43 protein-coding genes, 1 tRNA gene and 1 CRISPR repeat array (1 of these 45 running past the window's edge) are annotated in these 57,671 nt (G+C 41.0%); of the genes, 26 read left to right on the forward strand and 18 right to left on the reverse strand.

All coding sequences use genetic code 11. From position 1 onward, the window contains the following. Window positions 1-122 precede the first annotated feature (122 nt). From G3T18_RS11725 to G3T18_RS11740, 4 genes are all read left to right on the forward strand, one after another. Window positions 123-536 (forward strand): lamin tail domain-containing protein, encoded by a 414-nt coding sequence (locus G3T18_RS11725; protein ID WP_224410741.1) that lies wholly within the window; start codon window positions 123-125, stop codon window positions 534-536. Between the two features lie 241 nt (window positions 537-777). Next, the gene (gene carB / locus G3T18_RS11730; RefSeq protein ID WP_224410787.1) at window positions 778-4,035 is read left to right on the forward strand and encodes a carbamoyl-phosphate synthase large subunit; all 3,258 of its coding nucleotides are present in this window, start codon (window positions 778-780) and stop codon (window positions 4,033-4,035) included. A 257-nt stretch (window positions 4,036-4,292) separates the two neighbouring features. After that, window positions 4,293-4,724, forward strand: coding sequence for a nucleoside deaminase (locus tag G3T18_RS11735; RefSeq protein WP_224410742.1), 432 nt, complete (start codon window positions 4,293-4,295; stop codon window positions 4,722-4,724). A 55-nt stretch (window positions 4,725-4,779) separates the two neighbouring features. Beyond that, window positions 4,780-5,910 carry a hypothetical protein gene (locus G3T18_RS11740; RefSeq protein ID WP_224410743.1) on the forward strand — a complete coding sequence of 377 codons (1,131 nt, stop codon included), beginning with the start codon at window positions 4,780-4,782 and terminating at the stop codon, window positions 5,908-5,910. Window positions 5,911-6,064: 154 nt separating this feature from the next. On the opposite strand, the gene G3T18_RS11745 is transcribed toward G3T18_RS11740, so the two are convergent. Both G3T18_RS11745 and G3T18_RS11750 read right to left on the reverse strand, forming a co-directional pair. Continuing rightward, window positions 6,065-6,982: a DUF1822 family protein gene (locus G3T18_RS11745; RefSeq protein WP_224410744.1), complete on the reverse strand. Its 918-nt coding sequence runs from the start codon at window positions 6,980-6,982 to the stop codon at window positions 6,065-6,067. A 23-nt stretch (window positions 6,983-7,005) separates the two neighbouring features. Then, the gene (locus tag G3T18_RS11750; protein WP_224410745.1) at window positions 7,006-7,671 is read right to left on the reverse strand and encodes a sigma-70 family RNA polymerase sigma factor; all 666 of its coding nucleotides are present in this window, start codon (window positions 7,669-7,671) and stop codon (window positions 7,006-7,008) included. Window positions 7,672-7,956: 285 nt separating this feature from the next. Here G3T18_RS11750 and glgA point away from each other — a divergent pair, with 285 nt between their 5' ends. Continuing rightward, entirely contained in the window at window positions 7,957-9,432 is a 1,476-nt protein-coding gene (gene glgA, locus G3T18_RS11755; protein WP_224410746.1) for a glycogen synthase GlgA, read from the forward strand. 59 nt (window positions 9,433-9,491) lie between these two features. On the opposite strand, the gene G3T18_RS11760 is transcribed toward glgA, so the two are convergent. After that, complete coding sequence (locus G3T18_RS11760) at window positions 9,492-9,998, reverse strand: cupin domain-containing protein (RefSeq protein WP_224410747.1); 507 nt, start codon at window positions 9,996-9,998, stop codon at window positions 9,492-9,494. Between the two features lie 63 nt (window positions 9,999-10,061). On the opposite strand from G3T18_RS11760, the gene G3T18_RS11765 reads away from it, so the two are divergent. Then, the gene (locus tag G3T18_RS11765) at window positions 10,062-11,219 is read left to right on the forward strand and encodes a mechanosensitive ion channel family protein (RefSeq protein ID WP_224410748.1); all 1,158 of its coding nucleotides are present in this window, start codon (window positions 10,062-10,064) and stop codon (window positions 11,217-11,219) included. A 32-nt stretch (window positions 11,220-11,251) separates the two neighbouring features. Here the strand turns inward: G3T18_RS11765 and G3T18_RS11770 are convergent, their stop codons facing one another. From G3T18_RS11770 to selD, 4 genes are all read right to left on the reverse strand, one after another. Continuing rightward, window positions 11,252-12,286, reverse strand: coding sequence for an alpha/beta hydrolase (locus tag G3T18_RS11770; protein ID WP_224410749.1), 1,035 nt, complete (start codon window positions 12,284-12,286; stop codon window positions 11,252-11,254). A 22-nt stretch (window positions 12,287-12,308) separates the two neighbouring features. Beyond that, the gene (locus G3T18_RS11775) at window positions 12,309-13,511 is read right to left on the reverse strand and encodes an argininosuccinate synthase (protein WP_224410750.1); all 1,203 of its coding nucleotides are present in this window, start codon (window positions 13,509-13,511) and stop codon (window positions 12,309-12,311) included. 108 nt (window positions 13,512-13,619) lie between these two features. Beyond that, entirely contained in the window at window positions 13,620-13,856 is a 237-nt protein-coding gene (locus G3T18_RS11780; protein WP_224410751.1) for a hypothetical protein, read from the reverse strand. 89 nt (window positions 13,857-13,945) lie between these two features. After that, a complete protein-coding gene (gene selD / locus G3T18_RS11785; RefSeq protein WP_224410752.1) occupies window positions 13,946-16,183 on the reverse strand; it encodes a selenide, water dikinase SelD in 2,238 nt (745 codons plus the stop codon). Between the two features lie 255 nt (window positions 16,184-16,438). Between selD and G3T18_RS11790 the strand changes: the two genes are divergently transcribed. Next, window positions 16,439-17,107, forward strand: a complete 669-nt coding sequence (locus tag G3T18_RS11790) for an HAD family hydrolase (RefSeq protein WP_224410753.1) — start codon at window positions 16,439-16,441, stop codon at window positions 17,105-17,107. Between the two features lie 39 nt (window positions 17,108-17,146). On the opposite strand, the gene G3T18_RS11795 is transcribed toward G3T18_RS11790, so the two are convergent. Continuing rightward, complete coding sequence (locus G3T18_RS11795) at window positions 17,147-18,010, reverse strand: EamA family transporter (protein WP_224410754.1); 864 nt, start codon at window positions 18,008-18,010, stop codon at window positions 17,147-17,149. A gap of 507 nt (window positions 18,011-18,517) precedes the next feature. On the opposite strand from G3T18_RS11795, the gene G3T18_RS11800 reads away from it, so the two are divergent. The 4 genes from G3T18_RS11800 (at window position 18,518) to G3T18_RS11815 (ending at window position 24,957) form a co-directional block, all read left to right on the forward strand. Beyond that, window positions 18,518-21,910, forward strand: coding sequence for a bifunctional diguanylate cyclase/phosphodiesterase (locus tag G3T18_RS11800; RefSeq protein ID WP_224410755.1), 3,393 nt, complete (start codon window positions 18,518-18,520; stop codon window positions 21,908-21,910). Window positions 21,911-21,960: 50 nt separating this feature from the next. After that, the gene (locus tag G3T18_RS11805; RefSeq protein ID WP_224410756.1) at window positions 21,961-23,064 is read left to right on the forward strand and encodes a TRAP transporter substrate-binding protein; all 1,104 of its coding nucleotides are present in this window, start codon (window positions 21,961-21,963) and stop codon (window positions 23,062-23,064) included. Between the two features lie 12 nt (window positions 23,065-23,076). After that, on the forward strand, window positions 23,077-23,979 hold the full coding sequence (locus G3T18_RS11810) for an SDR family oxidoreductase (RefSeq protein ID WP_224410757.1): 903 nt from the start codon (window positions 23,077-23,079) through the stop codon (window positions 23,977-23,979). A gap of 621 nt (window positions 23,980-24,600) precedes the next feature. Next, window positions 24,601-24,957 carry a hypothetical protein gene (locus tag G3T18_RS11815; protein WP_224410758.1) on the forward strand — a complete coding sequence of 119 codons (357 nt, stop codon included), beginning with the start codon at window positions 24,601-24,603 and terminating at the stop codon, window positions 24,955-24,957. Between the two features lie 218 nt (window positions 24,958-25,175). On the opposite strand, the gene G3T18_RS11820 is transcribed toward G3T18_RS11815, so the two are convergent. Continuing rightward, window positions 25,176-25,256 (reverse strand) — tRNA-Leu (locus G3T18_RS11820). Between the two features lie 176 nt (window positions 25,257-25,432). On the opposite strand from G3T18_RS11820, the gene G3T18_RS11825 reads away from it, so the two are divergent. The 6 genes from G3T18_RS11825 (at window position 25,433) to G3T18_RS11850 (ending at window position 31,004) form a co-directional block, all read left to right on the forward strand. Next, a complete protein-coding gene (locus G3T18_RS11825) occupies window positions 25,433-26,677 on the forward strand; it encodes a GNAT family N-acetyltransferase (RefSeq protein WP_224410759.1) in 1,245 nt (414 codons plus the stop codon). A gap of 3 nt (window positions 26,678-26,680) precedes the next feature. Continuing rightward, window positions 26,681-27,109 carry a Holliday junction resolvase RuvX gene (ruvX, locus tag G3T18_RS11830; protein WP_224410760.1) on the forward strand — a complete coding sequence of 143 codons (429 nt, stop codon included), beginning with the start codon at window positions 26,681-26,683 and terminating at the stop codon, window positions 27,107-27,109. A 157-nt stretch (window positions 27,110-27,266) separates the two neighbouring features. Continuing rightward, the gene (rpsO, locus tag G3T18_RS11835) at window positions 27,267-27,536 is read left to right on the forward strand and encodes a 30S ribosomal protein S15 (protein WP_224410761.1); all 270 of its coding nucleotides are present in this window, start codon (window positions 27,267-27,269) and stop codon (window positions 27,534-27,536) included. Between the two features lie 17 nt (window positions 27,537-27,553). Further along, on the forward strand, window positions 27,554-28,021 hold the full coding sequence (locus G3T18_RS11840) for a PAM68 family protein (RefSeq protein WP_224410762.1): 468 nt from the start codon (window positions 27,554-27,556) through the stop codon (window positions 28,019-28,021). Window positions 28,022-28,149: 128 nt separating this feature from the next. Beyond that, on the forward strand, window positions 28,150-29,208 hold the full coding sequence (gene aroF, locus G3T18_RS11845; protein WP_224410763.1) for a 3-deoxy-7-phosphoheptulonate synthase: 1,059 nt from the start codon (window positions 28,150-28,152) through the stop codon (window positions 29,206-29,208). Window positions 29,209-29,347: 139 nt separating this feature from the next. Further along, a CRISPR array of direct repeats spans window positions 29,348-29,668; the repeat unit is 35 nt; unit sequence GTTTCCATTAATTCAACTTCCGAAGAAGTCGTAAG. 622 nt (window positions 29,669-30,290) lie between these two features. Next, on the forward strand, window positions 30,291-31,004 hold the full coding sequence (locus tag G3T18_RS11850) for a hypothetical protein (RefSeq protein WP_224410764.1): 714 nt from the start codon (window positions 30,291-30,293) through the stop codon (window positions 31,002-31,004). Window positions 31,005-31,192: 188 nt separating this feature from the next. On the opposite strand, the gene G3T18_RS11855 is transcribed toward G3T18_RS11850, so the two are convergent. The 3 genes from G3T18_RS11855 to G3T18_RS11865 form a co-directional block, all read right to left on the reverse strand. Next, entirely contained in the window at window positions 31,193-35,464 is a 4,272-nt protein-coding gene (locus G3T18_RS11855; RefSeq protein ID WP_224410765.1) for a CHAT domain-containing protein, read from the reverse strand. A gap of 318 nt (window positions 35,465-35,782) precedes the next feature. Then, complete coding sequence (locus G3T18_RS11860) at window positions 35,783-37,135, reverse strand: serine/threonine protein kinase (RefSeq protein WP_224410766.1); 1,353 nt, start codon at window positions 37,133-37,135, stop codon at window positions 35,783-35,785. A gap of 96 nt (window positions 37,136-37,231) precedes the next feature. Continuing rightward, entirely contained in the window at window positions 37,232-38,551 is a 1,320-nt protein-coding gene (locus G3T18_RS11865) for a serine/threonine protein kinase (RefSeq protein WP_224410767.1), read from the reverse strand. 864 nt (window positions 38,552-39,415) lie between these two features. On the opposite strand from G3T18_RS11865, the gene G3T18_RS11870 reads away from it, so the two are divergent. The 4 genes from G3T18_RS11870 (at window position 39,416) to G3T18_RS11885 (ending at window position 44,005) form a co-directional block, all read left to right on the forward strand. Further along, window positions 39,416-40,066 carry a DUF1361 domain-containing protein gene (locus G3T18_RS11870; protein ID WP_224410768.1) on the forward strand — a complete coding sequence of 217 codons (651 nt, stop codon included), beginning with the start codon at window positions 39,416-39,418 and terminating at the stop codon, window positions 40,064-40,066. A gap of 19 nt (window positions 40,067-40,085) precedes the next feature. Beyond that, window positions 40,086-41,627: a gluconokinase gene (gene gntK, locus G3T18_RS11875; RefSeq protein ID WP_224410769.1), complete on the forward strand. Its 1,542-nt coding sequence runs from the start codon at window positions 40,086-40,088 to the stop codon at window positions 41,625-41,627. Between the two features lie 450 nt (window positions 41,628-42,077). Beyond that, the gene (locus G3T18_RS11880) at window positions 42,078-43,244 is read left to right on the forward strand and encodes a baeRF7 domain-containing protein (protein ID WP_224410770.1); all 1,167 of its coding nucleotides are present in this window, start codon (window positions 42,078-42,080) and stop codon (window positions 43,242-43,244) included. A 491-nt stretch (window positions 43,245-43,735) separates the two neighbouring features. Then, complete coding sequence (locus tag G3T18_RS11885; RefSeq protein ID WP_224410771.1) at window positions 43,736-44,005, forward strand: hypothetical protein; 270 nt, start codon at window positions 43,736-43,738, stop codon at window positions 44,003-44,005. Between the two features lie 158 nt (window positions 44,006-44,163). Here G3T18_RS11885 and G3T18_RS11890 read toward each other — a convergent pair whose 3' ends face one another. Both G3T18_RS11890 and G3T18_RS11895 read right to left on the reverse strand, forming a co-directional pair. Next, complete coding sequence (locus G3T18_RS11890; RefSeq protein ID WP_224410788.1) at window positions 44,164-44,736, reverse strand: RNA-guided endonuclease InsQ/TnpB family protein; 573 nt, start codon at window positions 44,734-44,736, stop codon at window positions 44,164-44,166. Window positions 44,737-45,234: 498 nt separating this feature from the next. Then, window positions 45,235-47,571, reverse strand: coding sequence for a putative PEP-binding protein (locus G3T18_RS11895; protein ID WP_224410772.1), 2,337 nt, complete (start codon window positions 47,569-47,571; stop codon window positions 45,235-45,237). A gap of 228 nt (window positions 47,572-47,799) precedes the next feature. On the opposite strand from G3T18_RS11895, the gene G3T18_RS11900 reads away from it, so the two are divergent. Both G3T18_RS11900 and G3T18_RS11905 read left to right on the forward strand, forming a co-directional pair. Then, the gene (locus tag G3T18_RS11900) at window positions 47,800-49,899 is read left to right on the forward strand and encodes a tetratricopeptide repeat protein (RefSeq protein ID WP_224410773.1); all 2,100 of its coding nucleotides are present in this window, start codon (window positions 47,800-47,802) and stop codon (window positions 49,897-49,899) included. A gap of 204 nt (window positions 49,900-50,103) precedes the next feature. Further along, window positions 50,104-50,832, forward strand: coding sequence for a response regulator transcription factor (locus G3T18_RS11905; protein ID WP_224410774.1), 729 nt, complete (start codon window positions 50,104-50,106; stop codon window positions 50,830-50,832). Between the two features lie 30 nt (window positions 50,833-50,862). Here the strand turns inward: G3T18_RS11905 and G3T18_RS11910 are convergent, their stop codons facing one another. The 4 genes from G3T18_RS11910 to G3T18_RS11925 all read right to left on the reverse strand — a co-directional run bounded on the left by G3T18_RS11910 (window position 50,863) and on the right by G3T18_RS11925 (window position 55,704). Continuing rightward, window positions 50,863-52,059, reverse strand: a complete 1,197-nt coding sequence (locus tag G3T18_RS11910; protein WP_224410775.1) for a glycosyltransferase — start codon at window positions 52,057-52,059, stop codon at window positions 50,863-50,865. A gap of 35 nt (window positions 52,060-52,094) precedes the next feature. Beyond that, entirely contained in the window at window positions 52,095-54,158 is a 2,064-nt protein-coding gene (locus tag G3T18_RS11915) for an ABC transporter ATP-binding protein (RefSeq protein WP_224410776.1), read from the reverse strand. A gap of 34 nt (window positions 54,159-54,192) precedes the next feature. Further along, window positions 54,193-55,422: a glycosyltransferase family 4 protein gene (locus tag G3T18_RS11920; RefSeq protein ID WP_224410777.1), complete on the reverse strand. Its 1,230-nt coding sequence runs from the start codon at window positions 55,420-55,422 to the stop codon at window positions 54,193-54,195. 75 nt (window positions 55,423-55,497) lie between these two features. Beyond that, complete coding sequence (locus G3T18_RS11925; protein ID WP_224410778.1) at window positions 55,498-55,704, reverse strand: hypothetical protein; 207 nt, start codon at window positions 55,702-55,704, stop codon at window positions 55,498-55,500. Window positions 55,705-55,849: 145 nt separating this feature from the next. Between G3T18_RS11925 and gloB the strand changes: the two genes are divergently transcribed. The 3 genes from gloB to dnaB all read left to right on the forward strand — a co-directional run. Then, complete coding sequence (gloB, locus tag G3T18_RS11930) at window positions 55,850-56,623, forward strand: hydroxyacylglutathione hydrolase (RefSeq protein WP_224410779.1); 774 nt, start codon at window positions 55,850-55,852, stop codon at window positions 56,621-56,623. Between the two features lie 79 nt (window positions 56,624-56,702). Further along, a complete protein-coding gene (gene rplI / locus G3T18_RS11935) occupies window positions 56,703-57,161 on the forward strand; it encodes a 50S ribosomal protein L9 (RefSeq protein ID WP_224410780.1) in 459 nt (152 codons plus the stop codon). A gap of 205 nt (window positions 57,162-57,366) precedes the next feature. Next, on the forward strand, window positions 57,367-57,671 hold the start of the coding sequence (gene dnaB / locus G3T18_RS11940) for a replicative DNA helicase (RefSeq protein WP_224410781.1). 1,567 nt of this gene lie beyond the right edge of the window; 305 of the gene's 1,872 nt are visible here — the first part of the coding sequence; its start codon is at window positions 57,367-57,369; the stop codon falls past the right edge of the window.

Genomic DNA, 57,671 nt, shown 5'->3' on the forward strand with positions numbered 1-57,671 from the left:
CTCAAGAAAAAGCTGCCTCCTTAATTGGGGGCGCTTTTTTTTGTGCATTTTAGCTTCTATAGCTGTAAAATTGCGCGCGATCGCCTATCCTAAACTTTAGAGCGATCGGGGGTAAGCATCAAATGAATGATTTTCTGTTTGGAATTTTCCTAATGTTGGTAATTTTGGGGGTATATTCCTGGTTATCAACTTCACCGGCATCAGCGCAAGTAGCGATCGCTGAAATTAACTACAAAGGAAAAGTCAAGGGTTCTGAATCAGACGAATATATCGAAATTGTTAATAATGGTTCAACTCCTGCCGATTTGTCTGGTTGGCGAATTGAAGCTGGTAATGTTGACCAAGTTTTCTATTTTCCTGCCAGAACTATCTTAAATCCTGGCGATCGCATTCGAGTATATACGAATGAGATTCATCCAGAGTGGGGAGGCTTTAGCTTCGCTAGTAACCAACCAATCTGGAATAATAAAGGCGATGAAGGACTACTTTACGACGCAGCAGGGAATTTAGTTGCTAGTCAGCGCTATAGTTCTTAGGGGCGCTTGAGTTCAGTTTGCCCCTTGGTAAGTAGTCACCAACTGCATTTAATGATTCCTACAAAAGGTGGAAAGCGGATTGTTAATCCAGACGAAGCTTCTGTTTCTTAGTTACGAAAAACGAAACAAGCTTCGCTTAAACCTCGCAAGTCAATAAATGCGAACAAAACGAACAGCAGATCGAGACAAGAACCGATAAAATAGTCTGGATTTAGTGTTAATCGATATACGACAAAAGCCTATGCCGCGCCGAGATGACCTTCATAAAATTCTGATTTTGGGTTCTGGTCCGATTATTATCGGACAAGCTTGTGAGTTTGACTACTCTGGAACCCAAGCTTGTAAAGCACTTCGTGAAGAAGGTTACGAAGTTGTATTAGTTAATTCTAATCCTGCCTCGATTATGACTGACCCGGAGACGGCGGAACGTACCTACATTGAACCGCTCATTCCGGAAATTGTCGAGAAAATTATCGCTAAAGAACGTCCAGATGCGCTACTCCCGACGATGGGAGGTCAAACAGCTTTGAATGTGGCTGTGGATTTGGCAAAAATGGGCGTTCTGGATAAGTATGGTGTAGATTTAATTGGCGCAAAGTTACCTGCAATTGAAATGGCGGAAGACCGCAAGTTGTTTAAGGAGGCGATGGAACGAATTGGCGTTCCGGTTTGTCCTTCGGGAATTGCCAGTAATTTAGATGAAGCGAAAGCACTGGCTGCGGAAATTGGTTCTTATCCGCTTATTATTCGTCCGGCTTTTACTCTGGGTGGTACTGGTGGCGGTATCGCTTATAACCAGGAGGAATATGAGGAGATGGCGGAAGCAGGTATCGATGCTTCTCCAGTGTCGCAAATCTTGGTGGAAAAGTCGCTTCTGGGTTGGAAGGAGTATGAGTTAGAGGTGATGCGCGATTTGGCGGATAATGTGGTCATTATCTGTTCGATCGAAAATCTTGACCCGATGGGTATTCATACGGGAGATTCGATTACGGTTGCACCCGCACAAACGCTGACTGATAAGGAATATCAGCGTTTGCGGGATATGTCGCAGAAAATTATTCGCGAGATTGGGGTGGAAACTGGAGGGTCGAATATTCAGTTTGCGGTGAATCCGACGAATGGCGAGGTGATTGTCATTGAGATGAATCCTCGCGTTTCTCGTTCTTCGGCTTTAGCATCGAAGGCGACGGGTTTCCCGATCGCTAAGTTTGCGGCGAAGTTGGCTGTGGGTTATACTCTCGATGAGATTAGTAATGATATTACTAAGAAAACTCCGGCTTCGTTTGAACCGACGATTGATTATGTGGTTACCAAGATTCCTCGCTTTGCTTTTGAAAAGTTCCCTGGTGCCCAACCTGTTTTAACCACGCAAATGAAGTCTGTGGGCGAAGCAATGGCGATCGGACGGACTTTTTGCGAATCTTTCCAAAAAGCTTTGCGATCGCTGGAAACGGGGCGTTCTGGTTGGGGTTGCGATCTCAGTGAAAAGTTACCTTCTCTGAATCAGGTTCGCGCTAGTTTGCGTACTCCTAACCCGGAACGTATTTTTAGCGTTCGTCATGCAATGCTGTTGGGGATGTCCTCGGAGGATATTTACGAACTAACGGGAATTGATATCTGGTTTTTGGATAAGATGCAGCAACTTCTGGAAACGGAAAAGTTTCTTAAGCGTACTGCCCTGAAAAGCTTGACAAAAGAAGAATTGTATGCAATAAAACAACAAGGATTTAGCGATCGCCAAATTGCTTTTGCCACGAAAACCAACGAAGATGAAGTTCGCGCCTATCGCCAAGAGTTAGGTGTAGTTCCAGTTTACAAGGTTGTGGATACTTGCGCGGCGGAATTTGAAGCGTTTACTCCTTATTACTATTCTACTTACGAGGAAGGAGAATCGGAAGTAGCGCCTTCTGACAAGCGCAAAGTAATGATTTTGGGTGGCGGTCCGAACAGAATTGGACAAGGAATTGAGTTTGACTACTGCTGCTGTCACGCTTCCTATGCGTTACGCAAAGAAGATTTTGTGACAATTATGGTCAACTCCAACCCAGAAACAGTATCCACAGACTACGATACCAGCGATCGCCTTTATTTTGAACCCCTGACCAAAGAAGATGTTCTCAACATTATTGAAATTGAAAATCCCGAAGGGGTAATTATTCAATTTGGCGGTCAAACTCCCCTAAAATTGGCAGTTCCCTTACAAAAATTCTTGCATAGTTCCCTGGCTGAGAAACTGAAAACGAAAATTTGGGGTACCTCTCCAGATTCCATTGATACCGCGGAAGACAGGGAAAGATTTGAACAAATTCTGCGAAAATTAGACATCAAACAGCCTCCCAATGGAATCGCGCGCAGTTACGAAGAAGCCTTAGCGATCGCCGGACGCATCGGTTATCCTGTAGTCGTGCGTCCTTCCTATGTTCTCGGCGGACGGGCAATGGAAATTGTCTATTCGGATAAAGAATTGGAACGTTACATGACGTTTGCGGTTCAGGTAGAACCAGACCACCCCATTTTAATCGATAAATTCCTCGAAAACGCAGTCGAAGTCGATGTAGACGCGATCGCCGATCGTACAGGTAAAGTTGTGATTGGTGGGATTATGGAACACATCGAACAAGCAGGTATCCATTCTGGTGACTCAGCTTGTTCTGTACCTTACACCAGTCTCGCTCCCGCCGCTTTAGAAACAATTCGTACTTGGACGCATAAACTAGCCAATGCTTTAAAAGTCATTGGTTTAATGAACATTCAATATGCAGTTCAAGGCGAAACTGTTTATATTTTAGAAGCAAATCCACGGGCATCGAGAACCGTTCCTTATGTTTCTAAAGCCACAGGTTATCCTTTAGCTGGATTTGCTTCCCGAATTATGGCAGGACAAACTTTAGCAGAACTGAAATTTACTGAAGAACCCACTTTAAATCATGTCGCAGTTAAAGAAGCTGTGTTGCCTTTTGGCAAGTTTCAAGGAACAGATATTATTCTTGGACCGGAAATGCGTTCTACAGGCGAAGTAATGGGTATTGACGCTGATTTTGGGAAAGCATTTGCCAAGGCAGAATTAGGCGCAGGAGAACGTTTACCTTTGTCAGGAACGGTATTTGTTTCTACTAACGATCGCGACAAACCTTTAGTAGTGACCGTTGTCCGAGACTTTATTGAATTAGGTTTCCAGGTTATTGCTACCGAAGGAACTCAAGCAATCCTTGAAGAACATGGTTTAGATGTGGAATTAGTCTTGAAATTGCATCAAGGTCGTCCTCACGTTTTAGATGCAATTAAAAACAAGCAAATTCAACTGATTATCAATACACCTTCGGGACAAGAAGCGCGAGAAGATGGACGTTTAATTCGTCGTACTGCTTTAGCTTACAAAATCCCGATTATTACCACAATTGCTGGGGCAAAAGCTACTGTTTCCGCAATTCGATCCTTGCAGTCTCAACCTTTAGAAGTTAAGGCTTTGCAAGATTATATTACTACCAGTGTGAGTTAGGGATTAGGGATTGGGATCTTGGGATTGGTGATTAGGGATTAGGGATTAGGGATTGGGGATTAGGGATTGGGGATTAGGGAGACAAGGAGTATAAACTGATAACTGATAACTGATAACTATTCACTGAACCCAGTCCCCAGTCCCCAGTCCCCACCTCACCAGTCCCCACCTCCCCACCTCCCCAGTCCCCAGTCCCCACCTCCCCAGTCCCCACCTCCCCACCTCCCCAGTCCCCAGTCCCCAACCAGGTGAGAAAGATGGATGAATTTATGGCTGCCGCGATCGCTGAAGCTAAACAAGGTTTAATCGAAGGAGGAATTCCCATTGGTTCTGTCTTAGTTAAAGATGGTAAAATTATCGGTCAAGGACACAACCAACGCGTTCAAAATGGCGACCCCGTAACTCATGCCGAAATCGATTGTTTGCGGAATGCGGGACGCATTGGTAACTACCAAAATACGATTTTATATTCTACTTTAATGCCTTGCTATCTTTGTGCAGGCGCAGTCGTCCAATTTAAGATTAAAAAAGTAATTGCTGGAGAGTCAAAAACCTTTCCCGGTGCCAAGGAATTTATGGAATCTCACGGTGTCGAAGTTATTGATTTAGACTTAGATGAATGCCAGCAATTAATGAGAGATTTTATCGCCAAAAACCCCTCATTATGGAATGAAGATATTGGTGAATAGTTACTAAATTTAAGAATATTTTCTCAGTATTTATTGCTTAATTAAACATAGTCAAATGCCCAAAATAATTGCTATATTTGCCTTTCTGGCTACGACACTATTCGCCAAATCAGTTTGCGCTAATGTCGGAGTTTTCGCAGGATACGGACATACAATTGAACTTACTGAAACCAAAGATGTTGCTATGATTAGCGAAGAGGTAACTATCATTCCTGGAAGAGGACGCTTCTTATTTGATGGCACAATTCCCGGAATGAATAGAGTTGAATATGTTTGTCAATTTAAACTCCGGAATTTATCAAACGAAAAAGTAAGTATTCAAGTTGGTTTTCCTCTCAATTCGCAGTTTTTCAGTCCTCCCTATAGTAACACACGAGAAACAAGCGATTTAATAGTTGAATATGATTTTATTGCCCAAGAAAAAGGAAAAATATACAACGTCGAATATTTTCCTACTGATAGAAGCGAGCGACTAAAAAATATTTTTTCCTGGACAATCGAATTTGAGGCAAATGAAGAAAAAGATTTAGTAGTAACTTATTCTCTGCCAATTTCAATGGGTTTAAGTTCAACAGCTATTAGTAACGATTTAAGTTATCAAAAAGACTGGTATAAACAACTAGAAATGGCCTTTTTAGAATTATTCGGATATGTTACCGAAACAGGCAAAAGTTGGTCGGGAGTAATCGAAAAAGCAGAATTTGAAGTTTATATCCAAGGATTTGAAGATTATTTAAACAATCGTCCCCTATCCGAGAAAGTTGATGATGAGGGGAAAGACAATTTAATGCAAATGTTTAAGGTTTGGAATCCTTTATTTTGGCGACAGACAACTTGGAATGATTGGTCAGAAGATGAACAAGGTTTTCTGAGAAAGACTTATGAAAACTACGAACCAGAAACCAATTTAGAGTTTAATTATTATATATTATCATTCTTTCCCAAAAATATCGCCGAAGCAACTCTACTTCTGAAAAATTTAGCTAAAAATAACTTTCAAAAAGATGATTATGAAGATTTGAGAGACATTTTTCGAGAATATAATGGTGAAACGACAGGTAATCAAAGAATTCAAGAGTTTCTGAAGAATCAGAAATGGTATCAGGAAGAAAAGCAGCATAAAATTCCTGACGAAGTTATCGAATTGATTAACGAATATATCGATAATTATGAACGACAAAACTGAGTAAATTTGCTTGTGAGTTGAGAAACATCGTCTATAGCAGAGAATGAGTTGGCTGTTGAGATCCTCATTTTCGGAAAACCTTGCTAGCATAGGCTCTGTTGCTGCGCTGCTATAGCGGTGCTGGCACTACTGCGCCATTAACCGCTAAGATCGCTTAAATGATAAAGGATTCGCTGATGCTACTCTCACCTAAAGCCACTTTCACGCTAAAACTCTCTCCGATTTCGCCGCTAAACTGCAACTGGACGTTTTCAGTCTGTTTGGCGATCGCCTGCATCACTACTTCTTCATTATCATTTAACACCATTAATTGCAAATCTTCTGGTAAATAAATTTCCTCACCGTAAGGATAAATATCTACCCAAATTTCCATTTCTAATCCTGTTGTTGGCGCAATTTTTACTAACAAAATTACCTCTTCGCCCCTTGGGGTCAATTTTAATAACTTAGCTCTTTGACGAGGTTCTACCTTAGTAGTTAAACTTGGTAAATTACGGAAACTTAAAGCTATTTTCTGAGGTTGTAAGTAAGTTTCTACTTGCGACCAACCATCAGCAAAAATATTATTTATCCAGTCGCTTAACTTAACTACTGAAGGCTGGTGATTTAAATATTCTAGCAAATATTCCAAAGATGCTAATTCATTTAAAGGCAATTCTTCTCTATTCACCTCAGAAACAAATCCTATTAGCGTTGCTTGGGCTAAAGATTGGTCAAACTGAACTGCTACATAGCCAATTCTCTCAGACCATACTTCCGGAGAAACTTGACAAATATCCGCTCCTGGTAACACAGGAAGACACTCAATTTTACCGAGATTTTTAATTTCTAAATCTGCTGTATTTGTCAGAGTTTGCATGACTGGGTTCCAACTATTACTAGCTGCTAAGTTAGTAGCAATTCCCAAGCAGTTAAGATAGTAATTCACCGCATAAACTGCTAAAGTATTTAAATAAACTTGTTTGATTTTGTGTTCAACGCGATGCTGACTAGAAAACTCTTGTGCTTTTTGGTGTGCAGACAAGCTTAAAGAAACGGTGAATGTGAGATTATGTTTAATTTTTTCAATCATTTTGCTTACTCCTATTAGTTAAATTAGTCAGCTAAATACTCTTTAATAATTGGGGCTAATTTCTGCAAACATCGTAGGTAAAAACTACACAAAGTTGCTTGATGAATCCCTAATTCGCTTTCAATTTCTCGCCATTTATAGCCAGCAATTCTTTGCAAAGCTAGATAACGAAAATTCGCTGCTGGATTATCGGTCATGTGAGTCGCCTGGAAAATTCCTTCTGGATCGTCTTCTAGGTATTTAATAATTTGTTCGGAGAGCGAAGGATTTGCTTCATTTTCTCGATTTAACCACAGATCGTTATCTAAATTATAGAAAATCCTTTGCGAGATCATCTCTGTTGACAGGCGACTATCTGGTAGAGTTATTTCCCGAATAGCTTCTACAAAAAAACGAGTGCCAAATAAAAAGTTTACCCATTGCAATACTTCACCGCGTTCGGGAGAATAATTATCTATTCTTTCATAGATATAACAAAACAGTTTTTGTTTGGCGACATTGTAAATTTCGTCATATAAACCAGGAAATTGTCGCCAATAGGGACGAGTTAGTTTACCTGATGTTTGGATAGCTTCAAAAAGCTTGGTAATAGCTATTTGTCTAGCTGGGCTTCTAGGGGGATACTGCTGCGCTTCAATCGCTATTCTCCTTAAATGTTTATTAAGTTCGTCAATATTCCCGTCAACCACCTTTTACCTCACACAACTTTTATAATTAATTCGCTCCCTTTCACAGAGGTCTCACTTTCAGGAGAGAGAATTTAGGCAGAAAAATAAATTTGTTATAAAACTTTACATAACTCCCCAGTGGGGAAGTGTGCAATCGGGGCTTGGTGTTTTGGCGCCGCGATCGCAGAAAGCTTTAACCTACCTATTTTTTACCGCTTCCGTAGTCAGGAAAAAGAGGCAGGTTACTTATTGACCGGGAAAATGTATACTTTTGTGAAGTTAACTTTTAGAGAGTAACGAGTAACCATGTACATCATTCAAATAGCCTCTGAATGCGCCCCAGTGATTAAAGCTGGGGGCTTAGGCGACGTGGTTTATGGACTCAGTCGAGAATTAGAAACTAAAGGTCACTGCGTCGAGATTATTCTCCCGAAATACGATTGTATGCGGTATGACCACATTTGGGGACTCCACGACGCTTATCTCAACTTGTCGGTACCTTGGTATGGTGCAGCAGTTCACTGTTCAGTGTATTGTGGTTGGGTACACGGCAGGTTGTGTTTCTTTATCGAACCTCATTGCGAAGATAACTTCTTTAATCGAGGTTGTTATTACGGTTGTAACGACGACACGATGCGCTTTGCTTTCTTCAGTAAAGCTGCCTTAGAATTTCTGCAACAAAGTAACAAACGCCCCGACGTCATCCATTGTCACGACTGGCAAACCGGATTAATTCCGGTGATGTTGTACGAGATTTACAAATATCACGGGATGGGAAACCAAAGGGTTTGTTATACCATTCACAACTTTAAACATCAAGGAGTAGCTGGGGTAGAAATTCTTTGGGCGACAGGTTTAAATCGAGAAGAGTATTACTTTCAATACGATCGCCTGCGCGACAACTTCAACCCCTTTGCCTTAAACTTCATGAAAGGAGGGATTAACTACTCGAATGCGATTACGACCGTTTCGCCCCATCACGCTTGGGAAGTCCATTGTGGCGATTTAGGGGCGGGTTTAGGTCACACCTTACATTTACAGCAAGATAAGTTTTCCGGCGTTCTCAACGGGATCGATTTAGATTTTTGGAATCCAGAGAGCGATCGCTACATTCCTTATCATTACACCAAGGAAGATGTAAGCGGCAAACTGCAAAACAAAAAAGCCCTCCGAGAACGTTTATTACTGCAACATAACGATAAACCCCTCATCGCCTATATTGGGCGCTTAGACCAACAAAAAGGCGTTCATTTGGTACATCACGCCATCTACTACGCCTTACACAAAGGGGCACAGTTTGTGTTGTTAGGATCGGCAACAGAACCAGGAATTAACTCTTGGTTTTGGCATGAGAAAAACTTTTTAAACAACAATCCCGACTGTCATTTAGAACTAGGATTTAATGAAGAATTATCCCACTTAATTTATGCTGGGGCTGACATGATTATTGTTCCCAGTAATTACGAACCTTGTGGCTTAACTCAAATGATTGGCTTAAAATACGGGACTGTCCCGATTGTGCGGGGAGTAGGAGGACTGGTAAACACAGTTTTCGATCGCGATTACGACCAAAATAAACCTCCTGAAGAACGGAACGGATATGTATTTTACCAAAGTGATTTTCAGGCTTTAGAATCAACAATGGATCGGGCTTTAGGCTTGTGGTTTGACTATCACGACGAATTCCAAAAGTTGATTAAGCAAAGCATGGAGTACGATTACTCTTGGAACCATCCTAGCGATCGCTATATCGAGATTTACGATTTTATTCGCCATAAGTAAACGAAAATATTTTCTAGAGACGTTGTACGCAACGTCTCTACAATCTTAAATTCAGTTACTTAATAACTTTTTTCTTCTTCCTCAATCGGGCGCGGTGTAAAAAACTGAATCTCATTTAAGTCAATAATATAAGCTTCATTACCGTCGCGAATCACTCGTTTTTGATGGCGAGGGTAATCACCAATTTCTATTGACTTGCGTTCGCCACCCATCAAGTAAACTAGATCGGTATCGAAAGGATTGCGTAAATGATGAGCAACTGAAGGAGTGGGAAACCCCATAAAATCTCCCGCACCAACTTCAAATTCTTGGTCAGCAATTTCCGCAATGCCGCGTCCCGATAAAATATAAAGAAACTCTTCTTCGTGATGGTGGGCATGATAAATAAAGGATTCTTTACCTGGTGGGATGCGTCCCCAACGCAAAACCAGACGTTGTAAACCGACGAGATCGCTGATATTTCGTAAATAAACCTCTGAATTGGGATTAAGCGGGTGTCCAAAGCCAAATTCTGGCGAATTTGCTAAATCTTTAGCTCGAACTAAGTAAGGGTTAGTCTCACTCATAATTATCTCCTGAAAATTTACGCGATCGCACTACACTTATTTTCTCAAATTTTACTTAATTAAATGGAAAATCTTTTAGACACAATCAAAGACCCCCTGATAGCTGCCAACGATACCATTACTGACATTTCTCTCGTCAAGATTGTCCTCGTTGTTACTGTTTTCACTCTGAGTCTAGCTTTAAGGCAAATTTTCTCTGCCGTTGTCATCAAAAGAATCGAAGTTTTAACTAACAATACAGAAACCCAACTTGATGACGAGCTAGTTAGTATTCTCAAGGAACCATTAAGCTGGCTGATTTTTGTAGGTGGACTTTGGTTAATTCAGATTATTGTCTCAGAAAACCTCAGCTCAGAATTAAATAAATTGAGCATCAAAATTATCAGTTTTCTAGCGGTAACTGCGATCGCTTATATGGTTTATTTTGCTGCTCCAATCTTGGGTGAGTTTCTCAAAAATTTGACTCTCAAAACCGAAACTGAATTAGATGATTTGCTCGTTCCTTATCTGCCCAAATTATTTCGCTTACTGGCAATAATTGTGGTCTTATTAAAAGCCAGTGAAGTGTTTTTAGGGGCTTCGGCTGGAGCATTAATCGGTCTTCTGGGTGGTGCTGGTGTTGCTTTAGGTTTATTATTTAAAGATTTAATTTATGACTTGTGTTGTACGGTGATTATCTACACAGATAATCTCTTTCGCTCTGGCGATTTGGTGTCAGTAGAAGGAATTGATGGTTTACTAATAGTCAATCATATTGGCTTGAGAAGTACAACTTTAAGTGTTTTGACGACAAATGCTTTGAAAAAAATGCCTAATTCCAAAATGATTAATGGAGTTGTAGAAAATTGGTCGCAACCTTTACCCGCCGGGGAAGAAAAATCAATTGGAATTACTTTAACTCTACAAATTGATTGTATTTCCGCAGAACAAACTGCCCGTTTTTGCGAGCGTTTGCGCGAAATTCCGAAGATGATTGATACCTTAAGCGATCGCTTTTTTATTTGGTTTAGTGGGATAAATCAAAATGCTCGTGTTATTCAAATTAATGTTTTTGCTAAGGTGAATAATCCTGGTTTGTACTTTGAGACTATTGAACGAGTTAATTTGGCAATTTTAAAGATAGTAGAAACAGAGGGGATTGAAATGTTATCTTCGGTGCCAATTGAAATTATTAGTGGTTTTGAGGCTAATTCACAACAAATTCAACCAGTGGAAAATTGATCTTTGCAAAATGCTGAGATAACTTAATTAAATTAGTCGCTCGCTGATAAAATCTGGGCTAGTTCTGGGGCAACTTTTTGCTCTAAATTTAAACTGGATACAGCCTTTTCAAAAGCAACTTTTGTCACCAGAAAAGCCTTGATTTCTTGTAGTTCCATCCAAGTTATCTCGCTGTTAATATAAGCTTTGGCGAGGGCGATAACTAAATCTTGATATTCGTTACCTTCCATCTCAGTCATCATGCGATGGTGAATATCAAATTTGCTATCAAAGCAGTGATACCAAGATTTGGGTTGTTGTTGGACGACCATTTTAAATAAAGCTTTTTCATCCCCATGACTGACGACGCGATCGCGATCGCTGGCGACAATTAACATGGGAGTATTAACTTGGCTGGCGGCTTGTTCGAGTAATTGCTGTCCGAGGTCGTAAAATAGTCGTAATCTGGGAATGGGAAAACCGTGGTAGCCAAAATTTCCTGACGCATCTTTGTTCGCCCATTCGTAATAAAAAGGTAAAATTTCTATTAATAAGTCAAGAGGTGGTAAACTACTACTCAGGTAAGGTGCAAATAAAAGTGCGCGATCGATAGTTTTGGGACTATTTAAAGCTAACCAACCTGTTAAAGTTGCGCCAGTGGATAAACCGCCAATGATAATTTTTTCTCCTAAGTTTTGGGCGATTTGTAACCAATCGCGAGCAAAGTTTTGATAAACTCGAATGTTAGTAGGTAAAGGTGGAGGGTTGTCGCCGTTCCAGTCTCCGGCTATACCATGACCGGGTTGCAAAGGCACTAAAACATTATATCCCGATGCAAACAAAGCTTTTCCCAAGGGCGCAAATTGGTATGGAGCTGCGGTAAAACCGTGGAAGAAAAGGCAAACTTTTGCTGTGGGATGAGGTTGAAGAAAGAAGCGAGAACGACATTGTTGGTTGCGGAGTGGTAAAGTTTGCTCGCGAGAGCGAACTTGTTCGAGAATTGTCGCGATTGTGGTAGCGTAGTTCGACATAAATAGATCGAATAAAATCTCGCCTCCTGATTCTAAATTTCTACCAGGGGCAACCACGAGCAGATTGCCCCTAACGGTTTTAACCTCTAGTTTTCTCAGACCAAACTCTGGTAGGTAGTCCCCAGATATAAATAAAGCCTTCTGCGGTTTTGTGGTCGAATTTGTCTCCAGCACCGTAGGTGGCTAAGTCAGGGGCGTAAATCGAATTTTCTGATTTGCGTCCGACTACGATCGCGTTACCTTTGAATAACTTGACTCGCACAGTACCCGTAACTCGTTCTTGGGTTTGGTCAATAAAGGCGTCGAGGGCTTCTTTTAAGGGGTTGTACCACAAGCCGCGATAAATTAATTGAGCGTAGGTGTCTTCAATTCCGCGTTTGTATTGGGTAACGTCGGCGGTAAGGGTTAAACTTTCTAAGTCGCGGTGAGCGTTAATTAAGACTAACAAAGCTGGTGCTTCGTAGATTTCCCGCGATTTTATCCCGACGACGCGATTTTCCATCATGTCGATGCGTCCGTAGCCGTGTTTGCCAACTAATTCGTTAAGTTGGTTAATTAATGTTACGGGATCGAGGCTTTGATTATTCAGGCTTGTGGGAACGCCTTTTTCAAAGCCAATATCGACGTATTCTGGTTGATCTGGAGTCTCGGCGACATCTTTCGTCATTAAAAAGATTTCTGCTGGGGGTTCCGTCATCGGATCTTCCAACGGACCTGCTTCAATCGAGCGACCGAGTAAGTTACGGTCGATACTGTAAGGAGAAGACTTTTTCACTGGTGCGGGAATGCCAAATTTTTCGCCGTAGGCGATCGTTTCTTCGCGTGTCATCCCCCATTCTCTTGCAGGTGCTAGCACTTTAATATTCGGATCGAGTGCCATAATACCCACATCAAAGCGCACTTGATCGTTTCCTTTCGCCGTACAACCATGTGCGACTGCATCCGCACCGTATTTATGCGCTGCTTCGACTAACATTTTTGCAATTAACGGACGAGCTAAAGCCGTTGACAGGGGATAGCGATTTTCGTACAGCGCATTGGCTTTAATCGCTGCAAAAGCGAATTCTTGAGCGAAAGTTTCCTTACCATCAATAACTAAAGATTCCGACGCTCCCGATTTTAAGGCTTTTTCTTTAATTGGACCGAGTTCTTCTCCCTGACCTAAGTCTGCGGCTAAGGCGATTACCTCTTCTATTCCCCACTCTTGTTTAAGATAGGGAATACAAACCGAGGTATCAACTCCACCAGAATAAGCAAGCACAACTTTATTAGCGCGACCCATAAACTTGTCACCATAGAAAAACGACTAATGGGCTATTGTATCTGGTAAAGGAATCGAAATGCGATCGCTACCAACGATCTCTGTCACCAGATTGTCAGCGATACTTGACTAATCTTCTTTGAACCACATTTTCCAGGTTGCCCCGAAACCCGCAGTTAGTCCCGCAATTAAACCAAAACTCATCCCTTCTAGCTGTTTCACAAGCGGATCTTTGGTGACGCATTCTTCAGTTGGTTCAACGACACATTGATTAATTTGCGCTTGACTGGAGACGCCACCAAAAACGATTCCTAATGTGGCACAAATGGTAAAGAAGGCTAAATGACGATTGATTTTTCTATCCATAGATAGATGCTCATTGCTAAAGGTTATTCTTATTTTGCCCAGAACTACCTAATTTAGCAACATCCGGGCGATAATTGTCGCCAATTGTGCTATTTCAGCGCGATCGCCGCGCTTAGTTTTTCCCTAGCTTCTCTCACTCTACCAATAATTCTCGACTGTTCGTAACCAGCAGTTTGCAAATTCTTTAAACAATCTTCAGCTTTTTCTGCTGGAATTGTTGCTAGCAAACCGCCGGAAGTTTGCGGATCGAAAAGTAACTGATATGCAGCTAAATTTCTAAATTGCTCGGCATTTTCTAGATAACTAGCAGCACGAAGATTCTGGGTTTGTAAAGAACTCATAATTCCTCGCTTAATTGTTTCCATCGCTCCTGGTAAAATTGGAATAGTTTCTAGATTTAATTCTACGCTAAATCCAGCAGCTTTTACCATTTCTAATAAATGTCCTAATAAACCAAATCCGGTAATATCTGTACAAGCTGTTGCTGAATGTTCGCTAAATATTTTTGCTGCTTCTTGGTTACTCAGCAACATTGAGTTAACTGCTGTTTCAATCCAGCTTCCTTTGGCTTGATAGCGCAGATCTGCCGCAAAAAGAGTACCCGTACCAATTGCTTTGGTAAGAATTAGTAATTCACCTGGTTTCATCCCACTTTTACGCCATAATTTCTCTTCTGTTACTAAACCATTACAATTTAAACCAAAAGCTAATTCTGTACCTTCGGTTGTATGACCGCCAACCAAAACAGTTTGTGATTTTTCTAGTACTTGAATCGCCCCGGAAAGGAGTTGCCAAAGAGTTGCTTCGCTGGCTTTTTCTGCTGCGTAGGGAAGCGTGACTACTGCTAAAGCAGTTTGCGGTTTTGCACCCATTGCAAAAAGATCGTTAAGACAGTGATTAGTCGCGATTTGACCAAAAATAAAAGGATCGTTAATTAAACTGCGGAAATAATCGATTGTCTGGACGATTAATTGATTTGCTGGTACGGAAATAACTGCTGCGTCGTCAGGTGAATTTAGCCCGATAATAATATTACTAGTTTGGTTGATTTTTAGCTGTTGTAAAACTCGTTCGAGGACGTTACTACTAACTTTTGCTCCGCAACCAGCACAACGCATTATTTCGTTATTTAAAGATCCTTGTTTAACTTGTTTTTTTGTGGTAAAATTAGCATTCATATCTGGTAAATCATGGAAGCGAGCCATAAATTTACGGTCAAGATAATCTTTCCAAACCCAGATAAGAGAAGATTGCCAGCCGAAGATACTCCAAGACGCGATCGCGCATTTATTTCCAGTTCCAATTAAACTTAAATAACGCTTTTGTGGTTGATAAGTAACGAGGGATTTGCCTGTAATAATTCGCTGTAAATTTTTCAACAATGGCTTAGCCATTCTCACCGCAAAAACTCCAGCTTTAGGACGAGAATAATTTTTCATCGTCGCAATATCGCCAGCCGCAAAAATATGCGAATGAGAAACAGATTGTAGCGTATCTTTAACCAAGATAAAACCTTTCGAGTCGGTAGCTAATCCGGAAGCGGAAAGCCAATCTGGTGCAGATGCTTGCGTTACCCAAATTGCGCGATCGCAGCCAACTTTTAAGCCAGATTCGCAAATTATTTTGTCGGGAAATACTTCAGTTACATTTTCTGATAAATGCAGTTTAATTTGACGAGCTTGGCAAACTTTTTCTAAGCCTTTGCTAACCCAACTATTATGATTAGATAATAATTCTTTGCCGCGATGAAAAATGTGCATAGTCAACTTCTTTCCTGGCATAATTTTTTCAAGGCGAGTTTGAGCATTTAAAGCTAATTCAACACCACCTGCACCGCCACCGATAATCGCCAAAGAAAGAGGTTTTTCTGGCTGGTTAGCTACTTCTGTAAGTAAATTATCCCAAGCTTGTAAAAATTTCCATACTGGTTTAGCAGGAATTGCATATTTTGCTGCACCAGATACAGAACTTGTAGCGGGAGTGCTGCCAATATCAATTGATAAGTAATCAAAGTAAACCCGAGGATGGTTAGTACAAATAACTTGATTTTTTGCCAAGTCTAAACCAACAGCTTTATCGAGATAAAATTGTGCCTTAGCGAAGCGACAAAGACGTTGTAAATCGATATGAGACTCGTCAAAAGTGTAGAAACCTGCAATCAAACCAGGTAACATCCCGGAATAGGGAGTATGAGTAGTATCGCTGATAAGAGTTAAGCGGATACCTGGAAGAGGAGACATAACCCACATCAAAAGCGCGATCGCGTGGCTGTGTCCGCCGCCAATTAGCACTAAATCTTTTATAATCGGATCGGTTGTTGCTTGCATCGCGAGTGAGTGGCTGAGCTAGGAATTGCATAACTACCTAAATAATAACTGCTAAAGTAATAACTGTCAGCGCAATTTTCTCCTCAAATCCCCAGGATGACTAATAAGCGATCTTCAAGCAAAAATCTTTTTATCTTAGTAGTTGGTTAATTTTCCTTCTCGAGGAAGATTTCTTCGCTGTGTTCGCTAACTTAAACTATTTATATACTGCCTTAAGGCACAATTTTAGGAAAAATAAATTCTTAGGTAATTGAAATGATAAAAGCCGTAATTTTTGACGTAGATGGCACCTTAGTAGACACAGTTGATTTACACGCCCAAGCATGGCAAAAAGCTTTTGCTAAATACGGTTATGAGATTTCTTTAGCTGAATTACGCCAGCAAATAGGTAAAGGAAGTGAATATATTATTCCCGTGTTTATTTCTCAAGCTGAGTTTGAAGAAAAAGGTGAAGATATCGCGGAATATCGGAAGGAATATTTTCAAAATGAGTTGATGTCTCAAGTGCGTCCTTTTGAGAAAGTGCCGGAATTATTTAAACGTATCAAAGCCGATAGCAAAAAGGTTGTTTTGGCGACTTCAGCCCGAAAAACTACTTTAGAAACTTATAAAAAATTGCTTAAAATTGACGATCTAGCTGACGGCGCAACTGCAAAAGACGATGTAGAAAAATCGAAGCCAGAACCGGATATTTTTGCCGCAGCTTTAGCAAAATTATCTGGTATTAGTGCTGAAGAAGTAATTGTGGTTGGCGATAGTCCATACGATGCAATAGCGGCAGGTAAAATTAATTTACGCACTGTTGGCGTACTTTGTGGTGGTTTTTCAGAGGAGGTATTACGAGAAGCTGGTTGTATAGCAATTTATCAAAATCCAGCAGATTTGTTAGCAAATTATGTCGAATCTCCTTTAGCAGAAAATTAGAGAGTTTTGAGGCGATTTGAGGGTAAATTTTCCGGGAACTTAGAAAATAGTAATAACTAAAACGCCGGCAATCATAACTGCTGCACCTGTTGCTCTTGCTTTGATACCTTGTTCGTGAAAAATTAAGTAACCAAGTAGCACGGTAATTAAAGCACTAAGTCTTTTAACTGAGATGACATAAGCAACTAAAGTCATACTAATTGCTTGCATTTGCAACAAAATTGCTGCACCTTGAAATAAGCCGATAGGAATCAAAGTAAGTAAATTTTGCGGGATTTGTTTAAGGCTATGTTTAGCTTTAAATAACATAATTGGTAACATAGCGATAGCAATAAAACTGTAGTTAGCGATCGCCCAAAATGTCGGTGAGGAATTTTCTATTCCTAGCTTGTCAACTGCTGAGGTGATACTCCAAATAAAAGCTACTAGCAACATTAGTTTCGATCCTTTTTCCGTTACCAGTGCTTTTAAGGGAACGAGGTAGCCTTTTTCTTTTTCTTTTAAGTTGAGAATATACGAACCAATGACAATTAAGAAAATGCCAATTGCATCAATCCAGGTGGGATATTCTCCGATGATTAAGGGAGAAGTAATTAACAAAAATAAAGGCGTAAAAGCAATTAAGGGAATGGCAATTGATAAGTCAGAAATTTTTATAGCTTTGATAAAAAAAATGATTGCCACAATATTCAAACTTCCTCCTATTAAGAGGGCAAGTTCAAATTTACTTCCTAACTCAGGAATTTGAATAAAAAATAACAGGGGAAGTAACAGAGGTAAAGTAAAAAACATTAACGCCCAAGAAACAATATATTCGTTAATATTTTTTAAGCCGTACTTGCTAGTTACATCTTTCAAAGATTCAAAAATAGCCGTCAAACTGGCAAAAAGAAACCAAAGCATAATTAAAATTAAGAGATGAATAGTTGAAATTTTACTTGGTATTGCCAAGCAAAAAAAATCAACAATTTGCAGGGTTATGTTAGCGATGTTACACTCGATTTAACACCTTCCGAAAAGAAGATTATGCAAACTGCTGATGTATGCGTACAGGTGCGGTGAAAGTACAATCAAGTGTCAAAAGTGGGAAATTACTGAAAATTAATTTAGCTAGTCATCGTCAAAAATATAGATAAATTAAGACTTATGTCGCCCTCCCACGGTGCAGATTTCTTCTTCAGATATCTTTATATAGTTGGGGTGCTTGGCTTAGTTGGATTAGTTTAGTTTAATCTCGGATACAGTTTTTCCCAAGCTAACTTAGGCTTGAGAGCGAACTGGTTTGAGTAGAATTCTCGTGATTTACAAAAAATGATTTATTATTTAGAAGAAATAGTAAATGAAGTATTAAAACTTTAATAAAAATAAAAAAAAAGTTACAAATCAACCCAAGATTTCCAGCATCAAACAATGAATTTTAGCGATCGCCTACCACAAGCACTCGGATTAAATGCCAGCAAACAAGCCGCGCTAGGACTGATTATACTTATGGCTGCGGGGTTTGCAGGTAATTATTTACGTTGGTCGTTTTTTTTTCACATCGACTTTATTTTCGGGACGATCGCTGTATGGTTGGTAGTCTGTCTTTACGGAAAATCCTGGGGGATCGTCGCTGCACTAATTGCGAGTAGTTGTACCTACTTACTTTGGTTGCATCCCTACGCGATCGTTATCTTTACCTGCGAAGCAATCTTTGTCAGTTACTTATTTCACCGACGCAAGCAAAACATTCTTTTACTCGATGGCATTTATTGGCTAATCATCGGAATGCCTTTAATTTGGTTTTTTTACGCTCATGTATTACAAGTAGAACCGATTCAAGCACGAATAATTCTCTTAAAACAACCTGTAAACGGCATTTTTAACGCTCTCATTGCCAGCTTAATGCTTAACTATTTACCTATCCACAAATGCTTAGATCGTCCGCCCAAACTTAGTAATCTTAGCCTCCGTCAAACATTATTTAACCTCCTGGTAGCCTTTGTCTTTTTTCCCACCCTCGGCTTCATGGCTTGGGATAGCCATCGTGTGGTTGATAACATCAAAACCTCAGCCCAACAAGAACTTAATGCTGTCTCAACTCAGTTAATAAATGAAATCGAAACTTGGCAGCAGAAACATCTACAAGCCTTAAGAAAATTAGCGGAAATTTCTCCATTATCTTTCCGGGAGCGATTACTAACTTGGCAGGCAAATATCCAAATAACTAAAGCTATTTTACCAGATTTTGAGAACATTTATTTAGTGGATTCAGCAGGAAAAATTCGAGTATCAACTTCAGCAATTCAAACCAATTTTCCTAAAAAAATTAACCTATCTTCAGCCCAAATATCAATTACTGAAAGCAAGAATCTTTCCGAAAAAAGACTTATTTTGACTGTAGCGACAGACCAGCAAAAACGCAATTTTATTATTGGTGAAATCAATCTCAATACCTTAGAAAAAATTCTCAAATTAAACACTAACGAACAAGGAAGAGAAATTACTCTCGTAGATCCAAACCAGAGGGTTATAGCTAGTACCAGAAGCAATCTGCAAAGGCAACAAACTTTCGCTCGCCGTCAGGATGGCGAAATTCAACCTTTGAAAGCCCAATCCAGCTATCATTGGTTGCCAACTACAGGCAGTCCCATATTTATGGTACGGTGGACAAACTCCTTTTTTGTCCGGGAATCTTTAATCGCTAACGAGATACCTTGGACATTAATTGTTGAAGTTCCTGCTGCACCCCACGTCCGCTATATCGAACAAGTATATACTAAAGATTTACTAGTTTTAATTGTTATTTCTAGCTTGGCTTTAATCATCGCTGAATTAATTTCTCGTCGTCTTGTCGCTCCTCTTTACCAACTAGCAAAAGTAACTACTAATTTACCTCATAAACTTTTAGAAAGAGAATTAATTCGCTGGCCCCAATCTCAAATTACCGAATTAGCTTCTTTAGTGGATAATTTTCGCTTAATGTCAGTAGCACTCGCCCAAAAATTCCGCGAAATCCATGCTGCTAAAATCTTGCTAGAGCAACGAGTTGCCGATCGCACTCAAGAACTATTAGCAACAAATCGCGAATTAGAAGCAGAAATTAGAGAACGCCAGCAAGTAGAAGCCGCATTGCGAGAGAGTGAAGAAAGATTTCGGCAAATGGCAGAAAATATTAACGAAGTATTTTGGATGAAAGACCGCGATCGCTACACTAATCTTTATACCAGTCCTGCTTACGAAACAATTTGGGGTCGTAGCTGTGCTAGTTTATACCGCGATCCTACTTCTTACCTCGATGCTATTCATCCAGAAGATCGCGAACAAGTAGTCAAAGCCCTGAAGAAGAAATCGATCGGTGACTATAACGAAGAATATCGCATTATCAAGCCTGACGGTTCTGTGCGTTGGATTTGGGATCGCGCTTTTCCGATCGCCAACTCTAAGGGTGAAGTATATCGCATCGTTGGAGTTGCCCGAGATATCACCGATCGCAAACTAGCAGAAGCCCAATTATTACGCAACGCCTTTTACGATCCTCTCACAGAATTACCCAACCGTTCCTTATTTATGGATCGCCTCAAACAAGCGATCGCCCGCACTCAACGAGAACTAAAACGTCGCTTTGCGGTACTTTTCCTCGACTTAGATCGCTTCAAAATCGTTAACGACAGTTTAGGACATTTAGTTGGCGATCGCCTCCTGATCGAAACCGCCCAACGACTCCAAACTTGTTTGCGTCCCGGAGATACTGTCGCCCGATTCGGTGGCGATGAATTCGCTATCTTATTAGATGATGTCAAAGATGTCGGTAAAGCTATCTTAGTTTGCGAACGCATTCAAAAAGCATTAGAATCACCTTTTTTCTTGGACAGCTACGAAGTTTTCACCACTGCTAGTATCGGGATCGCTTTAAGTACCAAAAACGATCGCCAACCAGAAAACTTGCTTCGAGATGCTGATACTGCCATGTATCGTGCCAAAGCCAAAGGAAAGGGTCATTATGCTATTTTCGATCCCACTATGTACAACCAAGTTGTTGAGTTGTTGCGAGTCGAAACCGATCTAAGAAAGGCAATCGAAAGACAAGAATTGCAAGTTTACTATCAACCAGTTATCTGCTTAAAAACTGGCAAAATTATCGGTTTTGAAGCCTTAGTTCGCTGGCAACATTCCCAACAAGGATTAATTTCTCCAGCAGCTTTTATTCCCATTGCTGAAGAAACCGGACTCATAGTTTCGATCGGACAATGGGTATTAGAAGCATCTTGTCGTCAACTGCTCGAATGGCAAGAAAAATTTAGCTTCTCCAGAGATTTGATTATGAGCGTCAATCTTTCCCCGAAACAATTTTGCCAGCGAAGCTTGGTTGCCGAAATCGACAAAATTATGCAAAAAACTAGGATTAATGCCAAAAACTTAAAATTAGAAATTACCGAAAGTGGCATTGTTGAAAATGCCGACTCTGCCGCCCAAATCTTAGCTCATTTGAAAAACTTAGGCGTACAATTGTGTATTGACGACTTTGGTACTGGTTACTCATCTTTGAGTCGCTTGCATCAATTTCCCATCGATACTTTGAAAATCGATCGCTCATTTGTGAGCAGAATGGAACGAGAAAGTGAAGGCATCAAAATAGTTCAAGCGATCGTCACTCTTGCTCATAACCTGGGTATGGATGCGATCGCCGAAGGAATAGAAACACAAATGCAGCTAGAACAACTAAAAGCTTTGCAATGCGAACAAGGACAAGGTTACTTTTTTGCCAAACCTTTAGATAATAAAGCAGCAGAAGAATTATTAGCAAAATCACCACAATGGTAAAATTAAACTTTGCTCGTTAATTGAAAAATTCTTCACTAAAAAATAACCAGATGAAACGCCGACAGTTTGTTACCAATAGCGCGATCGCTGCCACTAGTACGGTCGCGATCGCTGCTTGCAACCAAAATACCACCACAACCACCACTGGTAGCTTACCCAGAATAGACTGGCGCATGGCAACCAGTTGGCCCCAATCCCTCGATACAATCTTCGGCGGCGCAGAAACCGTTTGTCAACGAGTTAGCGAAATGACTGACGGACGTTTCACGATCGCGCCCTTCGCGGCTGGCGAAATTGTCGGCGGCTTAGAAGTTTTGGACGCAGTCCAAAGCGGCGCCGTCGAATGCGGACATACTGCTAGTTACTACTACGTTGGCAAAAATCCCGCCCTCGGTTTTGGTACCGCAATCCCCTTTGGCTTCACCCCCCAACAACAAAATGCTTGGCTATATCACGGCGGCGGTTTAGAAGCCATGCGAAAAATTTATTCTGACTTTCAAATCATTAACTTCCCCGCCGGAAATACCGGAACCCAAATGGGCGGTTGGTTTAAGCGACAAATCAACTCCATTAGCGATCTCAATGGCTTAAAAATGCGTATTCCTGGATTAGGCGGACAAGTAATGTCTCGCTTAGGAGTTAACGTTCAAGTCTTACCCGGAGGCGAAATTTTCCTCGCTTTAGATCGCGGCGCGATCGACGCCGCCGAGTGGGTTGGACCCTACGACGACCTCAAATTAGGCTTGAACGAAGCCGCCAATTTCTATTACTATCCTGGTTGGTGGGAACCAGGAGCAACTTTAGAAGTCCAAGTCAATCAATCTGCTTGGGAGAGATTGCCTCAAGAGTACCGCCAAGTCCTGGAAACTGCTACCTATGAAGCTAATCTAAATATGCTTTCTAAGTATGATGCTTTGAACGGAGAAGCACTACAAAAAATCCTTGCTGGTGGCACTCAACTAACTGCTTATCCCCAAGACGTTTTGGCAGCAGCACAAAGAGAATCTTTCGCTCTCTATGAAGAAAATGCCAGTCAAGATGCCTCTTTTCGAGAAGTTTACGAACAGTGGCAAAATTTCCGCCAACAAGTTTCTGAGTGGAATAGTCTTAATCAATTAACTTTTGAAAATTTTGTCGTCCAAAATTCGGTTTAATTATTAACAACTATGCCCCAAATATTAATTACAGGCGGAAGTGGTTTTTTAGGTGGAAATCTTTGTCAACTCGCTAAACAAAACTGGCAAGTGTATGCAACTTATAACCAGCACAAAATTGCTCTTGACGACGTGAATTTCTTGCCAACTGACTTAACAGATTTTACTCAACTTAAACTTCTGTTTGCTGAAATCAAACCAGCAGCAGTTATTCACACTGCCGCCCAATCTCAACCTAACTATTGCCAAACTCATCCCGACGAATCATTTCTAATCAACGTCACTGTTTCTCATAATATTGCTGGTTTATGTGCAGATTATGCTATACCTTGTATTTTTACTTCTACAGACTTAGTATTTGATGGTTTAAATGCTCCCTATCGCGAAACTGATTCTACCACTCCAATTAATACTTATGGCGAGCAAAAAGTTTTGGCTGAAACAGGAATGTTAGAACGCTATCCCCAAACAGCAATTTGCCGAATGCCGTTAATGTTCGGTCAGGCTACCCCGACAGCTTCTAGTTTTATTCAACTATTTCTCAAAGCACTACAAGACGGTAAAAATTTAAGTCTATTTACTGATGAATTTAGAACCCCAGTAAGCGGTAAAACTGCTGCTCGGGGCTTATTATTAGCTTTAGCAAAAAAAGTTACAGGTATTTTACATCTAGGAGGAAAAGAGCGCATTTCTCGCTATGATTTTGGTTGCTTAATGGCAGAAATTTTTGGTTTTTCTCAAAAGCAAATTACTCGTTGTTTGCAACGAGATGTCCCGATGGCTGCACCAAGACCATCTGATGTTTCTTTGCACAGCGAAAAAGCTTTTAGTTTGGGATATCAACCTCCATCTTTGCGAACCGAGTTACTAGAGGTTAGAAACTGCGGCTTGGGGAGACAAGGAAGAGGGGGATGAGGGGGATAAACTGGTTGCTGTTCGGCGATCGCCCTATCCCCAAAAATCTCTTTGCCAAAAAAAAAATTCAAAAGGGGGTGACACACCCCACCCCAGTTGTGCTATAATCTGTTATATTGATGCACCCTGATGATCGGGAGGGTCACATTCTGTGGCTCTCTTTTTTGTCTCTGTCTATCTTACGTGCCGAGAAGAGCCTTCAAAGAAGTATAAATGGCTTGTTAAGGTCAAAAGATCGCGTCTGGGAAAAATGTCTTTACCCTATTAAGTCATTTTACCCGATCGTTTTGTATTCTACCATAACCCCCTGCTTTTAACCCCATCTAAATCAAGGATTTTAGATGCAGACTGCACAAAAGGTTTAGTTCAATATTAGAGCAATTGAAAATAAAAGGCAACAAACTTTTTAGCTGTTATAGATCCTAATATATATAAGTAAAATTTTCACTTAATGAATATAGTCCGCATTGGCGGGCTAATTTTTTTAGTAATAATACTTGAGAAAGACGAACAGCAAATTTAATTCAATTTTGTACTCATTTAGATTTATTTCTCTTGCTAGAAGCACGATGCTTTCTAGAAATTTAAATTAAAAGTAATTGACGTAAGGAGATGATAGTTATGAAACGTTTATTTTTAGGAACTTTGTCTGTGTTAATGTTGTCTGCGGCGGGTATTCCTGCGGCTCAAGCAGAAGTTAATCAAGATAGTTCAATTCAATCTTATGGCTATTCCGAGCAGGAATATCGCACAACTCCTTTTGATTTGATGGGTAATGCTTATAATGGTGCTTATGAAGAAATGGGTATTTCTAGTGGCACAAATTTACTGAGAGATTATCAAGCAGGAATGGTGACTGCTGAGGATATTGTGACGGCTGGTATTCGCGATGGCGATATTCCCGCACAAGCTTTACAAGATCCAGAATATGTAGGTAAAGTTAAGCGTCAGCTTGATGTTTTGAGTAGAGATGTTTAGGTTTGAAAAAAATACTTCTCTATGTAATAGATTACTCTAAAGATTTACCTTTTCCTCATCCTAGAGAATGAGGAATTTTTGTATAAATCTTCTCAAGCAGAAATTAAGCGATCTGAAACAAAATTCCTTAGCGAACTTTGTTTGCACCTACTTGTTCGCGCCGTGTTTCCGTAGGAGAAGTGAGAACGGCTCCGCCGAATGGGCGAAACTAAATAATATGCGGATGGCGAGATTTGAACTCGCACAGCTTTCGCCACACGCCCCTCAAGCGTGCGTGTCTACCGTTCCACCACATCCGCAAAAACATAGCTTTGTTTAATATATCACATCAAAAACGAGTTTTGGGTTAAACAGGAGAAATTATTTATGAGGAGCGATCGCTAAAAATAGTTAAGATAGTGGCAGAAGGCTCGCTCTCGTCTTGGGGCTGAGGTCGTGTCTGTTGGTTATTTGCCCGGTCGTATTTGTCTGGAAAATGAATTTATCTCTAAAAGAAAATAACAATATATTAATCCGACCCCTACTATATCGCGATTGGGAGGTGGTAGAGTCTCTTGTTGCTGAGGATCGCCCTGAAGATGGTAATGGTGCTTCGGTAGCTCATCGCCAACTAGAAAATCTCCGTCGCTGGTATGGAATACTTAAGTTGTTAAGTTTTTTTCCTAATCCTTGCCAACATGACCTTTGCGTGTATGTCGCTGAGTTAGAAGGAACGGTTTGCGGTTTAATTCAAGTTGCACCCTTCAACAAAACTCGCAGCACTTGGCGGGTTGAGCGGGTAATTGTCGCTCCTGGGGCTTCTCAATTAGATGTGGGCTCTCAATTATTGCGTCACTGTTTTGAAACGATTTGGGAAGCGCGTACTTGGATTATTGAAGTTAATGTTAATGATAGCAGCACCTTGGCATTATACCGACAAAATGGCTTTCAGCCCCTAGCACAAATGACTTATTGGGCGATCGCTGCGGAGTTGTTAGCGGATTTGGCTGCACAAGAGCCAGATTTGCCTAATCTCTTACCAGTTAGCAATGCTGATGCTCAACTATTGTATCAGTTAGATACTGTTTCTATGCCGCCACTGCTACGCCAAGTTTTCGATCGCCACATCCTCGATTTCAAAACTAGCTTTTTGAATGCTTTCTTAACTAATGTTAGACAGTGGTTAAACCATTCTCAAAAAATTAGTAGCTATGTCTTCGAGCCACAACGTAAGGCAGCGATCGGTTATTTTAAACTACAATTGGCTCACAATAACAGCCAACTGCATCAAGCACAGCTAACTGTTCATCCAGCTTACACTTGGTTATATCCTAAGTTACTTTCGCAAATGGCGCAGATTGTGGTTCAAACTTCGCCCCATCATGCTTTACAATTAGCTTCTGCTGATTATCAACCGGAGCGAGAAGAATATTTGGAAAAAATTGGTGCTAATCGCATCGAACATACTTTATTAATGTCTCGTTCGGTTTGGCATAAACTAAGGGAAACTAAGCCAGTTTCTCTCGAAGGTTTGCAACTGTCTGAGGTACTCCAAGGTTTACAACCCGCACGCACTCCGATTCCAACTCGGATGTCTTGGCTAAAATCAGTTACAAAGTTACCAAATAATAGTAAACTAGATATTTCTACTTCAGAATCAACTCTGAATAATTCGAGTTCTCAAAATGATTCAGCACCGACTGAGACAAATGAATCAACAGAAAATGGTCATCTGAGCTAATTAATGAGCAAAATTTCGGCACTAGGATTAGATGTTGGCAAAAAACGCATTGGTGTTGCGGGATGCGATGGCTTAGGTTTGATTGCGACTGGTTTGACGACGATTAAACGTAGTTCTTTTAATCAAGATGTGGAACAATTAAGTCAGTTAGTTGCAGAACGCGAAGTAAATGTCCTGGTAGTTGGTTTACCTTATGCTCTGAATGGATCTTTAGGATACCAAGCGCAACAAGTGCAGAAGTTTGCTCAAAGAGTCTCAGCCGCTTTAAGTTTACCTGTAGAGTATGTAGATGAAAGATTGACTTCGATTGAAGCTCAAGGGTTAATTATCGCTCAGGGTGGCTCTCCTTCTCGTAATAAAGCACTGATCGATCGCAAAGCTGCGGCGATTATTTTACAACAGTGGTTGGACGAACGCCGCTCGGCAAAATAGTTAAGTTTTTTATTCTTGACATTAAAATAAAAAGGTGGTAAGAGATTACAGCGATCGCGTAGTTATTGAAGACCTCGGCAGACAATCTTCCACTATTTAAGAATCGAATGATAACATGGAAAATTGCGGCAGAAAATAACATCGAGTTGAGAATACTATGAGTCTGACACAACAACGCAAACAAGAATTAATGTCTGAATATCAGGTTCACGAAACTGATACAGGTTCGGCGGATCTGCAAGTGGCAATGCTTACCGAAAGAATCAATCAACTGACAAAACACCTCCAAGCGAATAAACAAGATCATTCTTCTCGTCGAGGCTTGTTAAAAATGATCGGTCGTCGTAAGCGTCTGTTATCTTACATTCAAAAGCAAAATCGCGATCGCTATAAAAATTTGATTACTCGTTTGGGCATTCGCGGTTAAAAAAATAAGGTATAGTTATGGTTTCTGAATCCGAAGAACGAGATCGCTTACCGTTTGAACCTCGTCAGAAGAAGAAAAAAACACCGAAAAAAGCACCAACTGCAACTCCAGCAACTACGGAAAAACCGAACAAAAGCCGATCTGATGCTCAATTAAAGGGCGCTGTCCCGGAAGTGGTCAGTAAGCGGATGATCCGCCGGATGGCTTTGTTTTGCGGGATTCCTACGGTTTTGGGAATCGGCTCTTTTATCGTCAGCTATTTTATTGTCAGCAAAGATTGGTTCGATTTGCCAACAGTAGCGGTACTGTTGATAAGTATGGCATTCTTTGGTTTAGGTGTTGTCGGTTTGAGTTATGGCATCTTTTCCGCTTCCTGGGAAGAAGAAAGAGTCGGCAGTTGGTTGGGTTTTGCCGAGTTCAAAACGAACTTTGGACGCACAGTTGCCGCTTGGCGATCGCAACGACAAGAGGCAAAAGGAGACTAAAGAAACTATTAGCGAAAGTTTATCCTTGGGCTTCGGCAACGTAAACTTAAGATAATTGGCGATTCTCAACGAATTTGCTCCGAAACAGTTTCATAAATCACTAAATTTACTCATTAGGAAATTTTGCCATGATTGTAGTTATGAAGGTTGGTTCCCCAGAAGCCGAAATTGAGCGCATTAATTCGGAGTTTGAAGACTGGGGTTTGACTCCCGAGAAAATTGTCGGTAAGCACAAAGTTGTCATTGGTTTGGTGGGCGATACCGCCGCCCTCGATCCTTTGCAAATTGAGGAAATTAGCCCTTGGATTGAGCAAGTTTTACGGGTAGAACGTCCTTACAAACGGGCTAGTCGCGAGTTTCGTCACGGTGAAGCTAGCGAGGTGATTGTTTCTACTCCCGAAGGTCCGGTTATTTTCGGCGAACATCATCCAGTAGCGATCGTTGCTGGTCCTTGTTCGGTGGAAAACGAGCAGATGATTGTGGAAACGGCAAAACGCGTCAAAGCGGCTGGGGCGAAGTTTTTGCGCGGTGGGGCTTACAAACCTCGGACTTCTCCTTATTCTTTCCAAGGTCACGGTGAAAGTGCGCTGGATCTGTTGGCTGCTGCGAGGGATGCTAGCGGGCTGGGAATTATTACTGAGGTAATGGATACTGCTGATGTGGAAAAGGTTGGCGAAGTTGCTGACGTGCTACAAATCGGCGCCAGAAATATGCAAAATTTCCCTTTGTTGAAGAAGGTGGGAGCGCAGGATAAGCCTGTGTTACTGAAGCGGGGAATGTCGGCGACGATTGAAGAGTGGCTGATGGCTTCGGAATATGTTTTGGCTGCGGGAAATCCGAATGTGATTTTGTGCGAACGGGGAATTCGGGCTTTCGATCGCCAGTATGCTCGCAATACTCTCGATTTGGCGGCGATTCCTGTGTTACGCGAGTTGACTCATTTACCGATTATGATCGATCCGAGTCACGGTACCGGACGGGCTGAGTATGTTCCGACGATGGCGATGGCAGCGATCGCGGCTGGTTGCGATGCTTTGATGATTGAAGTTCATCCTAACCCGGCGAAGGCTCTTTCTGATGGGCCTCAGTCTTTGACTCCAGAACGTTTCGACCGTTTGATGACTGAGTTGTCGGCGATCGGTAAGGCTGTTAATCGTTGGCAAGAACCTGCGACGGTTTTGGCTTAGTTTTCGTTTTTTTGATGTAGAGGCGCGTTATACCACGCCTCTGCATATTTTTTTGTTTTTCGTTACAAATCTTTGTTAAATTCCTTTGTATGTAGAGGTGTAGTAGTCCTACATCTCTACATATTTTTTATTGTTTCCCGTTTCCATTAATTCAACTTCCGAAGAAGTCGTAAGGGCGATACGAAGAGACCAAAAGAAAAGGAAGGGTCTTGTTTCCATTAATTCAACTTCCGAAGAAGTCGTAAGGCTTTGCCTTCTGGAAATTTGTGGTGAAATACTGGGCGTTTCCATTAATTCAACTTCCGAAGAAGTCGTAAGCCGAGAAATTTTATCCAATGGTTCAAAAGCCGCAATTGTTTCCATTAATTCAACTTCCGAAGAAGTCGTAAGCGAAATTATATCAGGTTGTAAATGGTGCCGAACAAGTTTCCATTAATTCAACTTCCGAAGAAGTCGTAAGAGGGTGGATCTAGAACCCCCTTGATAAAAGGATTATACCCCCCAAAATTCCCGGGGTCAAGCAACTAGCCAAATAATTGATAAAAATTATCATTAATCTCCTTCATTGGGAAGCTGAAATCAATACAGGATAAGGCATTCAAGGGGGTCTACGTAAGAATAAGGTTTTCAGCGATTTGTCAACCCCCTCGAAAATGCAGTGACATTCTCTAAAACTGTAATCTGTGATGAGCGCGTTGGAGAACATCACCTTCGGCTTCTTGGGGGTACTTAGGACAGTCTATTTGTTCTCCAGTTGAAAGAAAAGCAAACCTATCTAATTCTACATCAATCCCAATACTATTAGCTTCTGTAGGGATAACTAGAGCGAGCGATTTTCTACACGAATTTGTTAATTTGTCAATAAGTAAATACTCTTTGTAAAACGCGATCGCCACTTGCTAAAATTACTTAACTGTTATATACTTAAAACTGAAAATCACTGCATTAACTCTTATCGTTTGCTTACGAGAAACTACTGGCAATATATATGAAAAAATCTTTGGGTTTTAAGTATTATCTCGGATGGATTTTCAAGTGAATAATGAATAATTTATTAGTCAAGTAAATTCATCTCAGCGACCATGAAAGAAGTTTTTAGCTTAATCAAAGAAAAAAATTGCCAACTTGCTCAACTACCTTTATTTGAGTTCATGCAAGATCGGAGCATACATCCAGCACAAAGGTTAGTTTTTGCTCCTTGTTTAATACCCTTAGTTATGGGTTTTGCGGATTTGTGGAAAGAAGTTTTCCGAAAAGAACCAACAAACAATCCCATGCAACAAATTCTTAACAAACATACTTACGAAGAAGAAAATCATTGGGAATGGTTGCTAGAAGACTTAAAAAAATTGGGCTTAGACCCCTCAGAAAATTATACTGATACAGTAAGATTTCTTTGGGGAGAAGAAACCCAGAAAACTCGCCAAGTTTGTTTTATTCTTCACCAATTTGCCAATCAAGAAAATCCGGTTTTCAAGCTAGTCGTCGCCGAAGTAGCAGAAGTCACAGCAAATTTATTTTTCTCAATAACTCAGAAAGTAGCTTGGGAACTTGAGGAAATAACTAAACAAGAATATCCATATTTCGGAGATTGTCATCTAAATAGTGAGGCAAACCACAACATTAACAAGACAGAAGTGATCGATGGTTTTGAAGCAATAGAACTGACCGAACAAGAGCGTCAGTTAGCTTTTGAGATAGTTGAAAAAGGATTTGAAGCTTATACAGAAGCAATCAATGAATGGTTCGTATATGCTCAAAAACATCAAAGATCGCCATCCTTGCAAGTTGCATAATTAAGATGGTTCATAAATAATGAAGTGACATTTGGCTTTATACTTAGTTTCCCTTAAGTTAAAGCCAAATGCACAAGCTATAGCAAGCGAACAGTAAACAGCGATCGCCGCCTATGGTAGCACTGAATTCCTAATTCCCGTTCCTTTGCCAACAGTTTTAGTCGGAAAAAATAGCTCAAATAACCCTCTCACCAGGGATTCCCGATCGAGGTGAAAGCACTCCAGTAGTAAGGATGGGATAAATCGCGACTGTTTTCCTTTTCTACCTCTGAATCTAAGGGAAATTCTCGTTTGCTAGTCACGAGATTTCCAGTTTCCAAACGCACTCTCCCGTCCAACATCGCCAATTGTGCTTGTCGTAGCGCTTCTAATTTAGTCGGCGTATCTCGAAGTTGCTGGTAAAATTCTGACATCAACGCTAGCGTACCAATGTCATTGATATACCACAAACTTGCCACTACTGACTTCACTCCTGCTTGCACCGCCGAACCCGCAAAACCTAACTCTACTTCGTTGTTACCAAGGGCTGTCCGACAAGCAGAAAGCACTAATAATTCTACTTGAGGATTGTCCCAATCTAAAGAACGCAACTGAGAAATAGACAACTTACGATCTGCTAGCTGAATGTAAGAATTACTCGGTTTACCAGGAAGAAATTCCGCATGGGTAGCAAAATGAACAATTCCAAAAGGATTTGTCTGTTGTTGTAACTTGAGGTTTTCCAGGGTAAAATCATCATTGAGGAAAATTTTTCCAGGCCAAATGCGGCTAATTGTCGATAACTCAGTTTCAACTGCGGGTAAAGGAGCTAACTCTTCAAACTCACTTGCTCCCATAGCTAGTACCTGATAGCGATCGAGATCGGTTTGGCGAGTATCGGTAAGGCTCAAACTGGGCATTATACCGACACTGTAGCGTTGAATGATATATTCCTGACCATCGTGAAGCGCAGCTAAGGGAAGGGTACGCAAGCCAACATCAGGAATATAAATTAAACTCTCAATTTGTAAACGTTGTAAATCAGCTTCAATAGGTGCAACCAGCCATTGATACATTTTTTGTGCTGGAGCCAAATTAGGACTGTGGCGAACATTGACGATAGTTTGGTAAAATTCCAGCGCTGTTTGCCTTACTTCCGCTCTAGTGACATTAACAGATTTGCGTAGCAAAGTACCATTACCAGTAATTACTATGAGTTCCAGGCGATCGCTAGCTTGCGGTGAATGTGAGTAACGCGATCCTCCCAATTCAACTAAACTCGAAGATTTAGCTGCTTCACTTTCCTGAGAAGCCGAATCTTGGGATAAACTGGTAGGAACAAATACTGCATAAATTATTGCTGGCTTAATGCCTGTAGTTGCTTCCGACTGACGTAAAATATTACTCGCTTGCGTAAGATTGAGCGAGGGAACAACTTCTACTTGCAGATATTCCGTATACTCCCGATTGAATGAGTTTTCTAATTTTTCTACTGCTAGATTACTTGCTCGTGTTTGAGAATATACTTGAGTCGGATTAGGATCGGAAGTAATTTCGGATTCGGATTCTGATTCGGATTCACTGACTTCTACTGACGACTCAGAGTTATTTGGTTGTGTAGAAGTATCTTGTCCAGTAGTTTGATTTTCTAAAGCTAGTGGATTTAACACTTCAGTAACGGGATGGGGAAAATCAGACGCGATCGCCTCAGACTCAGACTCCTCAGCTACTACCTCACTCTCATTATCCTCTTCCTCGTCCTCCTCATCCTCCTCTGATGGTTGAGTAGGATTTTCACCTACTGGATCTGTCGGTTGAGTGGGATTTTCAGCCACTGGGTCTGTCGGTTGAGTGGGTTCCTCTACTTCGGGGTTGGTCGGTTGAGTGGGATTTTCAGCCACTGGGTCTGTCGGTTGAGTGGGTTCCTCTACTTCGGGGTTGGTCGGTTGAGTGGGATTTTCAGCCACTGGGTCTGTCGGTTGAGTGGGTTCCTCTACTTCGGGGTTGGTCGGTTGAGTGGGATTTTCAGCCACTGGGTCTGTCGGTTGAGTGGGTTCCTCTGTTTCGGGATCTGTCGGTTGAGTGGGTTCCTCTACTTCGGGGTCTGTCGGTTGTGTGGGATTTTCAGCCACTGGGTCTGTCGGTTGAGTGGGTTCCTCTACTTCGGGGTTAGTCGGTTGAGTGGGATTTTCAGCCACTGGGTCTGTCGGTTGAGTGGGTTCCTCTGTTTCGGGGTTAGTCGGTTGAGTGGGATTTTCAGCCACTGGATCTGTCGGTTGTGTGGGTTCCTCTGTTTCGGGATCTGTCGGTTGTGTGGGTTCCTCTGTTTCGGGGTTAGTCGGTTGAGTGGGATTTTCACCTACTGGATCTGTCGGTTGAGTGGGTTCCTCTGTTTCGGGATCTGTCGGTTGAGTGGGATTTTCACCTACTGGATCTGTCGGCTGAGTGGGTTCCTCTATTTCGGGGTTGGTCGGTTGAGTGGGTTCCTCTATTTCGGGGTTGGTCGGTTGAGTGGGTTCCTCTGTTTCGGGATCTGTCGGTTGAGTGGGTTCCTCTGTTTCGGGATCTGTCGGTTGTGTGGGATTTTCAGCCACTGGGTCGGTCGGCTGAGTGGGTTCCTCTATTTCGGGGTTGGTCGGTTGAGTGGGTTCCTCTGTTTCGGGATCTGTCGGCTGAGTTGGTTCGGTAGGTATAGGCGGTTCAAATGACCTATTTAACAAGCTAATAATACCGTTGCTACCAGGATTGAGTTCGCCTGTAATAATTTCATCTCTATTGTTTGCTAACAAGGTAATATCTGCACCTTCTTTAGCATTACCAAAAGTAGTGTCTATATCACCAACTGTAATGTTTGCTCCTTCGATGGTTATTGGGATGCCACGAGTTCTAATATTATTATTCGGATCGAGATAATAATTCCCAATTCCATCACGGTCTGCATCTGCTGTAAAGGTAATTGAAATAGTATCTTTATTTTTAAAGTCTAAGTTAGTATTATTAATTTCAATAGTTATGTTGTTTGTTGCTTCTATAATAATATTGCCGATTTGATTTTCAAGTTTATCTGCATCGATGCTTATATCTTCTGAGTAAAAATCCTCTTGAAAGATGCTTGACAAAGTTAAAATTAATGTGGGAGAATTAGATTTTCTGGTAATGAAAACATTTTGGGGATCGAGTAGTAAGGTTCCTGGAATTCCGTTACTAGCACTAACATCAACTGTGCCATTAAAATTTAAGTTTTCTCTACCTGAAATTTCAACAAAGCCACCATTGCCACTATCTCTACCACCTCTAGCAGTCAGATTACCTTGAAAACTAGTTAGTTCGTCAGCCCAGATAATTACTCTACCACCATTACCATTGAGTAAGGCATCGGCGGCGATCGCGCTATCTTCACTGACAAAGGTTCTGACAGCGTTAGGAATTTCTCCATTTCCTTTGTAATCTCCGCCAATACGAATGTTTCCACCACCGTAGAAGCTGGATGCTGCGATATCGGCACTTACTACACCGACGCGATCGCCGATGATATTGATATTACCTCCAATGCGATCGCTCCTCAGTGTTGAGCTATTTATTCTTCCGGAAACGATCGTGTCTCCTGGTTTTGGCGCTACACTTGCTTGGGAACGATTTAATTGGATTTCTCCTGTGGCTGAAACTCTTATTCCTGTTGCTAAATTTTCTGTTCCTCCTGTGAGTAAAGTTGGTAAGTCTAAGGGTTTTATGGGTAAGGGTTGTCCGCGATCGTCGGTAGGGATTTCAATTTCTAAACTTAGTAAGTTTCCTGCTTGACTAATTCTTACTAAACTTGTCCCTGGTACGGCTGCGATCGTAATGTTTCCTCCGGGGGCGTTTAATTGTCCAGTGTTGATGACGCTACCGCCGACTAAGGTAAGGTTTTTTCCTTCTAAAACTGATAAATTACCCGCATTAACAATACTTCCTGGTTCAATTACATCAAAGGCAAATTGACTGGGATTGCCGACTAAATCTTGGTAGTTATTTGTCCCAATTACATCAAACCAATTATTATCGTTGAAGCCGACTCCGGTAGCAGTTGTAGCGGTAAAGTCTCCTGGTACGTTTAAACTTGCACCAGAACCAAAAATAATTCCTGCGGGGTTAATTAAATATAAGTTCGCATTACTTCCTGTTAATTGAATTAAGCCATTAATCAGTGATGGATCGCCACCAACAACTCTTCCCAGAACATTGCGAATTTCTGGTTGGGCAAGAAAATTAGCAATTTGTTCGGACGAAAGCCCAAATTGCTCGAAACTGTGAAATAAATTTCCTCCATCGCTGGATAAGGAACCGCCTGTAATTTCAAAGCGGTTGCCATCGATCGTGACAATTGTCCCTGTCCCATCGTCAGCAGGTTCGATTCTTTCGGCTAAAGCAGAAGTGCTACTGATTAGGTGAGAAAAGAAGATTATTGTCAACCATTGCATTAGCTTGGCGACGGAGAGTTTCATCGGTATTTGCTCTTTTACACAGGTAAACTTTACTTACTGACCATTTTTGGCTAATTTAGCAAGAAGATCAAAATAATAGTTAAAGATCGCTAATATATTAACTCTTGCAGAAATCCGCCTACCTCTATACTACGGAGTAATTAGCTATTTGCCACCCAAACTAAGTTAAAAGTTAATTTATCGCTCGAAACAAATTTACAGCTTTAGTTTCAAACCAAAGCTGTAATCCCGATCTCAATTTAAATAAAGTTTTGTAGTTGGCTTGTATTTTCAATCTCTGTCGAGAGATTATTTTTCAGGCAAAAAATTAAGGAGAATCTATAATTGCTTTCGTTCTCTCTGCAAAAAATGGGTGATTTTAGCTACAATCCACTCTTGCTCTACTTTAGTTAAAGTTGAACCAAAACAGTGTTTTTTGTCTCCTTCCCAGAGAGCAAGGGTAGCTTGATTATTTTTTGAGTTAGCGTCGATTTCTCTTTCAACTTGTTGTAAATAGAGAGTTTTACCTCGATAGGTAGAAAATTTCCAACCAAATAAGATTCTTTGCAGAGAAAAAGAATCTAAGTTAATTTCCAAACGGGTTTTACCAGCGATCGCCCAGAAGAATCCCGCCCACATTAGTAAGCCAATGATACCTAATGGGCTGGTAAGTAACAAAATTGCGATCGCGGAAACAAATTGTCCGGATACTAAGGCTGCTAGAGAAAATACTAAGGGAAAACCTAAAAATGAACCAAAAACAGGTAATACGATAATCCCGGTTTTCCATCCCGTCGGAGGAATATCTAAGCGTAAATCTCCATTTGTTTCTTTCACCACTACACGACTACCCATCGGTTGTTTAATCTGGAGTTGGCGCAGTTGCAATTTGCTTAATCTCGCTAAGGCTTTACCCGCAGATGGAAAGCGATCTTCTACCGCAGGTTCGAGCATTTTTTCCAACCAATCAGCAAATTCAGATGAAATTTGGACTCGCGAACGAAAGTCAATTTTTAACCTTTTTGCAGGTAACTCTTCGGGATTTCTATGAGTTAGTAAAAATAATAAAGTAGCTCCTAATCCATACAAATCTGAAGCCCAAAAAGCAACTCCTTGAAATTGTTCTGGAGCCATATAACCAATAGTCCCGACAAATGTACTGCCTTTAATTAAGGTATTGCGATAAACATCTTGTACTGCACCAAAATCAACTAAAAATATCTTGCCGTCGCTTTGGCGAATAATATTTTGTGGCTTAATATCTCGGTGAATGACTGGTGGCGTCCAAGAATGCAAATATTTCAGGATTTTTAGCACTTGTTTGGCAATATTTTTGACTTCTTCTTCGTTAGCGTGCCATCCTTTTTGGACTAAATCAGCTAAGGATTCACCAGCTACTAATTCTTGGACTAAATAAAAGCGCCGATCTTCTGGTGTGTCGATATGGAAGTAGTCGAGATATTGGGGAATATTTGGGTGATTCAGATTAGCTAAAACTTTCGCTTCTCGTTCAAATAGTTCTAACATTTTCCAGTTAGTTGCTGCCCGTAATGAGAGAATTTTTATTGCTACTCGTTTATAATTAGTTAAGTCTTCGGCTTCGTAGGTTGTACCAAATGCTCCTTCACCTAAAGGCGCAACCAAACGATATCTTCCCGCAATAATATTTTCTGTTTTCTTTAAAGTTTCCATAGTTCTCAATTAATAATTAATGATTAATAACTAGCTAATTTTTTTCCTACTCTCTACCTTCCCAATCCCCAATCCCCAATCCCCAGTCCCCAATCCCTATATTTGCTGTAAAAAATTAGTGATTTGTGCGGCTAACCAATTCATCTCTTCTTGTCGGAGATTGTTGTAATTAAATCCTCTTTGACGCACTCCTTCCCAGATAATAAAACGAGAATCTTCTACTTCAATTTGACAAATATCGGCAGTTCGTCCTTTTTGTTCGCGAATAGATATATTTCCTAATCGCCATTGTAAGCGAAATTTGTGTCTATCAATTTCTAAATGTCTGCTACCAGCACTTGACCATAATGCTTCTGGTAATGGTAGTAAACAGCCAGCTATAATCCAAATTGGTAGCAAATATGTCCAAGAAATTCCCGCAGCAGCAAGGTAAGAGTTAATTAACCATAAAAAGCCGTTTAGTAATAACAACACAATGACGGTAATTATCCATCCTGAATGTAAGGGATTGATGTCGGCAACTAATTTTTTGTTGGTTCTATTTAAAGTGATGCGACTGTTAATTGGTGGTTGAAGTTCCTGGGTTGGGGATGGTGGTATTCTTTGGTTGCTTTGTAAGGTTTTTAAGGCGAGTTTGGCGGAGGAAAAACGATCTTCTAAGGTGGGTTCGAGCATTTTTTCTAGCCAGTCGCCAAATTGATTGGATATTTTTACTTGGGAGCGAAATTCGATTTTCAGACGCTTTTTTTCGAGTTCGCCTGGATTATTCCCAGTTAGTAAAAATATTAGGGTACTTCCTAAACTGTATAAGTCTGATGCTGGTACGACTGTGCCGCGAAATTGCTCTGGAGATATATAGCCGAAGCTGCCGACAAATGTACCACCGCGAGTAAGGGTGTTGCGGTAAATGTCTTGTACTGCTCCGAAATCGACTAAGAAGATTTTACCGTCGCTTTGGCGAATTAGGTTTTGTGGTTTGATGTCTCGATGCAAAACTGGTGGTGTGAGAGTGTGGAGGTAGTCTAAGATTGATAAAATTTGGATGGCGATGCGCTTGACTTCGGCTTCGTCGGGATGCCAACCTTTAGCTATTAAGTCGGCTAAGGATTCTCCGGTTGCTAATTCTTGGACTAGGTAGATTTGGCGATCGCTGCCTGTATATGCTTCAAAATAATCTAGGTATTTGGGTATATTAGGATGGTTGAGGTTGGCGAGAATTTTCGCTTCTCGTTCAAATAATTCTAATGTTTTCCAGTCTCGGATCTGATTTACTGTTAAGGCTTTTAATGCTATCCGTCGATAGTTGCTTAAGTCTTCTGCTTCGTAGGTGGTTCCTGCTGAACCTGTCCCTAGAGGGGTGACTATTCGATACCTCTGGGCAATAATTTCTTCTGGTCGATGCTGTAGGGTTTCCATAGTGGAGGTTAGAGGTTAGATGTCAACAACCGATCGTTAATCTGGGTACTAATCACCTAAATCCAGGTTGCATAGCTGCTCATCCGGAGTTTTTACTCTTTTCTTGCACTAAAAGGAAAATTTTTTGTGACTTTATCTTGACTTTTTTGCAAAAATATGCAGCAAGATTTTCTGAGGTTCAGGCGATCGCACTTACTCAAGAACAGTAAAATCAACTAATTCCCAGGCTTTGATAACTTTTTGTAAATTATGCTTGACTTTTGAGCAAATATGTGAAGCGAACTTTTTGTTTTTCANAAAACAAACTTTTTGTTTCTCAAATTCAGGCGCTCGCACTTAACTCAATGAGAGTGAAATCAACTAATTCCGAGGCTTTGATAACTTTGTGTGAATCATTCTTGACTTTTTGGCAATTTTGTGAAACGAACTTTTTGTTTCTCAAATTCAGGCGCTCGCACTTACTCAATGAGAGTGAAATCAACTGACTCAAGAGAGTGTACAACTTTTTGTAAATTGTGCTTGACTTTTGAGCAAATCTGTGAAACGAACTTTTTGTTTTTCAAATTCAGGCGCTCGCACTTAACTCAATGAGAGTGAAATCAACTAATTCCGAGGCTTTGATAACTTTGTGTGAATCATTCTTGACTTTTTGGCAATTTTGTGAAACAAACTTTTTTCCCAAAATTCAGGCGCTCGCACTTACTCAATGAGAGTGAAATCAACTGACTCAAGAGAGTGTGCAACTTTTTGTAAATTGTGCTTGACTTTTGAGCAAATCTGTAAAACAAACTTTTTTTCCCAAAATTCAGGCGATCGCGCTGAATAAATTACAGTAAATTCATATAGATTGGGAGTAAAGCGTAGATGAGCAAACTAATCATCTGGATTGAAACAGCTTTAAAAGTATTAAACCAAGGTACTCGGCGAATTATTTGGAACTCATTTTTAGCCTTTATCCCCCTAATTTTAAGCCTTTGGTTATTTCGCTTATCCAATCGTCGAACTTCGCTTTGGTGGGCAATTTTAGTAATTTTTCTCGCCTTTTTACCCAACGCTCCCTATGTCTTAACCGACACAATTCACGTCATCGAAGCAGCGCGTCACGGCTACTCAGTTTGGATAATCACCTTAGTCTTAATTCCCCAATATTTTATCTTTATTCTCGCCGGATTTGAAGCTTATGTACTCTCATTAATGAATGTAGGTTATTACTTGCACAAGCAAGGATTGAGAAAATACATTTTCCCCACAGAATTAACCTTACACGCATTAAGTGCAATCGGCATTTATTTAGGACGTTTCAAACGCTTTAATAGCTGGGACTTTATTACTCAGCCCGACGAATTAGCCATGAGTGTAGTCAATGACTTAACAGCGAAACAACCAATTTTTGTCATGTTTATCACTTTTATCATTCTCACAGTTTTATACTGGTTAGTGAAGCAAGTTACCCTGAGCGTTATTTTCCGCATTCGCTACGCCAAAACTCTTCAACAACAGCTATTAAACGAATGAATAGAGACAAACAAACAAGATGAATAATCCTAACTATGTCCTGGGAGTAGACATTGGCACAACTAGCACAAAAGTAGTTCTTTTCACCGACAAAGGTGAAGTAGTCAGACAAGATTCTGGTAACTACCCACTTTATTGTCCTACTCCCGGTGCAGCCGAACAAGATCCAGAAGAAATTTTTTCGGAGGTAATTACAACAATAAATCAAGTCCTAACCGATTGTCCGTTGTCAAACTTATTATGTATTTCCTTTGCAACAGCGATGCACACTTTAATTGCTGTGGATGAAGAGGGAGAATTATTAACTAATAGTATTACTTGGGCAGATAATCGCGGTGCGCCTTGGGCAGAAAAAATTAAAGCAGAACATAACGGCAAGGAAATTTATCAACGCACGGGAACACCTATTCACGGAATGTCGCCATTTGTGAAATTAGTTTGGCTGCGTCATGAAAAACCAGAAATATTTCAACAAGCGGCTAAATTCATTTCCATCAAAGAGTATATTTTTCAGCGCTTTTTTAGCGAGTATGTCGTCGATTATGCTCTCGCAGCCACCACAGGGTTATTTAATTCAAAAACGTTAACTTGGGACCAAGAAGCGTTAGCAGTTGCTGGGATTACGGAAGAAAAATTATCTCGTGTAGTCCCACCCACAGAAATTTTCCAACCCATACATTCTGGTTTTGCCGAAGCAATGGGAATTGCCCCAGAAATTCCAGTAGTAATTGGTGCTTCTGATGGCGTACTTTCTAATTTAGGAGTAGGAGCAATTTCTCGTGGAATGGTAGCGGTGACGGTAGGAACAAGCGGTGCGTTGAGAATGATGGTAGACAAACCCAAAATGGACGCACAACAACGCTTGTTTTGCTATCCCTTATTAACGGATAAATGGGTAGTCGGTGGTGCAGTTAATAATGGCGGTATTGCTTTGAGTTGGGTAAGAGAACAATTAGCAGCTAACGAAGCAACCACAGCAAAATTACTGCAAAAAGGTGCTTACGAACTTTTAAATAATATTGCCGAAACCACACCTGCTGGTGCCGAAGGTTTAATTTTCCATCCTTATTTGGCTGGAGAGCGATCGCCACTTTGGGATGGTAATGCACGAGCAAGTTTTTTCGGTTTGAGTTTACGTCATACGAAAGCTCATTTAATTCGCGCTGTCTTGGAAGGTGTGGTTTATAACTTGTACCTCGTTTTTCAAGCTTTGGAAGATGTGGTTGGTAAGGGAGATACTATTCTTGCTAGTGGTGGTTTTGCAAAGTCTTCAATCTGGCGACAAATCCTCGCAGATGTTTTTAATCGCGAAATCACTGTTCCCACAATGCACGAAAGTACCAGTTTTGGGGCAGCAATTTTAGGATTGTATGCTTTGGGAAGGATATCTTCTTTGGATGTGGTGACAGATTTAGTTAGTCACAGCGACATTTATCAGCCAATTCCGGAAAATGTTTCTGTCTATGAAAGGATTATGCCTTTGTATTCAAGTTTGTTAACTAAGTTTCAAGCTGAATATGCTGCTATTGCTCGCATTCAGGAAGAAACCGCTAGTCAGTGAGCAGTTATCAGTTATCAGTTACCAGTTATCAGTGAACAGTTACCAGTTAGCAGTTAGCAGTTATCAGTGAACAGTTACCAGTTATCAGTTACCAGTGAACAGTTTATCTCCCAATTCCTCCCCCTCCTCCCCCTCCTCCCCATCTTCCCCCTCCTCCCCATCTCCCTTTCCTATCGCTAGAAAGATGAAGCGTCGAAGATTTTTTGCTGCAATGAAGATAAGTTAGGTAATTATTTCCGGTAATTTAAACCACAATCTACAATCGTAAACCCAATCACAGCTAAGGTTTTACGAGTTGATTTGGTTGATAACCTTTATTGGGGACTCTCGATTGTCAGAGATGCTGAATCTAGGTTTTTCGAGAAATAACGAAAAATTTCCTTCCCACTATGGTGTGACATGAGAGCGTCTGTTAAGTGAATTGTAAGTTAAGTTGAGGAAAGAGTTTATATGGCACTTTTGTCTAAAAATGAACTAGAAACATTGGTAAACTCCGCCAAAGGGCATTGTGTCTCGATTTATATGCCGACGGTGGAAGCGGGACAAGAAATTAGACAAAATCCCATTCGTTTCAAGAATTTAATGGGAGAAGCGGAGAAAGGTTTAATCGCTAATGGATTAGATCGTGCTGAGGCGGTAAGGTTTCTCGAACCTGCATGGCAGTTAGATAATGTTAATTTCTGGCGTTACCAAAATCACGGACTGGTAATTTTCCTAGCGGATAATTTTATTCGCTATTACCGCGTACCCCAGGAATTTGCAGAATTGGTCGTGGTTGGTTCTCGTTTCCATCTCAAACCTTTGCTACCCTTACTAACTGGTGATGGTCAATTCTATGTTTTAGGTTTGTCGCAAAATCAAGTTCGCTTGCTTGAAGGAACGCGCGATCGCATTCAAGAGGTTAATCTCAATAGTCTCGAAGAAGTTCCTCAGTCTTTGGCGGAAGCTTTGAAATACGATGACCCGGAAAAACAAGTTCAATATCATAGTAGTGATGGCGGTCAGGGTGTCGGTTTCCCTAGTCCGATTTATCACGGTCAAGGAGTTGGTACGACTGAGGATAAGGAAAATATTAAACGCTTTTTCGATAAACTTGATGCTGGTTTACAAGAGTTTCTGCGATCGCGCGAAGTTCCTTTGGTTTTGGCTGGTGTAGAATATCTCCAACCGATTTATCAGGAAACGAATAGTTATCCTCATTTACTCGCTGAGGGAATTAATGGTAATCCAGAAAATATGGTTCCCCAAGATTTGCACGACCAAGCTTGGGCGATCGTCCAACCCCATTTCCAACAAGCACAAAAAGATGCTGCTAATCGCTTTCACGAGTTTGCCGGTAATTCACCAGAGGTAGTCTCTAGCGATGTTTCCGAAATTGTGAAAGCTGCTTTCTACCAGCGTGTGGATACTTTATTCGTTACTGTCGGACATCAGCAGTGGGGGAAGTTTAACCGAGAAAATAATGCGGTTGAGTTACACGATTCCGAACAACCAGGAGACGAAGATTTATTGGATTTAGCGGCGCTGCATACCTTACTCAACGGCGGTACAGTTTTTGCGATCGCACCTCATCATCTGGACACACCCGCACCTCTAGCGGCTATTTTCCGTTACTAATCTCTCCTCGGGGCTTAAACTCCCCTCTACCCCTTCAGGGAACTATCCCTCCATACCACCGTCTTTTCTCGTGGAGACAAAAAATTCCCCTTTTTTCCCACCCATGACTAACACCGTAGCCTCTCTCAGCTACTACCTTCCCCTTTATACCCAAATCGCTCATTCTCGCTCATTCTCGCTCATTCTCGCTTATACTTCTAAAAACTCCCTTTTTCTTAAGACAAACAAAATTCTGACAGCAAACCGCCGCAAACCCCCAAAAACGCCTTTTTTTCCGGATGCGTCTAACCGCCTTTTTGTATACTAGATCGTAAAGACTCTCAGTATATCTAAGTAATTGATCTTGGGCTTTAATGCCTGAAATGCTTACTGGATAACCTTTTGGGAGATACGTTAGTCACTTAAGATTCTGGGAGCGAGTATAAAATTATACTTGGGCAGGGGTCTTTTGTTTCCAGCGATTTTTAAATTATATACTTACTTGGGCAAAAATGGCAAAAAAAAATTACGCAATGTTTCTCTATTTTCGACGTTTTTTAGACTACCAATGCTTATTTTTTCTCGCATTGTTACTAACTTTACTCAATGGAACAATAAAACAAGTTGCGGCACAAGTCCCTCCCCATGAAGTTAACCAAGTTCAGACAGAATTAACTTGTGATTGGCAAGATTATCCGGCTAATAACACAAGAGAACAACAAGACACTCAACTTCAAGGGATGATCGGACTCTACTTGGCATCGAAGTACCTAGGAAGATAATTCTCACCGAGAAGCCTAAAATCAAGTCCGTTTAACCAGTTATCCATCAAAGGAGATCGAGGGATGAGGGAGAATCGTAGTTAACTGACGATCTTCTTCAACCTTATTGGTTATCTCACTTGACAACTCCCCGTCCTAAAGGAGCGAGGATTCTCACGTCATAGAGAGAGTCTAGCTGGAGTATAAACTCCAGCCCCGATTTCTTTACCCTCGGTGAGCATTTTTCCCGTCTGCCCGACGGTACTTAGTCCACGTTCTTTTACCACTTGGGCTGCTGCTACATCTCTGTCGGTTTGATAGCCACAACTATTGCAATGGTGGATTCTTTGAGACAAGTCTTTCTTACCACAATTAACCCTACAGTTGGGGCAAATTTGACTGGTTCCGTTTGCGTCTACTTTTGCAAAATAAATACCTCTTTCCCAACAAACGAATGATAGTATGTTGAGGAATGAACCCCAGGTCGCATCTAGGCAAGCTTTCCTTAAAGCAGACCTACCCAATGCCTTCAAATTCAAGTCCTCAGCAAATATCATCCCTGCTTGGTCACAAAGATGGTGAGCAGTCTTAAAGAAAAAATCTTTTCTACAGTTGTGAATTCTCTCGTGCAGCAATCCAATTTGTTTTTTGATTTGCAACCAACGTTCAGAGCCTTTTTTCTTATTCTTCAGTTTCCGTTGCAGCAATTTAAGCTTGCCTTCAGACTCCTTAAAGAACTTATGACCCTTGATTAGCTCGTTCTTTCTAAATTAGAACACAGAAATAAAAAGCCGTCCTAGAAGAACGGGGCTTTTATATATAGATGACGCAATTTGGGGGTTAAGATTTCCTCAATCAACCTCAAACTGCAATATTCACCCAAATTACCAACCAATAACCAACCGCTTCACCATCCGCGTTTATCTGCGTTTATCTGTGGTTAAAAATCTCTTCTAAAACCCGTAATTACTTTAGTCGCGAAACCGTCTTTTTTTTTTGCGCGGTCATTCTCCACCGTGTACAGAATATCATGTCAAGTCGTTAAAAATCAAGTGCTAAATCACACTAATTTCAGCTTGAGATTGAGCAATTGTCACATCTATATATAGATGACGCAATTTGGGGGTTAAGATTTCCTCAATCAACCTCAAACTGCAATATTTACCCAAATTACCAACCAATAACCAACCGTTCAATCATCCGCGTTTATCTGCGTTTATCTGTGGTTAAAAATCTCTTCTAAAACCCAACTAATCTAACCTTCGTCTTGCTGCCTCCAAAATAATCCGTTGTTCGGCACGAGCGATTGCCTGATAAGTTTTTTCCACCGCCTCAACTTCCACAGAAATAGAACTAATCCCCCAACGTACCAAACTATCAATTAATTCCGGATAAAGCACCGGAGCCTGACCGCAAATCGAACAAGGAATTTCCGTCGCTTTCGCTAAATCAATTAACTGTTTAACCGCAGCCAAAACAGCAGGATGACGCTCGTCGAACAAACTTACTAGATCGGCATTTTCGCGGTCTACACCCAAAAGTAACTGAGTTAAATCATTAGTACCGATAGAAATCCCCTGAACGCCTGCGGCAACATATTCCTGAAACTGAAACAAAACCGAAGGCACTTCTGCCATCATCCAAAGTTGAAAATTAGCCTGCTTATTTAAGCCCAAATCTACTATTCGTTGACGACAGAAAACAAACTCATCCACACTGCGGACAAAAGGCAAAATCAAACTAAGATTGTTGTAACCTTGCTGAAAAACCAAAGCCAAAGCCTGTAATTCAGCGACAAATAATTCTGGATGTAACAAATAAGTAAAAGTTCCTCGTTGTCCGAGGAGAGGATTAAGTTGAGATTTCGAGTTAGGAAGATGGTCAAAAAAACGAGGTAACTCTGGATCTCGCCAATCAGTAGAACGATAGAAAACAGAACGGGGTGCAAAAGCAGCCGCAAACTGAGTAATTGCCCCAGCTAATAATTTAATAAAAATAGGCTTTCGTTCCGGCTGTAACCACCAATTCGGTGCTTGATTTCCCAGTAACTCTAAAATTAGTAACTCCGAGCGCAACAAACCCACGCCATCCACAGGTAATTGAGCAGCTTTAGCCAGAGTATTAGTTTGGGAGAGATTGACGAATAACTGTGTGGCAATTGGATAACTAGAAACTCGATTAACAGTAGTTGCTGTAGGAGGATTGTCTTGAGTTTCCAAACAGGGTAAAACCGTTTCCTCTAACTCTAAAGATGACCCAGTGGGAACTTGAGTAGAACTTGATTTTCTGGGAGACAAACGATAAACCTCACCGCGAGTGCCATCAATTAAAAGTGACTCTCCAGGTTGAATTTTTTCGATTGCACCAGTAGCACCAACCACAGCCGGAATACCTAACTCGCGAGCAATAATTGCTGCATGAGAAGTAAGTCCAGATTTTTCTGCAACCACACCGGCAGCTTGATAAAGTAAAGGCAACCAATCAGGAACAATACTAGAAGTAATTAAAATACAGTTAGGTGGAATAGTTGGTAAATCTTCTCTGACATCGGGGACAAGAAAAGCCGGAGCGATCGCGCGTCCCCCAGAAGCAGATAAACCTTTAACAATTAAATTGGGAAGTTCGATAGTAGGGGCTACTTCTGGAGATGGTAATTGGGGAGAATCGAATTGAGTTAAATATAGCTTGTGAGAAGAACTAGATTCTGACATAGGGACAAAAATCCATTCTAGATGAAAGTGCGGCTCGTTCCCAGTAGCAAGAAGTTGAATCACCCGGATTAATTCACCCAAATCCTCATCACTCAAAGCATAACTATTTTGTTCTTCTTCACTGAGTAAATAAGCTTCTAAACTATGTTCTTCAAGATTGAGCCGATAAGCACGATTTTTGTGACCGATTTGTCGCCGTTCCACTTCACCAGTTGCCATAACAACCTGAAAAAAATCTGGGAGAACCTCTCCCTTAACAATACTGTGTCCAAAACCCCAATTAGCTTGAATGCGGGCAATCGTACCATCAGTTTCCACTATCCCAGAAGCTACAGGCGAGATCGCGCTTTGCACTAAAATTGCTAAATCTAAAGGAAATTCGCGGTGATGGCGGAAACAGTAAAATAAACAATGAGCGCTAAATAACTCTCCCCAAACTTGTTTGAGATTGGTAGCTAAACTGTCTTTTTGACAAGCACAAATTTGGGCAGGGAGTAAACCAGTTAATGGTTGGGGAAGAGAAGCACGTAAAATCAAACTAGGAGAATTTAAACTAGTCGCCTGGGCAATTAAATTAGATAACCAAACTTCCGGTAAATAAGTAGCAGCGATCGCCCGACGCAATCTTTGTGCCGTCAACTGCAAAGTTTCGCGATCGTCGAGATTAATTTGTAAAAATGAATTAGGTAATTGAGCTAATAAAGGTTCCGACTCAGCCACAAGAGTAAGAAACTCTTGGAAACTAGCAGCAGGAATCACAAAACCATCGCTTACCGGATAGCCACGTTGTGCGAGTTGGCTTAAAGCAAATGCTTTTTCTCCAACTTCTGGATAATCTGAGGATTGAATCTGATTCAGCCAGGAGAAATTTTCCACTCGAATAGTATGTCAACTTCGTAATTGCCAATGCTGTTGAGAAGTAAACAAGTTACAACAGAAAAGAAAGAGCGCAGTACAACCAGCAAAGATCCGCAAAATCACTGACAAAGGCAACCGAACAGGCGCAATAGGATAAAGATCGGCAGTAACTGGGATTTGCTGCTTTGCTGCCAAATTGGGAAACCAAAACACATAGTAACAGGGCGACATCTACTAATAATCGATATGAACTTAGCTCTAGGAAAAACAATCAGTGGGCGCTACCAAATTGTTTCTCAGTTGGGACGAGGAGGATTCGGCACGACTTTTATTGCTGTTGATAACCACTTACCCGACAAGCGACGTTGTGTGGTTAAACAACTCAAACCTCAAGCTACAGATTCGTTAACTTTAGAAATAGCCAGAAGGTTATTTGATACCGAAGCACAAACTTTGTTGCAACTGGGAACTCATCCTCAAATTCCTCAATTGTTTGCTTATTTTGAGGAGGATGAGGAATTTTATTTGGTTCAAGAGTACGTCGAAGGTACGGAACTCAACGAAGAACTAACGCCTCCTCAAACGAAAAGCGAAACCGAAGTTATCGAACTTTTGCAAGAGATTCTCGAAATTTTAAACTTCGTCCATCAACATCAGGTGATTCACCGCGATCTTAACGGACGAAACATCATTAGGCGTAAAAAAGATGGTAAATTAGTTTTAATCGATTTTGGTGCTGTTAAACAAGTTACTACTCAAGTTGCTTCCTGCGGACAAACAGATTTAACTGTGGCGATCGGAACTCCGGGATATCGTCCGAGCGAACAAGCTAATGGGAATCCTCAATTAAGTAGCGATATTTATGCTTTAGGAATGTTAATTATTCAAGCTTTGACTGGTTGTTCGCCAAATAAGTTGCCCAAAGATCCTCTGACTAGCGAAATTAGTTGGCACGAGATCGTCCAAGTTAGTCCGGGATTGAGGAAAGTGCTGGCTAAAATGGTAAGCTATGATTACCGCGATCGCTATCCGACAGCGAAAGAAGCTTTGGCGGCAGTAGCAAATTTGACGAATTCAACTACTGCTTTGATGTCATCGACTCTGCAATCGGGAAATCAAAGATTAGAAAATAAAGTTAGTTTAAAAAAGTTAAATCGTCTTCCGTGTAGTTGGTTATCTTCGGGATTGTTGGTGTTATTGGCGATCGCTGGAGGCATAATCGGGATAATTGCCCTTGGGAATTTGCGAAATACGGCTAATTCTACTAATTTATACGAACAAGGTAAGACTTTTTATGAGTTAAATCGTTACGATCGCGCTTTAGTAGCTTATCAAGGCGCGATCGCAATTCGACCCGATTATGCCGAAGCTTGGAAAGGTCAAGGAGATACTCTCAAAAGTTTAGAACAAGATCGCGAAGCTTTACAAGCTTATGAAAAAGCAATTCAACTTCAACCAGATTATTGGCAAGCTTGGCTCGGTAGGGCAGAAGTTCTTGCTAATCTAGAAGAAGTTCCCGAAGCAATTTCGGCTTTTGAAAAGGTGATTTCTCTACAACCCAAACAAGTCGCAGCTTGGTTGGGAAAAGGGAAAATTCAAATGAAGTTAGCTGAATATAGTGCCGCGATCGCTACTTTTGAACGAGTCTTAGAATTACAGCCTGATGATGCTCATACTTGGTACGAAATGGGCGAAGCTTTAAGTTATCTCGAACGTGATTCGGAAGCAGTCACAGCTTACGATCGCGCTTTAAGTTTAAAACCAGATTTTAGTCAAACTTGGTACAGTCGCGGTAATGCTTTGATGAATTTGTCTGATTATTCCCCAGCAGTTGATTCTTTCCAACAAGCAGTTAAATTTCAACCTGACTGGGCACAAGCTTGGTATAATCTCGCTACTGCTAAAAGTAAGTTAGGACAATATCAACAAGCAATTGCCGCTTACGATCGCGTGATTCAATTAACACCAAATGACTATCAAACTTGGTACGATCGCGGTTTCGCTTTTCAGCAAGAACAACGCTATCAAGAAGCAATTGCTGACTACGATCGCGCCCTCGAAATCAATACTCAAGACCCAAGCATTTGGTATCAAAGAGGTATAATATTATACAACCTCGAACGCGATCGCGAAGCGATCGTTTCCTTCGAGCAAGCCACCGCCCTCCAACCAGAATTACACCAAGCTTGGTATAATCGCGGCAATGCTCTGTTACGTTTACAACGTACCGCCGAAGCGATCGCTTCCTATGATAAAGCCCTCCTCTACAAACCTAATTATCCCGAAGCCAGTCAAGCTAAAGAACGTGCCGAAAAACAACTTTTAGGAATTACTCAAAATGATTGATGAGGATTTTATTACCACATTAATCGATAATTAGACCATTTTGTTAACAAAAATTAACATAAATTGCCGAAAATGAGGCATAAAAGCGCAACTATCTTGAGAAAGAATTTAGAATTAGAGCTTATAATCAGTACAGGAATTGTAAAATTCCCATACAGTTCTTAGCGAACCTTAAACAAAAGTGTAGCTGACACTCAAATAGTGATGCCTCGAATACTCGTCATCGACGATGACCCTGCAATCTCAGAATTAGTATCCATCAACCTAGAAATGGCAGGATACGAAGTAAATCAAGCAGCAGACGGTATAAAAGGTCAAGCTTTAGCCGTACAATTGCAGCCAGACTTGATTATGCTCGATCTAATGCTACCAAAAGTTGATGGCTTTACCGTATGTCAGCGCCTGCGTCGGGACGATCGCACTGCGGACATTCCGGTTTTAATGCTAACAGCCCTAGGTCAAACCCAAGACAAAGTAGAAGGATTTAACGCTGGTGCAGACGATTATCTCACCAAACCCTTTGAAGTCGAAGAAATGCTAGCCAGGGTGAGGGCTTTGCTGCGGCGAACCGATCGCATTCCCCAAGCCGCAAAGCACTCAGAAATCCTCAACTACGGACCCTTAACGCTAGTACCAGAAAGATTTGAAGCAATTTGGTTTGACAAAACAGTCAAACTAACTCATCTCGAATTTGAGTTGCTACATTGTTTGTTACAGCGTCACGGACAAACCGTATCTCCTAGCGAAATCCTCAAAGAAGTGTGGGGTTACGATCCCGACGACGACATCGAAACGATCCGCGTCCACATCAGACACTTGAGAACCAAACTAGAACCCGATCCCCGCCATCCGCGCTATATCAAAACCGTTTATGGTGCTGGTTACTGTTTAGAGTTACCTGGTAACGTCAACTCAGATCGAGCCGCAGTCTAAACTTAATTCCGCCTGGAGGCGGAATTAAGTTTAAATAAGTTTTTGGGGACGAAAAGAAGGATCGACAAAATCAAGAATTCGGCTAATTCTGTTCTCCCAAGAATATTGTTCCACCAAAGCGCGATCGTGAATATGGTCTGGACTCCATTGAGGATAAGCAGAAAAAACCCGTTCCAGACATCCAGCAAGTTCAGTCGCGCTATCCGGTTCGCACCAGCCAGCAATCAAAGGAGAAGAGCGAAAATCGTCCAAAGAAGGAATAGTTGTCGAAACGATCGGTTTTCCGGCAGCGATATAGTCAAATAGCTTCAACGGAGAAGTAAAATTAGCAGCTTCCCCAGAAAGATGAGGATAAACAAGAAGATCGGCAGCTTGCAGCAAACTAGCCAAATTTTTGTGAGGTAAATAACCAACTAAAGCCACATTTTCAAGCTGTTTTGACTGAACTATTTCTTGATAAGCTTGACGTTCCTTTTCCGGACCACCAGCCAAAGCAAATTGAACATTTGGCAATTGAGAAGCAACCTCAATCAAGAGATCGATACCTTTAAAAGTATGTAAAGCCCCAGCATAGACAACCAAGCGATCGCGCTTTTCAGTTAGTAATTGTTGGCGCCAAGTTCGAGCAGCTTCTGGATGACGCTCATAAAAAAATTGATTAAAACCATTATGCAATTTAACCGTCTTTTCTGGCGGCATTCCATTACGAATTAAGTTTTCTCGTACCGTATCAGCCACAGTCACAGCAACCTGTAAAAATCGCTGATTAACTATTTCCGGCTCATATTTTTTATTTTCGTAATGATGACATTCGTAAATAGCGGGGATTTCGTTCTTAACTGCGGCTTTAACAAAATTCCAATCGCGACTATGGACGATTTGAGTTTTTGGTTTCAAATGTACTGGTAAGTAATACTTACAAGCAATAGTATTAGAGTCAGTAAGCTTACCACGAATTCGGTCTATCGGATAAGGCATTGGTAAAGGAGCAACTTTTAAGCGAGACTGAAGATGGTAAAACTCTAATAACTTTAGCTCTGGTTTTCTCGGACGAAAAGGAGCAATTAAATTGAGAGGATTGAGAGAACGAAAGTCTTTTTGCAGAGATACCAAAACTGCGGGATAACCCAAATTAGCAGCAGCATTAGCTGAATGGGATACTTGCACCAAGTGAGCTTTTGGTTGAGGCAAGACATCACCAAGATAAAAAACGTAGTATTTAGCCATAAATTTTACTAACCAGAGATTGAAGGTAAAGATAGTTACTCAACTTCTAAGGGTAACTTAGGAGCTTGTTCTTCAAAGAACTCAATTGTATTTAGTAAGCGAATTGCCGACTCATAAGACTCCTCAATTAACTCTTCTTGTTCTTCAGGAGTATCGATCAAATCATCAGTTAATAAACGTAGGGAACCAATCATGCCATTAAGAGTAGTCCGAACTTCATAAGAAAGACGATTTTGTAATTCTTGAGAAATTAACAAAGAAGTTCTAATTAAAGCCGGACTGTAAGGTAAGCTCGACTTAGGCTTATCAGAAAATTGCATTTCATAGAGACGTGCATATTGACCGCCTTTAATTTCCAATAATTCTTCGTGGCTACCAATTTCCACAATTTTACCTTTTTCGAGTACCACAATTTGATAAGCTCTTTGTACCGTCGAGAGTCGGTGAGCAATAACTAAAGTAGTACGAGATCGACAGAGTTCATCAATTGCTTCCTGGACTAATCGTTCGGAAACCGTATCCAAAGCCGAAGTAGCTTCATCTAAAATGAGGATATCAGGATCGCGGAGCAAAGCACGAGCGATCGCCAATCTTTGTCGCTGTCCCCCCGAAAGCATCACCCCGCGATCGCCAATTTCCGTATCAAAGCCTTGGGGTAAATTCATGATAAACTCGTAAGCATTAGCTCGTTTAGCCGCATCAACTATTTGTTCTTCCGTGGCTTCCTCCCGACCATAAGCAAGATTGTGGCGTACTGTATTATTAAACAAAAAAGTATCTTGACTAACTACCCCCATTGCTTGCCTTAAAGAGGAAATTTTGTATTTTTTAAGATCTTTTCCATCAAAAGTAATCCGTCCCGCCGTCGGATCGTAAAATCTCGGTAGCAAATCTGCTAAAGTAGACTTACCCGCACCGGAAGAACCCACCAAAGCGATCGTCTTTCCTTTAGGTATCCATAAATCGATCTCCTTCAGTACCAACTCTTCGTGATTTGGATAGGAAAAACTTACCTTTTCAAACTTAATTCCTTCGACTAAGTTTTGATAATCTTCATCCCCCTGAACCATAAAAGGTTTATCTTTTTTATTTAAGAAATCCGCAATAATTTCCGCACTAGGAACCGCATTAGCAAACTTGCTTCTGGCACCATTTAACTTACCCATAAACGGCAGCAAGCGAAATAACAAAACCAAATACACAGCCAAATCTGTCGAAACCGTTTCTAGCTGCTGAGAAAAGATATAACTCCCACAAATCACGATTAATAACAAAGCAATAATTCCCGAAACTTCATTAATCGGTGCAACTGCACCATAATTAGCTTCTGCTTGAAAATCCGCTTGCTCTCTTTCCCTAATTATTTTTTTGATTTTTTGATATTCTTCTTCTTCTTTACTAACCGTTTTAATTAAACGAATACCCGTTAATATTTCATATAATTTATTAGAATATTCTTGGGACTTTTTAGTTAAACTTCTTCCAATTTGTTTAGCTCTTTTAATAAAATATTGATTGACTAAAGCCACCAAAAATAGCAAAAAAGTTGCCACAATAGTCAACTGCCAAGAAAGGGAAAGGAGAAAAGCGATAAAAACGAGAATAGTGATCGAATCGCTAAACATAGAAATTGCCACTTTTACCGCACCAGCAGTCTTACCTACCTCCGTACTAATACGATTGATAATATCGCCAATTTTGTACTTAGCATAAAAATCTATATCGACATCTAAGAGCAATCTTAGCCCTTCTAAGCGCATCCCATTCACCAAAGAACGAGATAAATAACCAGCAGTTAACGAATTAGCATAATTAGCAATATTTTTCAGAATAATTGCCAGCAGAACTGCCCCCGTCATTGCCATTAACTTTTGCTCTTCTGGGAAGCTATCAAAAAAAGACAAAACCTTTTGCAGTGCCGGGGGACCTCCCTTCAATTCAAACTCTTCCTTACCCAAAAATGCCAATAACAAAGGTACAATCAAAGCAGTTCCTACACCATTAAACAGCGCTCCAGAAAAGCCGAGAATGACAGTAGCAGCTACCAACCAAGGATATTTAAAAGCGAATCTTAGAAGTAAGCGATTTGGGGAAGACATAAACTCTTTTCTCGTTGTAAAGTAAAAAAAACAATTAGCAATTTTGTCTAATTTTTTGCCAAGGTTCGATGACCGAAGCAAGAACATTTGCCATTGTCTCAACGCTATAATATTCCACACAGCGTTCTCGCGCCTTTTTTCCTTTCTCAGTAGCCAATTCCCAATTATCAAAGATAATCTTAATCGCTGCTGCTAATTGCTGAGGAGAACTAGGCTCAACAAGAAAACCTGTATCGCCAATAATTTCGGGAATATCGCCAACGCAGGTTGACAAAATTGGTTTTGCCATTGCCATACCATCAGTTAATTTTAGGGGAAATTGAGCTTGAGCGGCAGGAGTATCCCGTTGAGGAACAACTAATACATGAGCCGCACTGACAACCTCTGGCATTTGTTCAACGGGACACCGAGGTAGTTTAATAATCCAACGACCCCATTGGGCGATTAATTGGCGATCGTAATCATCATAAGGACTACCACCAACTATTACTAATCTTAAGTCTGGGATTTCGAGAATGTCTAGCGCCATGAGTAAATCTTCTACACCTTTATAAGGTCGAGGAGCGCCAGGAAACATTAGAACTTTATAAGGACTTAAATTGTATTTAGCACGACTAGCTTCTGGGTCATATTTTTCTGGAGAAAAAAGGGAAGTATCTTTACCATTGGGGACTGAAATCCCGCCAAAACGTTGTTGCAAAAATTTAGTATGAACTGTGACTGCATCAGCGTAGTTAACCAAGTTTTCTAGACGCTTTAAATAAAAAGGATGATCCGGATATCTTAACGCTCCTTCTGGTTGGAGAAGATCGCGAGCTAATTGTTTTAAACTAGGGCGATATTGCCATTCGTCACCACCATGCCAACTTAGTTCCCAGTCATCAATATCTAACAATAAGGGACGACGGCTGAGTAATTTTTTAATAATCGCAATCCCAAAACTGCTAGTTTTCAGTTTAACTGCATAAATGAGGTCTCCATCAATTCTTTTGAGGAGGTGAGAAGCAGCGTTAATAACTCCTGAATAATATTGACAAGGAAAAGAAACAATCGAAATTTCCGGAGCGGAAATTGTGCTGGAACTGCTATCAAATGCCAACCCCAGCATTTCGACATCGCAGTTAAGTTTTTGCAGAGCTTTAGCTAGTAAAAACGGACGTACGGCTCCTCCCCAGCGACCAGAACCACTACTGGATAAGTCGCTAACAACGAGAGAAATTTTTAATTTTTGGTTATTGTTTTTTGCGATCGCCGAGCTTGCCATTGATAAAAATTAAGAAGGTAATTATTTACGAAAATTGGCTCAAGCTAGATTAATTAAGGAAACCAAGAAAAAACTTCAATTAGTGAACTTTAGCCTGCCAGCTTGCAGTTCGTCAAAAACACGATTAATTTGCGATCGCCCCTCATCGCTGACTAAAAAATCTGACAGAAAAATATTCACCAGTTGAAGATGCTCTTGACGGCTGAGTTTCCCGGTTTCGAGGATTCGCTCTACGATTTGCTTGGCACTTTGGTTATACTGATTCGGAAGGTTGGCTGCCATTGACTTGAAGTAGTTTTGGGTAAATTAGACGGACCCTACTCCTCCTTACGGGGCTTGCGGGAGGAATCGCTTTTATCTTAACTATTATCAGAGACAGTTGTGACTAGTGGAATTACCTGGCAATTATTCTTGGAGGAAGTCACTGATGCAGGTACACCGCATTCCGGCGCTATCTGATAACTACATTTTTCTACTTTACGATCCCGAAGCCAAGACAGCCGCAGCGATCGATCCTGCTGAGGCTAAACCAGTTTTAGAGCTTCTCAAAGCCTGGGATGCTGAATTGGTAGCAATTTTTAACACTCACCACCATCAAGATCATGTTGGGGGAAATAAACAGCTAATCAAGCATTTTCCCCAAGTGAGAGTTTATGGAGGTGCTAGCGATCGCGGCAGAATCCCCGGACAAGAGGTATTCTTAAATGAAGGCGATGCGGTCGAATTTGCTGGTAGAATTGGCGAAGTCTTCTTTGTTCCCGGACATACCCGCGCTCATATCGCTTACTATTTTCCCCCCACGAAACCGGATGAACCAGGGGAATTATTCTGCGGTGATACTTTATTTGCTGGTGGCTGTGGCAGACTATTTGAAGGTACGCCAGCCCAAATGGTCGATTCTTTAAGTAAAATTCGTGCTTTACCCGATAATACTCGGATTTGGTGCGCTCACGAATATACACTCAAAAATCTTCAATTTGCTCTTACCATCGATCCAGAAAATTCTGCTTTACAAACTCGTTACCGAGAAGTAGCACAAGCTCGTCAAGAAAACCAAGCTACAGTACCATCTTTACTACAAATCGAAAAATTAACCAATCCCTTTTTAGGCTGGGATCGTCGGGAATTACAAGCAGTAACCGGAATTCAAGATCCACTCCGAACCTTTGCCCGTTTACGGGGAATGAAAGACCAATTTTAATGTTAAGATAAAATGTTTGCCCTCATCGTCAGTAGCGATCGGGGAACGTTTAGCAAACTGAACAATTTTCAAACAGACTATGGCACACCGCGTACAAGTAGTATTAAGTAAAGACGTAAATAAGCTAGGTAACGCAGGGGACTTAGTGGAAGTAGCTCCAGGTTATGCTCGTAATTACCTAGTTCCTCAAGGAATTGCTGTAAGAGCAACTCCTGGTATTCTCAAGCAAGTAGAACAAAGAAGAGAAAAAGAAAGACAGCGTTTAGAAGCAGAAAAGCAACAAGCAGAAAATCGCAAAACAGCTTTGCAAACTATTGGTCGTTTTACGATCCGCAAACAAGTGGGCGAAAAAGATGCTATCTTCGGTACAGTGACGACGACAGAAGTAGCAGAAGCGATTCAACAAGCTACTGGTCAGGAAGTAGACCGTCGCGGAATTACGCTACCGGATATTAGTAGCATTGGTTTTTACGAAGCTCAAGTCAAGTTACACCCAGAAGTTACTGCAACGATTGAAATTCAAGTTGCTCCTCTTTAAATTGGGGACTGGTGATTGGGGACTGGGGATTGGGGACTGGGAAATCAGTTATCAGTTAACAGTTTATCTCCCCCCTCTTCCTCGTCTTCCCCCTCTCCCTTGTCTCCAATCTCTACTGATAACTGTTCACTGTTCACTGAAAACCCCCTCTCCCAATTCCCAATCCCTAATCCCTAATCCCCAATTCCCAATTCCCTAGATAAGAATGACACAAGAATTTTTTGCTCCAACTCAAAGTCATTCTCTTCCTCCGCAAAATGTTGATGCGGAGGAGTCGATTCTAGGTGGAATTTTACAGGACCCCGAAGCTATTGGTAGGGTAGCAGATTTACTGCGTCCAGAAGCGTTTTATGTAAGCGCTCATCGCGATATTTATCAAGCAGCTTTTGAACTTTATCGTCAAGGGAAACCGACGGATTTAACCACGGTTGCGAGTTGGTTGAGCGATCGCGCTTTACTCGAAAAAATTGGTGGGACAAATAAACTGGTACAATTGGTAGCGCCGACTGT

The organism is Oscillatoria salina IIICB1, assembly GCF_020144665.1.
GTDB lineage: Bacteria > Cyanobacteriota > Cyanobacteriia > Cyanobacteriales > SIO1D9 > IIICB1.

Excerpts from the sequence above, each read along its gene's own strand:
- G3T18_RS11725 (WP_224410741.1), top strand. The coding sequence starts at position 123 with ATGAATGATTTTCTGTTTGGAATTTTCCTAATGTTGGTAATTTTGGGG.
- carB (WP_224410787.1), top strand. The coding sequence starts at position 778 with ATGCCGCGCCGAGATGACCTTCATAAAATTCTGATTTTGGGTTCTGGT.
- G3T18_RS11735 (WP_224410742.1), top strand. The coding sequence starts at position 4,293 with ATGGATGAATTTATGGCTGCCGCGATCGCTGAAGCTAAACAAGGTTTA.
- G3T18_RS11740 (WP_224410743.1), top strand. The coding sequence starts at position 4,780 with ATGCCCAAAATAATTGCTATATTTGCCTTTCTGGCTACGACACTATTC.
- G3T18_RS11745 (WP_224410744.1), bottom strand. The coding sequence starts at position 6,982 with ATGATTGAAAAAATTAAACATAATCTCACATTCACCGTTTCTTTAAGC.
- glgA (WP_224410746.1), top strand. The coding sequence starts at position 7,957 with ATGTACATCATTCAAATAGCCTCTGAATGCGCCCCAGTGATTAAAGCT.
- G3T18_RS11760 (WP_224410747.1), bottom strand. The coding sequence starts at position 9,998 with ATGAGTGAGACTAACCCTTACTTAGTTCGAGCTAAAGATTTAGCAAAT.
- G3T18_RS11765 (WP_224410748.1), top strand. The coding sequence starts at position 10,062 with ATGGAAAATCTTTTAGACACAATCAAAGACCCCCTGATAGCTGCCAAC.
- G3T18_RS11775 (WP_224410750.1), bottom strand. The coding sequence starts at position 13,511 with ATGGGTCGCGCTAATAAAGTTGTGCTTGCTTATTCTGGTGGAGTTGAT.
- G3T18_RS11780 (WP_224410751.1), bottom strand. The coding sequence starts at position 13,856 with ATGGATAGAAAAATCAATCGTCATTTAGCCTTCTTTACCATTTGTGCC.
- selD (WP_224410752.1), bottom strand. The coding sequence starts at position 16,183 with ATGCAAGCAACAACCGATCCGATTATAAAAGATTTAGTGCTAATTGGC.
- G3T18_RS11790 (WP_224410753.1), top strand. The coding sequence starts at position 16,439 with ATGATAAAAGCCGTAATTTTTGACGTAGATGGCACCTTAGTAGACACA.
- G3T18_RS11795 (WP_224410754.1), bottom strand. The coding sequence starts at position 18,010 with ATGCTTTGGTTTCTTTTTGCCAGTTTGACGGCTATTTTTGAATCTTTG.
- G3T18_RS11800 (WP_224410755.1), top strand. The coding sequence starts at position 18,518 with ATGAATTTTAGCGATCGCCTACCACAAGCACTCGGATTAAATGCCAGC.
- G3T18_RS11805 (WP_224410756.1), top strand. The coding sequence starts at position 21,961 with ATGAAACGCCGACAGTTTGTTACCAATAGCGCGATCGCTGCCACTAGT.
- G3T18_RS11810 (WP_224410757.1), top strand. The coding sequence starts at position 23,077 with ATGCCCCAAATATTAATTACAGGCGGAAGTGGTTTTTTAGGTGGAAAT.
- G3T18_RS11815 (WP_224410758.1), top strand. The coding sequence starts at position 24,601 with ATGAAACGTTTATTTTTAGGAACTTTGTCTGTGTTAATGTTGTCTGCG.
- G3T18_RS11825 (WP_224410759.1), top strand. The coding sequence starts at position 25,433 with ATGAATTTATCTCTAAAAGAAAATAACAATATATTAATCCGACCCCTA.
- ruvX (WP_224410760.1), top strand. The coding sequence starts at position 26,681 with ATGAGCAAAATTTCGGCACTAGGATTAGATGTTGGCAAAAAACGCATT.
- rpsO (WP_224410761.1), top strand. The coding sequence starts at position 27,267 with ATGAGTCTGACACAACAACGCAAACAAGAATTAATGTCTGAATATCAG.
- G3T18_RS11840 (WP_224410762.1), top strand. The coding sequence starts at position 27,554 with ATGGTTTCTGAATCCGAAGAACGAGATCGCTTACCGTTTGAACCTCGT.
- aroF (WP_224410763.1), top strand. The coding sequence starts at position 28,150 with ATGATTGTAGTTATGAAGGTTGGTTCCCCAGAAGCCGAAATTGAGCGC.
- G3T18_RS11850 (WP_224410764.1), top strand. The coding sequence starts at position 30,291 with ATGAAAGAAGTTTTTAGCTTAATCAAAGAAAAAAATTGCCAACTTGCT.
- G3T18_RS11855 (WP_224410765.1), bottom strand. The coding sequence starts at position 35,464 with ATGAAACTCTCCGTCGCCAAGCTAATGCAATGGTTGACAATAATCTTC.
- G3T18_RS11860 (WP_224410766.1), bottom strand. The coding sequence starts at position 37,135 with ATGGAAACTTTAAAGAAAACAGAAAATATTATTGCGGGAAGATATCGT.
- G3T18_RS11865 (WP_224410767.1), bottom strand. The coding sequence starts at position 38,551 with ATGGAAACCCTACAGCATCGACCAGAAGAAATTATTGCCCAGAGGTAT.
- G3T18_RS11870 (WP_224410768.1), top strand. The coding sequence starts at position 39,416 with ATGAGCAAACTAATCATCTGGATTGAAACAGCTTTAAAAGTATTAAAC.
- gntK (WP_224410769.1), top strand. The coding sequence starts at position 40,086 with ATGAATAATCCTAACTATGTCCTGGGAGTAGACATTGGCACAACTAGC.
- G3T18_RS11880 (WP_224410770.1), top strand. The coding sequence starts at position 42,078 with ATGGCACTTTTGTCTAAAAATGAACTAGAAACATTGGTAAACTCCGCC.
- G3T18_RS11885 (WP_224410771.1), top strand. The coding sequence starts at position 43,736 with ATGGCAAAAAAAAATTACGCAATGTTTCTCTATTTTCGACGTTTTTTA.
- G3T18_RS11900 (WP_224410773.1), top strand. The coding sequence starts at position 47,800 with ATGAACTTAGCTCTAGGAAAAACAATCAGTGGGCGCTACCAAATTGTT.
- G3T18_RS11905 (WP_224410774.1), top strand. The coding sequence starts at position 50,104 with ATGCCTCGAATACTCGTCATCGACGATGACCCTGCAATCTCAGAATTA.
- G3T18_RS11910 (WP_224410775.1), bottom strand. The coding sequence starts at position 52,059 with ATGGCTAAATACTACGTTTTTTATCTTGGTGATGTCTTGCCTCAACCA.
- G3T18_RS11915 (WP_224410776.1), bottom strand. The coding sequence starts at position 54,158 with ATGTCTTCCCCAAATCGCTTACTTCTAAGATTCGCTTTTAAATATCCT.
- G3T18_RS11920 (WP_224410777.1), bottom strand. The coding sequence starts at position 55,422 with ATGGCAAGCTCGGCGATCGCAAAAAACAATAACCAAAAATTAAAAATT.
- G3T18_RS11925 (WP_224410778.1), bottom strand. The coding sequence starts at position 55,704 with ATGGCAGCCAACCTTCCGAATCAGTATAACCAAAGTGCCAAGCAAATC.
- gloB (WP_224410779.1), top strand. The coding sequence starts at position 55,850 with ATGCAGGTACACCGCATTCCGGCGCTATCTGATAACTACATTTTTCTA.
- rplI (WP_224410780.1), top strand. The coding sequence starts at position 56,703 with ATGGCACACCGCGTACAAGTAGTATTAAGTAAAGACGTAAATAAGCTA.